Raw genomic sequence first — 55,672 nt, 5'->3', positions numbered from 1 at the left:
CTCGAAGGGCTCGCAGGCCTTGCGCATCTGCTCGGGCGTGATGAACAGGCCGTGGTTCTCGATCGCGGGCGGATCGAACGGCCAGATCTTCATCGCCGTGATGCCGCTTTCGAGCAGGCTCTCGGCGACGGCATCGGCTCGATTCATGAAGCCGTCGAGATCCTCGTAGGGCCCCTCGGCCTCGCCCATTTTCCAGTTGGACACCGGCTTGATGTTCTTGGAGCTGACATATTTGTAGCCGGCGCAGGTGTTGTAGATGCGCTGGCGATCGCGGCACAGGCCCCCGAGCATCTGGTGCACCGGCTGTTCGGAGACCTTGCCGAAAATGTCCCAGAGCGCGATGTCGACCGCCGAGGTGGCGCGCGACTCGACGCCGGTCGAGGCCTGCGCCATCGGCAGGTTGGTCATCTCGCGATGCAGCGCCTCGATATGCAGCGGGTTCTTGCCGAGCAGCCGCATGGCGAGCGTGTCGTGCAGATGCGCCTCGACGGCTCCCGCGCCATAGAAGGTCTCGCCCAGGCCGATGATGCCGGCATCCGTATGGACCCGCACCCACAGCACATTGCCGAACTCCTCCGTCCGCAGCGTTTCGATCGCGGTGATCTTCATGACATGTCCTTGCCGGCATTAGATGGGATGCGTTGCGCGGGCTGGCGCGCCGATGATTTCGTGATGATTGTCGGGGGGCTTCGCCCTAGACGTTTCTGGATCGAAGCGCCGGGTGTGGCGGGGCTTGCCCGGCGTGAAAGATCCTCTCCGCGTATCGGCGATAGGATTCGCTGATGTGCTTGCGCATCGCCTCCCCCGCCCCGTCCGGGTCTTTGGCGCGGATGCGGTCCAGCACCGCCGCATGGTCGGCGCGGCGGATGACGACGTTGGAATGGTCGCCGCGGTCCTTGTCGCGCATGCTCTTGATCGAGCCCAGCAGCGGACCCGAGACGAACTCCAGGACGGAGAGAAACATGCGATTTCGCGACGCGGTCGCGATGGCAATGTGAAAGGCGAGGTCGTGCGACGCACTGTCCCTGCCCTCGTCATCGGCCTGGTTCATCGCGATGGCCGCGGCCTCGATGCGCTCGAGATCTTCGGGGGTGTGGCGCAACGATGCCAGTTGCGCGGCTTCGACCTCTAGACCCAGCCGCAACTCCAGGAAGGTCAGGATCGATTCTTCGGAAGCCGCGATCTCGTCCCGGCGCAGACGAAGCGCATCCTGCTGATTGACGAAGAGACCCAGGCCCCGGCGGCTCTCGACGACGCCATCGGCCTTGAGATAGGCGATCGCCTCGCGGATGACAGGGCGGCTGATACCGAGCTGGCGGGCCAACTCCGTCTCCGACGGCAAGCGAGCGCCGGGCTGGAGATCGCCTTGCCGGATCGAGCGGACCAACGCAGTGGCGGCATCCGCCGCGAGATTTGGCCGGGAACCAATCGATGACAGCAGCATAGCGCCTCCACGGCGATCGACATTGTCATGCTGTCAGTTGTTTGACAAGCTGACAGCGGCCCGATTATCTGGGGTCAACGGCGCCGCCAGAAGAGCCGATGCGCCAACAGGGATTGGAGATCGCCATGACGCAGGCAACCCGCAGAACGGTACTGAACACGCTCGCCGCCGCGGTCGCGCTAGGCGTCCTGGCCGGAGCCCCGGCTCGCGCGCAGGACGTGAAGACTGCGAAGCTCGGCCATTCCTTCGCCGATTCCCATCCGCGCTCGGCGGCGATGAAGCGCTTTGCCGAGGAGGTCGCCAAGACGACCAATGGCAGCGTCAAGATCGACGTCTTCGGCAATGCCACGCTCGGCTCCGAGGAGAAGATGTTGATCGCCGCGCAGTCCGGCACGGTCGACTTCTACATGGGCGCGCTTTCTCCGATCGCGACCCGGAAGAAGGAACTGCAGATCTTCGACTTTCCGTTCCTCTTCGCCAGCGATGCGGAAGCCGCCGCGGTGCTCGACGGGCCTGCCGGCAAGCGCCTGCTCGACAATCTCGGCGACATGAATCTCCAGGGCCTCGCCTGGTCGGGCGGTGCATTCCGGAACTTCTCCAACAGCAAGCGCCCCGTTTCCAGCCTGGCCGACATGAAAGGCCTCAAGGTTCGCGTCATGCAGAGCCCGATGGCGCTTGCGAGTTTCAATGCCATGGGCATGAACGCGGTGCCGATGGCGTTCACCGAGGTCTATACGGCGTTGGAAACCAAGGCGCTCGACGGCTACGAGCATCCCTTCGTCGACATGTACGCCAACAAGATGTTCGAGGTGCAGAAGCACCTGACCGTGACCAACCACGTCTACACGCCTGTGGCGCTCGTCGCCTCCAAGCGCTTCTGGAATTCGCTCTCGCCGCAGCAGCAGGCGCAGGTTCAGGCGGCGGCCGAAACCACCCGCGTCTTCCAGCGCGAAATCGAGCTGCGCGAGGCGGCCGATGTGCTGAAGGAGCTGAAAGCCAAGGGCATGGTCGCGACCGAGATGCCGCCGGCCGAGCTCGACGCCATCCGCAAGGCGATCCAGCCCGTGATCGAGAAGAACACGGAGGTCATCGGCGCCGCCTTCGTCAACGACTTCTACGGTGAGATCAAGAAGTACCGGAACTGAAGCCAACGATGGACAGGTCGCACGAAAGCGAGCTAGAGCGCCGGCAAGCGACCTGACAATAGGGAGATAATCGCTATGAAAAACGTGATGACGCGCTCCGGCTTCATCGCCGCCCTCGCCGCTACCCTGCTCGGCTCGACCGCCGCGCTGGCCGAGGTCAAGGCCAAGATCGGGCATGCGATGCCCGACACCCACCCGCAGGCGACAGCCGTGACCAAGTTCGCGGAGCTGGCAAGCACCTACACGAACGGCAACGTCAAGATTCAGCCGTTCCACTCGGCGATGCTCGGCTCGGACGAGAAGCAGCTCCAGGCGGTCCAGGCCGGCACGCAAGAATTCTATATCGGCACGCTCGCCCCGCTTTCGACGCGGGTGAAGGAGGTCCAGGTCTGGGATCTGCCCTTCCTGTTCCAGAACCAGAAGGAGGTCTACGCCGTCCTCGATGGCCCCTCCTCCAAGGCGATCTTCGAGAAGATCGCTCCGAGCGGCCTCGTCGGTCTGACCTGGACCGGCATGGGCTTCCGCAACCTCTCCAACAGCCGCCGCGCCGTGAAGACGGCCGAGGATGTCGGTGGGCTGAAACTGCGCGTCATGGCCAATCCGGTGGCGCTCGACACCTGGAAGTCGATCGGCGCCAACGCGGTGCCGATGGCCTTCTCGGAGGTCTTCACCGCCCTCGAGGTCAAGGCGCTCGACGGCCAGGAGAACCCGCTCCAGCATATGTGGGCGAACAAGATGCAGGAGGTGCAGAAATTCATCTCCGTCACCAACCACGTCTACACCCCGGTGGCTCTGGTCGCCTCGAAGAAGTTCTGGGACGGCCTCTCGGCCAGCGATAAGGAAGGCATCCAGAAGGCGGCGGTCGAGGCCGGCTTGCTGCAGCGCAAGCTGCTCGACGAGGGTGACCGCGACGTGATCGCCAAGTTCAAGGAAGCCGGCGTCGCTGTGAACGAGGTGTCGCCCGACGATCTGAAGAAGGTGCAGGCCAAGGTCCAGCCGGTGGTCGAGAAGTTCAAGGCCCAGATCGGCGAGGACTTCGTCAACGGCTTCATCGCCGAGATCGCCAAGGTCCGCGCCTCGAACTGAGGTCGCGGCCCTGCTATCTGTCCGGGCCGGCATGTCGCCGGCCCGTTTTCATGAATGCCCCGCGAGGTGCGCCGCATGAGCAGTCTGCTCGACAAACTGGTGAGCGGTTTCTTCCGCCTGATCGAGGCCATCCTCGTGCTCTGCATGGCGGTGATGCTGGTGATGGTCTTCGGCAACGTGGTGCTGCGGCTGTTCTTCAACACCGGCATCGACCTTTCCGAGGAGATGCCCCGCTTCGCCTTTGTCTGGATGACCTTCCTCGGCGGCATCATCGGCCTGCATCGGCGCAGCCATCTCGGCGTCGACATGGTGGTCCAGGCGCTTCCCATATTCGGGCGCAAGGTCTGCTGGGCGATCAGCCAGGTGATCATGCTGATCTGCGCACTGTTCATCTTCTACGGCACCTGGCTGCAGCACGACATCATCGCAGGCAATGCCTCGCCCGTGGCCCAGATCAGCATGCTCTGGGTCTATGGCGTGAGCTATGTCACCGGCGCGGCCATCGCCATGATCTGCCTCGCCAATCTCGTCCGGCTGGCGCGCGGGCAGGTGCGTGACGACGAGCTCATCGACGTCAACGAGGAGGGGATGGCCGAAGGCCTCGAGGCTGAACGCGAATTGAAGGCTCAAGGGACCGGGGGAGCCAAACAATGATCGTTTTCGTCTTCATCTCCTCGCTGCTGGGCCTGATGGCGCTCGGCATGCCTGTCGCCTTCGCGCTGATCGGCTGTGGCCTCACGATGATGCTCTATATGGGCATCGACGACCCGCAGATCGTCATTCAGAACATGTGGGACGGCGCCAACAGCTTCCCGCTGCTCGCCGTACCCTTCTTCATGCTCGCCGGCGAATTGATGAATGCCGGCGGCATGACCCGGCGCATCATCACCATGGCGATGGCGTGGATCGGCCATATCCGCGGCGGCCTCGGCTATGTCGCGGTCATCGCTGCGGTGATCATGGCCTCGCTTTCCGGCTCGGCCGTGGCGGATACGGCGGCGCTCGCCTCGGTTCTAATCCCGCTGATGCGCAACGCCGGCTACAATATCAACCGCTCCTGCGGGCTCATTGCCTGCGGCGGCATCATCGCTCCGGTGATTCCGCCTTCGATCGGCATGATCATCTTCGGCGTCACAGGCGGGGTCTCGATCACCAAGCTCTTCATCGCCGGCATCGTGCCGGGCATCATGATGGGTGTCGCGATCATGCTGGCCTGGCGTTGGAGCATCAAGCGCGACAATCCGCGCGTCGAGCCCAAGCGCAGCATGGCCGAACGCATGACCGAGACCCGTAACGCGGCCTGGGCCCTGGTTCTGCCCGTTGTCGTCATCGGTGGCCTCAAGGTCGGCTGGTTCACCCCGACCGAGGCGGCGGTCATCGCGGCGGCCTACTCGCTCTTCGTCGGCCTCGTCATCTATCGCGAGATCAAGTTCTCGGACCTGTATCACCTGATGTACCGGGCCGCCGAGACGACCGCAGTGGTCATGTTCCTGGTCGCCGCTGCTGGCGTCTCGGCCTGGCTGATCACGACCGCCAACATTCCGCAGCAGGTCGCGGACATGGTCGCGCCGTTCATGGGCAACCAGATTCTGCTCATGGCGGTGCTGATGTTGCTGGTCTTCATCGTTGGCACGGCGCTCGACTTTACGCCGACGGTGCTGATCATGACGCCGGTGCTGATGCCGGTGGTGAAGCAGGCCGGCATCGACCCGGTTTATTTCGGGGTGCTGTTCATCATGAACAACGCGATCGGCCTGGTCACGCCGCCCGTCGGCACGGTGCTGAACGTCGTTTGCGGTGTCGCCAAGGCGCCGATGACTGGCGTCATCAAGGGCGTCCAGCCCTTCATGGTTGCTCAGCTCATTGTGCTGGCTTTGCTCGTGATCTTCCCGCAGATCGTGATGTGGCCGCTGGCATGGATGTCGCGGTGAAAACGGTTCGGCCAGTCCACAGGTGAACTACAACCGGCACCGACCGCACTCGGTTGTCGGCACCATGCCGGCTGCCGAGTTCGCCCTCGTGTCCGCGCCTGGAAAGACAGGCTGCCTGAGCCCAGCGATGAAGCCCAGGCCTCTCCCTCAGATCAGAGGAGAAAAAGGTCTCAGGTCCATGGCGACACATGAGGCTGCGCTGGCCGAGAAGATCGCTTCGCACATTCTGCTACTGCCGAGTTGATGGCTGCTTTGAGAACCTGACGATCTGACGATCTGACGTTCTGGTTTCGGGCGATCCATGAATGACCGGTACTGGCGCAAAGCTGCCGCCGGCGGCGGTTGGTCGGCAGTGCCCACTTAAACCGGCTGATGTCTGGAGATGGCCGTTCGCCGCCTTGCCCGGAGATCCGCATATTCAGGACCCGAGGATTCTGGAGCTTCCCTCCACGAATAGCCCATGCATGCAGGTCGCTCCCGTTTTTCGTCGGGCTCAGATGCGCATCTTGGCATGATGGGGGCGTGCAAGGCGGGCTCCGAATTGCCCCAGATTTCGTAGTGCGCCCGAGCGCAATCGGTCGCCTCGAGCAGGGCATCACCGATGACAGACATATCGCTCAAGAAGGCAGCGCGTTCTTGCAAGTTAAGATCGTTGAGGCTGGTGACCGCTCGATCAGCAAGAAGGAGACAAAAGCCAGATCTCCAACCGGCGACGAAACGTCGGACATTTCAGGTGAGAAGGCGCGGAGGAGGCCGCGACATGGCGCAACGTGTCATGGAGCAACTCGGATCAACGAAGCGCGCCATCGCAGTACAAAGAAACCTCACGGCTGAACCGGCCTCCCGCACCGAACGTATCTGCGTGAAATGCCCTCGGAGGTCACAATGCGCTTCATCGTTGGCTACGCAGCCTTTCTCATCGCCTTCGGGATCTGCGATGCGATCTGGCTCGGTACGATGACGACCAGGCTCTACCGCCCAGCGCTCGGCGACCTCATCGTCGAACAGGTCCGGTACTGGCCCGCTGCTCTGTTCTATTTCGGCTTTCCGCTGGGCGTGGTCCATTTCGCGCTGATGCCGGCCTTGCGGGATGGCAGCGCGAGCGCTGCGCTGCTCAACGGCGCTCTGCTCGGCCTGTTCGCCTATGCGACCTACGATTTGACGAACTACGCGACGCTGCGGCCCTGGACACTGACGATCACGCTGGCGGACATGGTCTACGGGACGGTCGTCGTCGGCTTCTGCAGCTGGGTCGCCTATGGCGCGCTGCGGCGCGCAATCGCCTGGGGCTGGGTTTGATTTCAGGCCCCTCCCCTGTCAGGCCGGTCGCAGCCGGTAATGCTTGACGCCCCAGGCGCTGCCGTCGGCATGGCCGAACAACCCGCTCGTGGCCAGGAAGAACAGGCGCCAGCGTCGCCGCCAGAGGACGGCGTCCGCTCCATAGGTCTGGCGCAGGATCGGGTCGATGGCCGGCAGGTTGCGATCGAAATTGGCCAGCCAGTCCCCGGCCGTCGTGCGATAATGCTCGCCGCCCCAGCGCCACTCGGCCTCGACGGTGAAGAGGTCGGGAAACTGATGCGCCAGCGCGGCGCTCGGCATCAGGCCGCCCGTGAAGAAATGCTGCGCGATCCAGTCCTCCGTATCGGCGACGTCGAAGCGGTAGCAGCCCTGTGCATGGGCGAAGACGTGGATGAAGAGCCGGCCATCGGGATTCAGCCAGCCCTTGATGCGGGCCAGCAACGCGCGCCAGTTCGCCATGTGCTCGAACATCTCGACCGAGACGACGCGGTCAAATCGCTCGGACGTGGCGAAATCATTCATGTCCGCGGTGATGACCCGAAGATTTCCGAGTCCCTCGCGGGCGGCCTGTGCTTCGATGAAGGCTCGCTGCGAGGCGGAGTTGGAGACCGAAACGATCCGGGAATTCGGATACTGCGCCGCCATCCACAGCGAGAGCGAGCCCCAGCCGCAGCCGAGCTCGAGGATGTCCTGGCCGTCGGTGAGTTCGGCATGTTCCGCGGAGAGCGCCAGCGCCACATTCTCGGCGGTGGCGAGACTGTCGCCGGGATTGGCGTAGTAGCAGCAGGAGTATTTGCGGCGCGGGCCCAGGACGAGATCGAAGAATGCGGCGGGCACCTCGTAATGCTGGGTGTTGGCGGCGTCGGTATGCGTCGCGATCGGAAATGCCGCCATCTCACGGGCAAAACGGGCCGTGTCGGCAGACTGCTCCGTGAGGGAGCGGTTCGTTCGCCCGACCAGCGAGGAGATCGCCATCCGGCTGACCATGTCGGGCAAGGGCAGCGCTTCCCCCCAGCTCGCGAGCTTCTGCATGATCGTCATGATGTCGCTCCTTTCGGCGGCAGCGGGAGCAGTGCCCTCGTTCTTTTCTGATAGGCGCGATAGGCCGCGCCGTGCTTGGAGAGCATGTGCGCTTCCAGCGGCGGGATCCCCGAGATGCGGGTGAGCAGCAGTGTGATGCAGGCCGGCGCCAGCACGGCCAGCCAACCCCAGGGATAGGCAGGTCCGGCGGCGATCACCGCATAGGAGCACCAAATGACGCATTCGAAGAAGTAGTTGGGATGGCGCGACCAGGCCCACAGGCCGCGCTCGCAGACGCCGCCGCTTCCCGACCGGATGAAGGCACGCAATTGCCCATCCGCAATGGCGCCGCCCGCAAGTCCGACGACGAAAATTGCAGCCCCGGCAAAGTCCTGCCAGCTCAGACCGACTTCGGGCCGATGCGCCGCCAGTATGATCCCGAGCGCCAGCGGCGTGCTGGCGAGGGCCTGCATCTGGAGCAGCCGCGCCATCTGCCGCGGCGCGCCGGCGCCCCAGTCGCGTTTGAGCTTGGCGTAGCGGGGATCCTCGCCGATCCCTTTGGTTCGCCTCGCGATATGGAGGCCGAGCCGCAAAGCCCAGGCAAGCGCGAGGCTCGCCACCAGCAGTCCCCGCGATATCGGCCCCGCCCCGAAGGGCAGCAGCGCTCCGAGGATTCCCGTGGTGCCGAGCCCGAAGGTCCAGACCACGTCGATCCAGCCGGAATTGCCGCTGTGGCGCTCGATCGCCGTCGCGAGCCACATGAAGAGCGACATCGCGACCAGCGCGAGCAGCACAGCGAGGCCGAAGGATGTGGAGGTCACAGCCGCACCAGAGGCTGCAGCAGCCGCCCGAGCCAGCCCTGGAACAGCACGTTGCCGGTCAGGGCAACGATGCAGGTGCAGCCCTCGATCGGGTCCACGCGCGGGCTATGCTCATGCTCGGCGTCGGCTTCGTCGAAATCGCCGGCCGCGTAACGCCCGTATTCGTGCTCGTAGGCCCCCGAGAGAATGGTGCTCCATTCGAAGCCGCTGTGCCTATGGTGCGGCAGCGCGATGCCTGGTCCCGCGCGCAACATGAATACCCGGGCAGCCGCACCGGGCACCGCGACGCGCCTCATCGCGACACGGATGCCGATCGGCCGCCAAGGCCCGAGGCCATAGGGGCGCAGCACACGCGGCATCGCAGTGTCCGGCGGCACGTCGATTCGAGCGGGCCGCGCGTCGGTGAGGTCGTGAGCTCCCGGATCTTGCAGTTCCGTGACCATCGCTACGGGTTCGACAGTGTCGAGCAGCGCGCCTTGCATGCTCTCGAACTCCCGCACCCGCTGCCGGCTCTCCGGGTCGGCTTCGATATGGCATGCGACGACGAGTGCGAGCCCCTCGTCGAGCTGCCCGGCGGCAAAGGCGGCAAGCGTTTCGTCGGACGGACGATGAACGGCGCTCATCGCAGATCCTCCAGCTTGCCGCGCAGATGGGACAGCGCCAGCCGCAGGCGCGACTTCACCGTGCCGAGCGGAATGGCGAGGCGCCGGGCGACGTCCTGGTGGCTGAAGCCTTCCAGAAAAGCGAGCTCGACGACGCGATACTGGTCGGCCGAGAGCTGCGTCATCGCAGCGCGCACGCGGGCTTCGCGCTCGGCTCCGGAGAGCGTCGCATCGGGTTGTTCGGGTGGTTCTTCATCGAGGATCTCGTAGACTTGGGACAGCCGCGAGCGGGTTTCACGGCGGGCTATGTCGATGCGCTTGTTGCGCGCGATCGTCGCGATCCAGGTCGCCGCGCTGGCTTTCGCGGGGTCGAACAGGGCTGCCTTCCGCCAGACGGTTAGCAGGGTGTCCTGCGCGACCTCCTCAGCCAGTTCGGCAGGGGTCCCGCAGCGCATGAGAAGGCCCTTCACGCGCGGCGCGAAGTGGTCGAACAGCGCCGCGAAGGCAGCCCGGTCGCCGGAGCGCGCTATCGCGGCAATCAATGCGTCAGGGTCGAACAATGCGGCGAACCGGCTTCCATGCGCTGTGGCTCGTGCCTCGCGCGTGCTTCCAACAGTCAAGGCGAGTGCCGCAACCATACCGCAGATACGCCTGTTCCGCCGCGCCGGATCACCGTTCGCGAGGGCAATCCGTGCAAATCGCCGTCACTTCGCGGCCGTCCAGTTCACGTCGCGGCAGAGCAGGCCCCCGACGATGCAGCCGCGCGTGACCAGGGCACCTTCCGAGACCTTGACCGTCATGGAGAAGTTCTTGTCGCGCTTGGGGTCGTAGGCATTTCCCGAATAACTGCCGTCGGCCCGGCGCGAGAGGGTCATGACGAGCTTGTCCCCTGCCTCCTCGCCACCACTGGTGTCACCGATCCAGAGGTTGGTCGCGCAGATCTTGTCGCCGCAGGGCGCGATCCGCACGCGCGCATTGCCGTCGTCGCGCAGCCAGACTCCGTCGATATCCGTGGCGGCCGCGCTGGCAAGGGAGGACAGGACGACGGCGGCGGCGAGCAGCGGAGCTTTCATCGCGAGGGTCCTTTCGGCGGCTTTCCGTGCTTACGCTCGACGCCTCCCTTCGGTTTCATCCGGGTCTGAAATCGTCGCCAGGCGCGAGACGAACAGCCAGCCGATCAGCACGGTCAATGAGGCGGCACTGAGAAAGTTCAGTCGCTGCAATGCGGCGTATTCGGCGGGCTCGTAGAGGTGCAGCGGGGCGCTGAGGCTCGCTGCCGGCAGCAGATAGGCAGTGAAGCTCAGGGCGACGAAGCCGAGTGTGAAAGCGCGCTCCGCGCGGCGAAACAGCAGGAGCGCGAGCACGAGACAGGGAAACAGAAAGACTTCGACACCCGAGCCCTGCCCGAAGGCGACCCGGCAGAGCGCCGTGTTGCCGATGCCGGCGACGAGCAGCAGCGACCGCCCGAGACGCGGGCTGTACCGCATCGCGGCCGGAACGGCGGCGAAGAAGGGCGTCGAAAGGAACGTCAGATAGGAGGGCGCGATCACCGGCGACACCGCCCAACAGAGATAGAGCGGATAGAAGGGTTGGTTCGAAACGATCACCAGCGCGACGGTGTTGGCGATGGCCGCTCGCGGATCGGGATGGGCGGCGTAGCTGCCAACTGCCGCGCCCGCCCGTCTCAGGCCTCCTGCCGCCATCGCCGTGTCCTCCCGGATATGCGCGCCTGCCTTCGCTTACGCAGGAGGGCCGGCTCCGGGTCAGCCAGGTCGCGGATTTTTCGCGCGGCGCCCGCAAATCCAGAACCACCGACGCGCCGTATACCGCTCACGACCAGCGGAGACGTGGACATGGAGCGGGAACGAGGGAAAGCGCGGCGGGTCGCTGTCGTCGGCGCCGGCATTTCCGGCCTTTCATCCGCTTGGCTCCTGGGAAAGGCCCATGAGGTCGTCCTGTTCGAGGCCGAGCCGCGGCTGGGCGGCCATGCGAACACGGTGCGCGTGGCAGCTCCCGGCGGCGGCGAGACGGCAGTCGATACCGGCTTCATCGTCTACAACGAAGCGACGTATCCGAACTTCATTGCGCTGATGAAGCACCTTGAGGTCGCGACTCAGCCGACCGAGATGTCTTTCGCGGTGTCGCTCGACGGCGGCAAACTCGAATACAGCGGCAGCAGCATCGCGGGCCTGTTCGCGCAGCGCCGCAACCTCGTCAATCCGCGCTTCTGGGCGATGCTGCAGGATATCGCGCGGTTCTACCGGGCCGGCGCGAGGGATGCTCTGGCGGCCGCCGGAGAGACCGTTTCGCTAGGCGAATATATCGCCGCGGCGGGCTATGGCGCGGCGTTTCGGGACGATCATCTCCTGCCGATGGCGGCGGCGATCTGGTCGGCGCCCTGCTCGGAGATCCTATCCTATCCCGCTGCCGCCTTCCTGCGCTTCCACCGCAATCACGGGCTGCTCCAGCTTACCGATCGCCCGGCTTGGCGCACGGTGACCGGTGGCAGCGCAGTCTATGTCGACAAGCTGCGGCGTGACTTTTCTGGCGCCGTCAGGGCCGGCGTGCCGGTCAGGCAGGTCATGCGCGGCGCCAACGAGGTCGTGCTCCAGGGTGATGGCTGGGGCGAGCGCTTCGACGAGGTCGTTTTCGCGACGCATGCCGACCGGACGCTTGGCATGCTGGCCGATGCCAGCCCGGCCGAGACCGAGGTGCTCAGCGCCTTCCGCTACAGCCGCAACCGCGCCGTGCTGCATGGCGACGCGGCCTTGATGCCCCGGCGCAGGCGGGCCTGGGCGTGCTGGAACCATATCGGCGAGCGCAGCCGGCCGGACGCCGCCTGCGCCGTCACCTATTGGATGAACCGCCTCCAGGGCCTGCCCGAGCAGCAGCCGCTCTTCGTGACGCTCAACCCGCCAGCCATGCTGCGGGAGGACACGATCCTGCACGAGGAAGTCTACGAACATCCCCTGTTCGACGCGGCGGCGCTGGCGGCGCAGGCGCGGCTCTGGTCGCTGCAGGGTACACGGCGCAGCTGGTTCTGCGGCGCCCATTTCGGCGCGGGCTTCCATGAGGACGGCTTGCAGGCGGGTCTCGCCGTGGCGGAGGAACTCGGCGGCGTGCGCCGGCCCTGGAGCGTCCGGGATGAATCGGGCCGCATTCCGTTGCCCGCGCGACCGAGGCTAGCGGCATGAGCCGGCACTCTGCCCTCTATGTCGGGCGCGTCCGGCACCACCGCTTCCGGCCGAAGCCACATGCATTGTCCTATCGCGTCTTCTGGATTCTGCTCGACCTCGACGAGATCGATCGACTGGCCGCGGACCTCAGGCTGTTCTCGCGAAACCGGTTCAATCTCTATGGATTTCGCGATGCCGACTACGGCGACCGCAGCGGCCGGCCCCTGCGCCCGCAGATCGCGGCGATCCTGGCGGAAGCGGGATTCGCTTATGACGACGGCCCAGTTCGGCTGCTGACCATGCCGCGGATCCTCGGCTATGCCTTCAATCCGCTCAGCACCTATTTCTGCTATCGCCGCGACGGCAGCCTGTGCGCCACGATCTACGAGGTGCACAACACCTTCGGCGAGGTCCACAGCTATGTCTCGCCCGCGGACGGAGCGAACGAGCCGCTGCGGCAGGAGGCCGGCAAGCTCTTCCATGTTTCGCCCTTCATGGGGCTGAAGATGCGCTACGGCTTTACGGTCGTGCCGCCGGCGGAGCGCGTCTCGATTGCGATCGACGGTCACGATCAGGACGGCCGCCTGATCGCGACGGCGCTCAGCGGCCGCCGCGCGGCGCTGAACGATGGCGCATTGCTGCGGCTGCTGGCGACCCACCCGCTGCTCACGCTGAAAGTCACCGCCGCCATTCACTGGCACGCGCTGCGGCTGCTGGCCAAGCGCATCCCCTGGTGGCCGCATCCGGCGCCTCCGCAACAGCCGTTCAGCCTGGGCAGCGCGACGACGCCCCATGCCAAAGGATCGACGCAGCCATGAGCCGCCCCGAGATCGAGCAACCTCTCCCGATCGCCGAACAAGCGCTCGCCTTGCCGCGCGGCATCAGCCTTTCGCGCCTGTTCGTCCGGCGCCTGCTGCTGCGCATCGTGATCGGCCGCCTCACCATCGTCACGCCCGAGGGCGAGCGCCTGTCCAGCCGCCCTGTCGCCTCCGGACCGCAGGCCACACTGGTGCTGAAGAACTGGCGCGCGATGCGTCGCCTGCTGCTCGACGGCGATATCGGGCTAGCGGAAGCCTATCGCAGCGGCGATTTCGAGACGCCGGATCTCACGGCACTGATCGAACTGGGCGCCCGAAACGACGCGACCTTGCGCGGGCTCGTCTCGGGCACTGTTTTGGCACGGCTGCTCAATCGCATCCGGCATCTCCTGAACGCCAACACCCGCAAAGGCAGCCGCCGCAACATCGCGGCGCATTACGATCTCGGCAACGACTTCTACAGCCAGTGGCTCGACGCCAGCATGATGTACTCGTCAGCCCTCTACGAGACGCCGACAGAGACGCTCGAAGCCGCGCAGCAACGCAGGCTGGACAAGATCGTCGCAATGCTCGACCTGTCGGGCGGTGAGCAGATCCTAGAGATCGGCTGCGGCTGGGGCGCGCTGGCCGAGCGGCTGGCCCGCGAAGGCTGTCATGTGACCGCGATCACGCTCTCGCCCGCACAACTCGAAGCGGCGCAGCAGCGGGTCGCCTCGGCCGGCCTTGCCGACCGCGTCTCCTTGCGCCTCCAGGACTACCGCGACATCTCCGGCCAGTTCGACCGCATCGTTTCGATCGAGATGATAGAGGCGGTCGGGCGCTCGTACTGGCCGGCCTATTTCGACACGCTGAGCCGCTCGCTCAAGCCCGAGGGACGCATCCTCCTGCAGGCGATCACGATCGCCGACGCGATGTTCGAGAGCTATGAGCACGGCAGCGACTTCATCCAGCGCTACATCTTTCCGGGAGGCTGCCTGCCGTCCCTCCCGATCCTCGAAAGCAACGCCGAAGGCGCAGGTCTAGCAGTCGGCGAGCGGCTCGATTTCGGCGGCAGCTATGCCCTGACCCTGCAGGAGTGGCGCAGGCGCTTCCTGGAACGCTGGCCCGCGATCGCGCCACTCGGCTTCGACGAGCCGTTTCGCCGGTTGTGGGAGTTCTATCTCTGCTACTGCGAAGCCGGCTTTCGCGCGAAGACGATCGACGTCACCCTGCTCACCCTGCGATGCCGCTGACGGGCGACAGCTCGGTACCAAAAGTCGAACCAGGTCATCCTCTGCCCGGTGCGTCTGCATCCGCGTAGCCTCGAGATGTCGGCGTCTGGCGCCCCGCAGCACTGGGGTTTCGAATTTGCAGCGTTGAACGACAACTTTGCACTCACCTAACATCCTTTGTGGTTATGTTCGGCCAGTTTGCGTTGGCGCGGGCGATGTAGGTCCGCGTTCGGTTGAGCCAGGTTCCCCGCACGCCGAGGTCGTAATTCAGATAGAGCCGGCCATCGACGATCGACCAGGCTTCCGGCTCGATCTTCACGAGATAGCCGCGCGAGGTGCCGTAGGCGCAGAAGCCGCCATAGGCCGGCAGGTAACGCTCGGGATCGGCCTCGAACGAGGCCTTGTTCTCGGCGCTGGCGAAGCGCCAGTTCGCGCTGCCATGCCGAACCGAGAAGTCCGGCTTCCCGAGACGTGGACCGCCGTCGCGGAAATAGGCGACGGGGTCGTAACCGCGAATTGCGAGCCCGTCGGGCGAGCCGATCGTGTTGACTGGCTGTTCGGCATCGGCCCGGGCCGTTACGCCGCCGAGCGTCGCGATGGTCGCGATCCCCGCCAGCCGGATGACATCTCGCCTGTCGAACATGGCGTTTCTCCCGTCGATCGATGGTTTCAGGATACGCGCGCTTCCAGCATCTCGAAGACGTAAGCTGCGACGTAGCCATAGATCGCATGGCCGACGAGGCTCATGAACGACAGGCGCGGCACGTCATTCAGGAGGAAATGCTGCCCGGCGAGCGGGGCGAAGAACGCCAGCGCGATGAAGTAGGTGATCACACCCCAGACCCAGCCATCCGCTGGCATGCCGAAGCTCCTCACCCAGCGTGTCAGCACCCAATAGCCCAACGGATAGAACAGGAATCCGGTGGCGAAGTGCAGCAGCTTTGCGGTCGGTGTCGAGATCGTCAGGCCGAGCTGATGCGCGAAGAGCGACTTCACCAGCTCCGGCGGCTCCAGCGGATACTCCGCCAGCCAGGCGGTGGGTACGGCTGAGAACAGCTCCCAGAAGCCCAGGCCGGCGAAGCCACCAAGCGCAAGGTTCGTCACGGTGCGGACGGAAGGCAGCGCGAAGCCTTGGGTGATGGCCGAGGTAGTCATGGTGGTTATCCTTTCTGCCTTCAATGGGCGATGGCGAGCGGTGTAGAGGCAACGGCGAGCGTGGCGAGGCGCCCGGCGCCGCAGCTGTGAAGCCGCGCCAGCCGGCGCGCGGCGAAGAGGTTCGCTCCGCCACGCCGCGTCAGGCGGTCCTCCAGGACATGCGCGGCACGGTCGTACTGGCCGGCTCGGATCAGGCTTTCGGCATAGGCCTGCTCGAACAGGTCGCGCTGGGCATGGCTGCCGCCGATGGCGACGAGCCCGTCGCGAGCGGCGCCGAGCAGGCGTGCGGCCTCACCGTAATCGCCCTCCTGAAAGGCGATCAGGCCAAAGGCTGCGAGGGCGCCGCTGCGAGCGGCGCTGCGCCGTTCGTCACTGGGATGAACCATCGCATCTGTCATCAGGCCGTGAGCGATGGCGTTCGCGGCATCGAAATGGCCCGCGCCGAGCAACGACACGGCATAGTGCAGATCGGCGAAGACGAGGCGACCGTCCTTGACGCGCCTCTCGGCTTTGGCGGCCAGCTCATCCCAACGATGGCCGACATCCACCCCGGCATATTCGAGCCGGGCTAGCAGCGAGGCGCCGTTGGCGATGTCGCGGTAATCGTCGGTCGGCTCGGCCCTGATCTCCTCGTCATAGAGCCGGAGCACATCGCCCACCTCGCCGCGCTCCAGCCGGAACAGGGCGAGGTGCCAGAAGATGTGGAAGCGCAGATTATTGGCATGGGCGAAAGTGCGGCCATCGCCGAGCCAGGCGATGCCCTCCCCGATGCGGCCAGTCATCTCCAGCACATGGGCGACGGCGTGGCGGCCCCAGGCGTCGCGCGGGCTCAAGGCAACGGCGTGGCGACCTGCGCGCTCAGCCTCGGCATAAAGGCCCCTCTCCTCGAGCGCGAAGGCATGGCAGCCATGGACGAAGCCGGCGAGCGGATGGCTTTCGCCGAAACCCGGTGCGACGCGGCGAAGCGTCGCGAGCATTTCGGACTGGTCCCCGAGCGTGAAGCGCAGGCCATGCGACAACTTGAGCGCCAGCACGTCGAGAGGGTGCGCGATCAGGATTGCTTCCAGCCGCTCCGCCGCCCGACGCGGCCTGTCGTCGAGCCAGAGCCCCAGAGCCTCGATAACCATCGTCTCGCGTCGTGTGATCGGCCGGAGCAGCGCTGCCGCACGGGCCTCGACAAGGCAATCGCGTGCCGCAGCGAGCAACTCGCTGCGCGCCAGCGAGAGCAGCATCAGCCCCTTGGCGGCGTGGGCCATGGCAAAGTTCGGATCGAGGGCGAGCGTGAGGGCAAGATGCTCGGGCGTGGTCGCGGCATGGGCCATGAGCGCTTCGAGGGTGTCGTTCCAGGCAAGGCGCGCCGCATCGTTGGCGACGCTGATGCTGTCGCCGGAGACATCATAGTGCCTATGGTGAGACATGGGGTTCTCCGTTGCCGCGCCGAAAACGGGCGCTCTTCAGGGAGTTCGCAGCGGGCTGATCAAACGGCATTCAACTCGCTTCACGGACCCGTGTTGTCGGCGCGATCACTGCCGTCGGCGGATTCTTCGCTTCGGGGATCGACGTCCGTGCAGGGCCAGCCCAGGGCGCACGCTTGAACCAACCGACCACAATCGCGGTTGCGAGGATGAGCGCGAAGCCGGCGAGGTTGAGCAGCGCGACGATGGGCTCATCGTGGCCGGCCGCGTCGGCGATGGCGCCCAGCAGCCGCGCCAGGACGACGCTTGCGAGGAAGCAGGCCAGCGACTGCCGGCCGATCAGGACGAGGAGATGGCCTGCGCCGCTGTCGAGCCGCGCCCGCCAGGGCTCGATCAGACTGAGCACCAGATAGGCCAGCGCCAGGAAATGCATGACGCGCAGGATGTGGAGATTGGTCTTCTCGCTGGCGGGGAGAAGAAGGTCGCGCGCAGCCTGCGCCCAAGGCCAATGCTCGAGCAGGCCCCAGAAGGTCAGCGGCACTGAAATCAGGAGGAATACTGCGGTCGCAATCATGAGTCGGCGGTCGCCGAGCGCCGGCACCGGCAGCCATTTCATGGCGATGAAGAAGCCGAGGAAGAAGATGAGCTGCCAGGCGAAGGGATTGAGGAACCAGCCGGCGCCGTTCCATGGATTGCCGGGCAGGTTGAGACCCGTCATCCAGCTCGCTGCATAGAGCGTTGCCGCGATCAGGAACGGCAGGATCGTATGGAGGCGCCGCGCCAGCATCATCACCGGCACAAGCGCCAGGATAACCAGATACATCGGCAGGATGTCGAGATAATCAGGCTGCCAGCTGAGGGTGGCGATGCCGAACAGAGCACCGGCCGGATCGGCGAGCAACGGCTGGAACTGCTGCGTGAGGATGGAGAAGCCGAAACTGCGGTCCAGCGCGGCGGCAAGCGCGATCAGCGCGAGGACGAGACCAATCTGCGCCCAATAGACCTGCCACATCCTGTAGCCGATGCGCGCCGCGCCCAGCCACCAGCCACGCCGGCTGATGACCCCGCCGAACGCCAACGCACTCGCGATACCGGAGCAGAAGACGAAGAGTTCCGCTCCCGACGAGAAGCCGAAGCGCGCCGGAATCCAGGCATTCCAGCTGTTCTCGGGCAGATGTGCGACGAAGATGATCAGCATCGTCAGGCCGCGGAAGAAATCGAGCCTTGCGTCGCGAGGCCGTTTCGCCGCAGCGGGAGGGAGCGCCGCCATCAGAAGGCTCCCTCGTAGCTTGCGGCATCGATCCGGCAGGCCAGCAGCGTGAAGCCCCCGCGCCGGAAGGCGGCCTCGGCTTCGCGTGCTAGGGTTTCGCGGTCCTCGATCGTCGCGCCATGGCCGCCCATCGCTTGCGCGACGGCAGCAAGATCGGTCGCGCCGATGTCGACGCCGGCGCGCTTCAGGCCCAGCTGGCGCTGCTTCAGCGCGATCAACCCGAGGGATTCGTCGACGAGCACCACGACGATCACCGGCAGACCGAGGTCGCGCAGTGTCGCCAGTTCGCCCAGCACCATCTCGAGGCCGGCATCGCCGACGAAGCAAAGGATCGGGCGGTCGGTGCCTAGCGCAGCCCCCATCGCCAGAGGCAGGGCGCAGCCCATCGTGCACAGCCCGCTCGATTGCAGCAGGCGGCGCGGCCCGTCGCAGCTCCACATCTGACTGAGCAAGATCCGATGGGCACCGGAATCGGCGGTCGCGATCGTTCGGGCCGGAGCGATACGACGCATCGCCTCGAACACCGCATGCGGCCCCCAGCCGGCCGCCGCGGCGAAGGCAGCCCGGAGATCCCGTCGGACGTCAGCCGGCTTGCCGTCCGGCCAGCTGGTCTTCGCCTCGGTCCCTTCGGCCAGGCGCGTCAGGATCGCGCCGACATCACCTTCGAGCTGCAGGCTGCAGCCATGCATGCCGTGCTGGACCGGCTCAGCCACGATATCGATGACCCGCTTGCTGCCGGGCCAGGGGTGGCGCCAGCCCTGCCGCATCTCGATCGGGTCGTAGCCGGCGAGAATGATGAGATCCGCAGCCTCGATGAGCGGGCGGACGATAGCATCGGCCCGCGGCGAGAGGCCGACGCCCCCGATGACACGCGGGTCGACCTCAGGAACAAGGCCCTTCGCCTTGTAGGTCGTCAGCAGTGGTGCGCCGGTGTGAGACAAGAAGTGGTCGAGCGCGGCGGCCCCGCCCTGAACGACGAGGTCGAGCCCGGCGATGACAAGCGGCCGTTGCGCCGCGGAGATCAGAGCTCGTGCGGACTGGAGGTCGACTGGTGCCGAGGGAGCGATATGCGGGATGACCGACGCCGCCCGCGGAGCCGTACGGGATTCCGCCACCGCGATCGGCAGGTCGATGTGCACCGGGCCGGGCCGGCCGCGCCGGGCAATGGCAATGGCCTTGGCAGCGACGAGATCCTCGGTGCCGGGCGCGGCCCGGAAGCTCGCCTTCACCAGCGGCCTCAGTAAGGCCTGATGGTCGAAGACTTGATGGGTGTAGCTCTCGGCCAGTGCGTGATCGACGCAGCCGGTGACGAAGATGAGCGGTACCCGGTCCTGCTGCGCGTTGGCGACGACATTCACCGCATTGGCGACACCGGGCCCGAGCGTTGCGACCAGTACGGGCAAGGCTCCGGTCGCATGCCAGAGTCCCTCGGCCATGAACCCGGCGGCGTTTTCATGCCGGGCGAGCTTGAAACGAATGCCGGCTTGTTCGAGCGCATCGACGAGAGCCAGCACCTCGCCGCCGGGAATGCCGAAGGCGTGGGTTGCGCCCGCCACCGCGAGCTGCCGGGCCAGAAGATCGGCACCTCTCGGCTGCGTCTCCGGATCAATCTCCGCCGCAGCGGCGGCCGATACCCGTTCATGGCGCATGGTCAATCTCCGGCAGGCCACCTCGGCGGCGTCGACGGAGAGATCGCGCGGAACCGCGGTTTGGTTACAGGATCACGGAGACGTGAGTTTGGTATCGGCGGCGCGGGGAACGGCCCTGTCCCGGACCATCAGGCGCCAGGCCCGCTCAATCCATGCTGCATCGGCGACATGTCCACCGCCATGCAGGCAGAGTTCGAGGCGCGCCGGGCCGCTGCAGCCGGACGCGACCTGGCAGGTCAGTTGTTCCAGCGCGGGATTGGCGCGAGCTGCATCCCCCAGCGCGGTGGCGCAGCCGCCCGGCGCGAGAATAGCGAGGCTCCTGAAGAGATCGCCTTGCCTGTAGCCCCGCCGCAGCGCCCGGCCGGCGAGAGGCACCGTAGCGTCGCTCGTGCCATGAACATGGATCAGTGGAGGGCGTTCGCCTTCGCAGCGCTCGGGCAAAGGCTCCCAGAAGGCGCCGGCGATCGGCGCGAAGGCTGCGAAACGCGACGGCATGCGGCAGGCCAGATACCAGACCATCGAGCCGCCTTGTGAAAAGCCGCTCGCCAGGATGCGGGCAGGATCGAGGCCGAAGCGCGTCACGGCATCATCGAACACCTGCCCGACGAAAGCGAACTCGTCGCGGTGACGGGCGGGAGAACCGGGAAAGGACCAGGAGCGGCCGGTGCCGTCAGGCGCGATCAGCGCAACTCCGAGCCGCCTGGCGACGCCGACCAGGCCTTCGTCAGCGATAGCCTCGGCTGCGGAGCCCTGATAGCCGTGGAAATACATGATCGCGCCGGGGCGCTCGGCCGTGGGGCGAGGTGGCAAGAGGATGCGGTAGTGGCCGCTCGCGACCTGGCAACCTTCCGCAATTGGGCACGCATCCGCAACAGGCTGGCCGCCGCCTTCCTGCGCCGACAGGTTCAAACCGGCGAGAAAGGTCACGAGAGCGAGGATCAGGCACAGACGAGGCGACAGCGCCATCTCGGATTCCCCATGCGCGCCGACTGGCGCCTTATGCGAAGGCGAGCCTATCGAGTCAGCAAAGCCGGTTCATCGTGCGGTCACCGCCTTGTGAGCCCGCCGATCGCATGCGACGGAATAGGCCGGCTCTACTTTCGGGGACCCGAGGGAAGACGTACCAGCCTTGTCGCTCGACGAACTCGAAACGCAGCTCAGGCCCGTTTTCCTCGCCGCACTCGCCGGCGATGCCGCCGCCTATCGCCTCTTCCTCGACACGATCAGCGTCAGGCTGCGCGGCTATCTGCGCCAGATGCTGGCCCGTACGGGACGCTCGGAAGCAAGCGAGGTCGAGGATGTGCTGCAGGAAACTCTGCTGGCGCTGCATCTCTCGCAGCACACCTACGACCCGGCGAGCCCGGTGACGGCCTGGGCCCATGCCATCGCGCGCTACAAACTGGTCGATCATCTGCGCCGGACCGGCCGGCATGCCGGCAACCTGCCACTCGACGACAAGACGCATCAGCTGGCCGGCCCGAACGACAGCGCCGCCTTGGAGGCAAGGCTCGATCTCGAGCGCGCCTTGGCCGCCCTGCCAGAGCGCACCCGTCTCCTGATTGACCGGGTCAAGCTCCAAGGCACGACGGTGGCCGAGGCGGCGCGTGCGACCGGGATGACCGAGACCGCCGCCAAGGTCGCGATTCACCGCGGCCTCCAGGCCATGGCGCGGTTTCTCTCACGGCGCGGCGAGAGACCCGGGTGATCGGCACGGAAAACAGACGGGGAGTAACCTTTCGCTCGCACGCCGCGAATTCGAGATTGAGCAGGACGCACCGAAACCGAACATGCAGACCGACGACCTCATTTCGCTAATGACCGCGAGCCACCGGCCGGTGGATACCCGCTGGCTGCGTCGTGTCACCTGGCTCGGCGCGGTGACCGCGTTGGTCGTCACCGCGCTGCTCGTCTTGCTGGTGCTGGGCGCGCGCGGAGATCTCGCCAGCGCCTGGCTCACGGCGCCGGTCATCGCCAAGGCACTGCTCGGCGCCAGCGTCGCCGGCATCGCGCTTGTGCTATTCCAGCGCAGCCTCCGCCCGGGTTTGAACCCTGGGCCACATCTGCCACTGGCCGCGTTGCCTGTCGCAATCGTTGCCATCTGGGCCGTATTGGCGCTATCGCGGGCTCCCGCGGATCAGTGGAGCGCGCTGATCTTCGGCAGCTATTGGCGCGCCTGCCTGATCGCGGTGCCCCTCTACGCTTTGGTTCCGCTCGCCATTCTGTTCGGGTTGGCGCGCCGCGGAGCGCCTGTCGACGGCACGCTGACCGGGGCCTGCGCGGGACTGGCTTCGGCCGGTCTCGCGACGATGGCCTACAGCCTGCACTGCCCAGACGACGCCGCACCCTTCCTCGCGGTCTGGTATACGCTCGCGATCGCAGCGGTGACTGCCTTTGGGGCGCTAGCGTTTCCGAGACTGCTGCGGTGGTAGCTGGCTGTCATCGTTCGAACGGGCGGTGGGTCCCAGCAACACTGATTTTGAAAGTCCGCTTTCCGTCCCCTCCCCCAGCTTCTGCTTCTGACGCTGGGCCGAAGTCAGTTCTTCGCGCTAGCGGCCAACCAGATAGTGTAGGCGCCACGAGCGAAGTTTGGTTGGAGGTCGATCGTGACGGCGGATCTCAACGAGCAGCTTTCACGATCCTTCGCCTTTGGGCCGTTTGTGCTGGTTCCCGAGCGTCAATTGCTCTTGCTTGGCGAGACACCTGTTCGCATAGGCGGGCGGGCGCTGGACATTCTGACGGCTCTGGTCGAGCGACCCGGCGAAGTCGTGAGCAAGCGCGAACTCATAGCCCGCGCCTGGCCAAGCACGATCGTCGATGAGGGTAATCTCAAGGTCAATATGGCTGCCTTGCGACGAGCTCTTGGCGACGGCGTCGGCGGGGCGCAATACATCGCGACCGTAACGGGGCGGGGATATCGGTTTGTGGGGCCAGTCCAGGCCAGCCGATTATCTGGACTACCGGCGCCTTTGTCTGCTCGCAGCAACAACTTGCCGATCGCCACAACGACGATCTTCGGCAGGCGGGAAGCGATTGACGCTATTCAGCGGGATTTGAGTGCTTCACGGCTGGTATCGATTGTCGGTGCGGGCGGCATAGGCAAGACGACGGTCGCGCTGGCCGTCGCCGAGCACGCGCTGGGCGTGTTCAGCGACGGGGTCTGGCTCGTCGACTTGGCCCCACTGAAGGATGCGGCGCTGGCGCCCAACGCCATAGCGGCGGCGATCGGATTGAATATGCCTTCCGCAGACGCTTTGACCGCCGTCTGCGAGCATCTGCGCGATCGCAAGGAACTGCTGGTGTTCGACAGTTGCGAACACATCATCGATGCTATCGCTACCTGCGCAGATCGGATCCTGACCGGAGCGCCGTCCGTCAAGATCCTCGCCACCAGCCGAGAGCCTCTTCGAATAAAAGGGGAGCGAATTCGCAGGCTACCAGGGCTTGGTGCGCCGCCCGCCCTGCCCCGCCTCACGGCCGAGGAAGCCCTGACATTTCCGGCCGTGCAACTCTTCGTCAACCGCGCATCGGACGGTTTCGAGTCGTTTGCTCTGAGCGATACAGAAGCGCCAGCAGCTGGCGAAATCTGCCGGAGACTCGACGGTCTTCCCCTAGCCATCGAACTCGCCGCCACGCGCGTTGATACCTTCAGCGTCAGTGGCCTGCTGAGCCAACTCGACGATCGCCTCCGAGTGCTTTCTGGGCGCCGGGCGGGGCCCGAGCGTCACCGCACGCTCGCCGCGACGCTCGACTGGAGCTACAATCTCCTTTCGCCGAACGAAGCTGTGCTGCTGCGATCTGTCGCGGTTTTTTCGGGGGTCTTTGACCTCGAAGCTGCCTCCGTGGTGTCCAATCTCTCTGCCGCTGACGTGCCTGATGCTTTGGCGCAACTCACTGCCAAATCCCTGATCGCTTTGGAACTGGAATCCAGGGCAAGCGCCTATCGATTGCTGGAGACCACGCGCGCCTATGGCTTGAACCAATTGCTGCTCAGCGGCGAAGATTCATTGGTTCGCCAGCGGCATGCCGAGCATGTCTGTAGGGTGCTTGAGCGAGCCACTGCCGAGTGGGCGCAGAGACCAGCCCATGAGTGGACGACCGAATATGGGCGTATGCTGGATGATCTGCGCGGCGCCCTTGCTTGGGCATCGCGAGATTCCGCCGACCGATCGCTCTGCATTCGGCTAACCGTGGCGGGTCTTCTTCTTTGGAACCGCTTCTCGCTTACAGAAGAGTGTCGCGTTCACGTCTCTCGCGCAATCGAAGCGCTCGACGCCGCAGATCTCTCGGGAACCACCTTCGAGATGCACCTCAAGGTCTGGCTTGGTGCCTCCATGATGTTCACGCATGGCCTCCAGACGATGGCGATGGACGCGATGCAGCGCGCACTCAAAATTGCAGAACGCGTCGGAGACAATGGCTGCCGCATACGCTGTCTCCGGACCATCGGACTGTACCAGCATCTCATCGGAGAACATCTGGCGGGACTGACCACGTTTGAGAATTTTGCCTCTCTGGTTTCAGAGGAAGATTCACCTACCGTGCCAGAAATTGGATTTCATCTGAGTATTTCTGAATACTTTCTTGGGCGCCTTCGAAATGCGTTAGGGCGCCTAATTCAACTTCGTGATCAGGCAAAAGATGCTCGGCGGCAGACCGTTCAATATCAATCTGACATCAATGTCGATATTGCATGCGCCCTTACTATTGTGCAGTGGCTCACTGGTTCTCCGGAGGCCGCAATAACGACCTCGAAGGAGAATATAGAATCTGCATTGAGGGCCAATCATCACATGTCATTGAGCAATGCACTCAATGCCGCCTGCCCGGTGTTTTATTGGAGCGGGTGTTTTGATGACTGCGACCGCGCCGTTGTGATGCTCGAGGCGGAGGGCAAGCGCCATAGCATCCTTACGCGACGGCCGGTCGCGATGTTCTATCGGGCTGCGCTGACATGTGTTCGAGAAGGCGTGCAGCAGGGTATTGAAAGTCTTGAACGCGCGGTCGCCGAGTTTCGGATGATCAATCACCTGGCACGAATGCCTTATTATCTAGGAGTTCTTGCAGATGCGCAGGCCAAATGCGGCCAGATGGCGACTGCGAGGACGACGATTCACAAAGCGTTCGATCTGGCACATGCAAATAGTGAGGGCTGGTGTCTGCCCGAGGTGCAGCGCGTCTACGCCTCCATTCTCATCGCGACTGGCGAAGAGAGCGAAGCGGAAGCGCGGCTTCTTGACGCGATGGCGCGAGCCCAGGAGACCGGTGCCTTATCGTGGCAATTGCGCGCTGCCACCGACCTCGCGAGATTGTGGTCCTCGACAGACCGATCGGAGCAAGCTTTCAGGTTACTGTCGCCGATCTATTCAGAATTCAGCGAAGGTCTCGACACGTTGGGCCCTTTGGCAGCTGGAGAGTTGCTGGCCACATTGGCCTCTTGCGCCGGAGAGACCGCGAAGCGTTCCTGATCGACCGGCCACGCTTGCATCGTCCTGCCGCTCCCAGATGAGTTGTCAATGCTTCTGATCGGGAGCCGCCGATGTTGCAGCGCGCGCCCCGAAGGACTTCCGGCGTTGCTTGCTGCCGAACCTCAGGCCCCCTTGCGATCCAAGAAATCCCTCGTCAACTCTGCGATCTCAGGTCCATCTGTCTCCAGGGCAAAATGCCCTGTATCGAAGAGATGGACTTCCGCTTCCGGAACGTCCCTCTGGAAGGCATAGGCGCCCGCTGGTCCAAAGAACGGATCGCCGTTGCCCCACACCGCCAGAACGGGCGGTCGTTCCACGCGCAGATATTCCTGCCAGCGCGAATACAGGGCAATGTTTGTTTTGTAGTCGGCAAATAGATCCAGCTGCAGTTCCGGGTCCCGATCGATAATGGATTGGTCATGCGCCATGGCATCGGGGCTCAGCAGCTCGAGCTTGCTGTCGGGAACGCCGTGCGTGTACTGGAACCGCGTCGCCGCGGCCGTCAGGAAGCCGCTGAGCCGGTCACGGTTCGCTTTGGTGGGATGATCCCAGTAGGCGCGCATCGGCCTCAATGTCTCCTCCACCAAGCCCTCCTCGTAGACGTTGCCGTTTTGGGAGATGATCGCGGAGATGCGCCTCGGATATGCGGCTGCCAATCGGAATCCGACAGGCGCCCCGTAGTCGAATACCATCATGGCGAAGCGGCGAAGATTGAGCCCATCGACGAACGACAGGACGGCTCTGTAGAGATTCCCGAACGTGTAGGCATAGGCGCCGCGTTGGAGCGCTGTTGTCGATCCGAAGCCGGGAAGATCCGGGGCTATGACTCTGTATCTGCTCGCAAGCAGCGGGATGAAGTTGCGGTACATGTGACTCGAGGTCGGGAAACCGTGAAGCAGAAGCAGGACTGGCGCAGCCATGCTCCCTGCCTCGCGATAGAACATCTTCACGTCCCCAAGATAGATGAACTTGTATCGCACTGCGCATGGGTTCATGGCGTCGCCCCTGAGACATGCACCCTCATCACATGAATCACGCACGCCGCCACAGCGTGACGTTCTATTCGGATGCCTTGATGATCATCTCGGCAACTTCTTTGGGATAGGCGAGCATTGCGACGTGGCTCGATGGCACCTCGATCGCCGTGGCCTTGGCCAGCCCGACCTGATGCTTCTGCAGCCGTGGCGAGATGATCGTATCCATGGTCGCTACGACCATGAATGTGGGCTTCTCTCGCCAGGCGGCACGGCTGACAGGTGTCGTCGTGGTCCGGACATGAAACGGCCCCTGGGTCGCCGCCACAATCGCCTGCTCCTCCGGCGGAAGGTCGGCGGCGAAGTACTTTCTGATGCCTTCGTCGTTGATCGTGAGAAATCCGTCTGGATCCTTCACGAAGTTGTTCCGACCCTCCGGAGCCGGAAATTTTGAGGCTGTGCTCTGCAAGGACTCAGATTTGTCCGGCGCGTAGGCCGCGACATAGACGAGCGACTTGACCTTGTCGTCGATGCCGGCCTCGGTGATCACGACGCCGGCCCAGGAATGACCGACCAGGACCACTGGGCCTTCCGCGTTTCGGATCGCCCGACGTGTGGCGGCGACATCGTTCTCGAGCGAATCGAGGGGGTTCTGGACCGCGACGACCTTGAGACCTGCCTTCTTGAGATGAGGGATGACCTTATGCCAGGAGGACCCGTCGGCGAACGCACCATGCACGAGAACAGCGGTCTTGGCCTTAGGCTCGGCTGCCGCCGCAAACGAGACGAGTGCCACCGTCGCGCTCAGGAACGTCAGGGCGATCAAGGCTCGGCGAGGGGTCATCGCTGGATCCTCCAGGTTGAAATACTTTCTCGATAGGCTGGGGACGGCGCTTGCCGCCGGGAGCGGAACCGCGGCGCGCTCGGGGCCGGCTATGCGACGTCCACCGCCTCCAATACGAATGCCGTACGGTCGGCGAGTTCCGGAACTTTCGCCAGGTAGGCACGGTAATGGGGCGAGGCCCGATGCGCCTCGACGGCCGCCGCTCCTCGATAGAGTTCGTCGAGCACATATCGACCCTCATGCGTCGGGTCGCGCCAGATGTCCCAGCGCAGATTGCCGGGCTCGGCCCTGCAATGCGGTGCCATCTCGACAAGGAGCCCGTTCAAATCGGCGTCTTTGCCTGGGTGAGCGGTCAGGATGGCGGTTATTTTCGACGTTGAGTGCGTCATGCGGAGGGCTCCAGTCCAATCCTGAGGCAGGCGTTCGGTGACCGGGTTTCGCACCTGCGAGCTAGAGCGCAGTCTCGAGTCTCTTCGTTCGAGCCTCGCTGCCCTGCGCCGGCGCCGCGGCCTGTTTGAGCGCAGCGAGCAATTCCTCCGCCAGCGGCCCGGCTGAGGCGGGATTCTGACCAGTGATGAGGCGGCCATCGACGACGACTTTCGGTTGCCAATTCGATGTCGACGAGTAATCGGCGCCTTCGGCAGTCAAGGCGTCCTCGAGCTCGTATGGCACGTCGTCTCGAGCGTAGTCGTACTCTTCCTTCTTCGAGAACGACGTGAGTTTCTTGCCGCGCACGAACGGGGTGCCGTCGCCAAGATCCACGCCGAGCAATGCGCACGGACCGTGGCAGACGGCGGCCACCAGCTTGCCCGTGCTCCAGGCACGCACGACGGCCCTCTGGACATCCGTGTTGCGCTGGATATCGACCATGGGCCCAAGCCCGCCGGGCACCAGAATGGCGTCGTAGTCCGCGGCGTCCACTTCGGACAGCTTGCGACTGTGATTCAGCCGCCGGAAGGCCTTGCTCTCGAAGAAGTCTTTCTGGGCCGGGTCCTTCTCGTCGTAGGCGTCGTGGGGCGTCCATCCGCCGGCGGGCGACGCGAACTCGATCGCAATGCCCGCCCTGTCGAGCACATCGAAAGGATGCGCGATCTCGGCGAAAAAGAAGCCTGTCTTGCGGTTGTGAGGGCCGATCACGGCTGCGTTGGTGACGATGAACAGCACATGTTGGGTCACGACAGTCTCCTCGATTGTTGGTGCATTCGGCAATTCAGCTAGGTCTGGATCGTGTCCCGGCTTGGCGCCGGCCTTTCGATCGCCCTATGCGGCAAGCTCCATCGATCCTGGCGCCCCGTGAAGCGCTGCTCGTGCATTGCGTCCAGGCGGCCTCCGAGACATCGCCCCCTTACGAGTCCTCGGCGCTTGAACGCGGGCACCCGAGAGCCATCGCGGGTCTTCGCTCCACAGCAGTGGCAGTCCTTGCCAGCGCGTCCCCCCGATCATCGCCCCGCTGGCGGAGTGAACTTGCACTCAGACGCCGCGTCATGCCCGTTAATCGCTGTAAAAAGCCGTTAAGGTTCCATTGGGCCCTCGCCAGGACGTAGGACCATCCTCGACATCGCCCTGTTGACGCTCCCTCTTCTTTTGGCGGCTGGCCGCGTGATCAGGAGGAAGGGCCAGGCAGTTCGCGGGGCCCGGAAGAGAGCACTTGCAACCTGCATGGATGGTGAAGAGGTCGAACGCAGCGCTCATGCCGAGCTTCGCGCGACCGCCCCGAGTTCGAGCCAGTCGAGCTCCTCTTCCAGCTTATGGAAGGCGTTGTCACCGATCTCCCCGGCGCGTCGCATCTCGAGGGCCTTGTCGCGTGCGACCGCCAGCGCCTTCCGTCTCAGCCTGTTCTGCTCGGTGTCGGCAGTCTCCTCCTCGAGCGACTGCTGCAGCATCTCAGCATACTCGGCCTGGACCATGCCTGCCGCACCCGTTCTGTGCTCAGCTATCGCGCCCATTGCCGCCTCCAAGGCTTGCCTTCGAGCGGTTCGAAATTCGCGTTCGATGGGATGATGATCCTCAATGGGAAGGTGGTGAAGCAGCAGTGGGAGCGTAAGGCCCTGAACGACGAGGGTTCCGACCACCACGCCGAAGGCACAGATCAAGATCAAATCGCGGTATGGGAAATGAACTGGCAGCGCGTAAGCGGCAGCCAAGGTGACGATGCCTCGCATGCCGCACCACGCAATGATGATGCCATCACTGCGGGAAGTGACGTCTGGCTGGAGGTCATCGCGCGGAGCATCGTGCGGCAGCGAAAAACTTGCCACGCGGTGATCGAAAAACACCCACACAAGCCGCACGACGATGGTCGTGACCAGCACCGCTACGGCCACGACCCCATATTTTGCGATCGTTGCGGCGTCGAGATTACCAAAAATTGGCCGAAGCTGTAGCCCAACCAATATGAAGGCGAATATTTGAAGCACAAAGATTGCCGTCTCCCAAACGGCATACATCGGGATCCTCAATCTCGCACTGGTCATAGCTGGAACTGACCAAGCAAGCACCATGGCGTATACGACGATCGTGATGATGCCCGAGAGATGCAGCCGCTCCGAGAGGATCCACACGCCAAACGTGGTGATGAACTGCAGGATGATCAGACTTGGCGCGTCTTCGAAGCGAGCCAGCAATCGCACGACGAGCCACCCCAGGCATCCGCCGAGAGCGACACTGCCGAATACGACGAGCCCGAATGTCGGGAGCGCATCGACCGGAGAGAAGCTGCCAGCGGCCACTGCCGCGACGGCAAGCCGATAGATCAGCAGGGCGGTCGCATCATTGAGCAGGCTCTCGCCCTCAAGAATGACGATCAGCCTATGCGGCGGCCGCACCCGACGCAGGATCGCCGTGGCCGCGACGGCATCGGGGGGCGCCACGATCGCGCCCAGGGCGATTGCGGCTGCCCAGGGAATTTCCGGGACCAACCAGCGCGTTACACACGCGACAGCGACCGTCGTCAGGCCCACGGCGACCACAACCAGACCACCGATGCAGCGCCAGTTTCTCCTGAGATCGCGGACCGATGTGTCGAAACCGGCATCCAGGAGAATTGGCGCTACGAAGAGGACGAGCACGAGATCGGGGTCGAGCGGGATTTGCGGAACATTCGGGACGAACGCCAGGGCGGCTCCGGCGACGGCCAGCATAACGGGATAGGCGACGCCCATCCTGCGCGCCAACGCTGCAAGCAGGACCGCACCGAGCAAGTACGCCAGGATCGACTCGAAAAGGACCATCGGAGACCTCCCGCGGCCAACGCATGGACTTCCATCGGCCGGCGTCTGACATCCCAAGACAACGGCGACGCGCCCCACCCCATAAGCATCAACTTTCCGTCATCGGCCAGTGCGAGTGATCGAAATTTGCCAATTTTTACCGCGTTTTACCGGAGGCGGAGGCCCGCCATGATCGTGCTTTGATCGGAAGCATCGATCTCGCGATCGACAAGACGGTTACCGCAAGGGATCGTCTACAAGACGACAGGCCAAGGCGTTATGCCGCGCACCGGTCGGGTGCGCGAATGACGACGCCACAGGGGTCGACCAGGCCACACACGCTGTCCCCTTGGCGGTCGCGATAGCCAAGAGCCGGGCTGGCTTTCTTGCCAGCATGACGACGGTCCGCGGGGCGACAGAGTCAGGTTGGGGGGCCACAACGGCGCAGCGAGATCATGCCGCCGACGATCCGTCGTCGACTATGTCCCCATGCGCGAGATGTGCCCCATTCGTTCCTTGCCGCCGCTAGAGTTCTGAGCCGGTTGTCAGACCAAACGAGGTGGCAATCTGCTGTCCAACCACTCCGGGGATTCCAAGGTTCCGCCTGGCCGAGAATGGACCTCCCTATGGCTGGCCATGAGCCCTTGCAGAGGCCATTCTCCGTCAGGCCTGCCGCGCCGCATTCACTTCTCGTCCGGCATGCCGTTTCAGGACAGAGTGAATCTGTGCGATGACTGCCGCACCTTCGCCGACGGCGGCGGCGACCCTCTTGGTCGAGCCGGCACGTGCGTCTCCGACGGCAAAGACACCCGGGCAGCTGGTTTCGAGCGGCAGCCGCTCGTCGGCACCGGCGCGGTCCCCCGTGAGGACGAAGCCCGTTCCGTCGAGCGCCACACAGTCGTCGAGCCAGCGCGTATTCGGATCGGCACCGATGAACAGAAAAAGGTGGCGCACGGTGCACTCCCGGATCGCGCCGGTCCGTCTGTCCCGAAACGTCGCGCCTGTCAGCCCTGTCGCCCGGTCTCCGTGCAAATCGGCAATCTCGCTGTCCGTGTGCAGTTCGACATTAGGCAATGCCGCGATGCGATCGATCAGATATCGGGACATCGTCTGCTCAAGGGGGCGGCGCACCACCAGGTGCAAACGCCGGACCTGCGGCGCGAGATAGGCAACCGCCTGGCCCGCCGAGTTCCCTCCGCCGACCAGGACGACGTCCTGCCCGGAGCAAAGCCGCGCCTCGACGGGCGATGCCCAGTAGGAAACGCCGGCCCCCTCCAGTTCAGCGATGTTGGGAATGTCGGGCTGCCGATAGCGCGCGCCCGAAGCGATCACGATGGTGCGAGAGCGCGCAGTGTTACCGTTGCTGAGCTCGAGGGTGAACGGGGCGTCCGCATCCGCGCCGTGACAGCGGAGCAGCTCGACGGTCAATGGGATGGCGAGTTCGGCGCCGAACTTCGCCGCCTGACTAAAGGCGCGCCCTGCTAGCGCCTGTCCGGATATGCCGGTCGGAAAGCCAAGATAGTTTTCGATCCGGGCGGATGCGCCAGCCTGACCGCCGAAGGCGCGGCTGTCCAAGACCAGGACAGAAAGTCCTTCGGATGCGCCATATACCGCAGCTGCGAGCCCAGCCGGCCCAGCCCCAATGACCGCCACATCATAGACCGTCTTCGAGTCGAGATCCGGAATGATGCCGAGACAGGACGCGGCATCCGCAATGCTCGGTTTTCTGAGCACGGTGCCGTTCGGACAGATCATCAGGGGCAGATCATCGGGGGCGACGCCGAGCCGATCGACCAGCTCACGTCCCTCTTCCTCGCATGCGGCGATAACGGTGTGGGGGTAACTGTTGCGGGTCAGGAAGCCCGATAAAGCGACGATGTCCGGATCATCCCGGCGTCCGACCAGAATCGACCCTGCGCCGCCGGTCTGCCCCGCCTCGATCAACATGACGCGCCGGAGGATGAAGGCGCGCATGATCGTTTCCCCGACATCCGCCGATCCAATGATGAGCGCGCGGAGATGCGGTGCATCGAAGGGTATCGCGGTCGCGCCAGCGTCACCTGCCACGACCGACATGAGGGATGGACGCCCCGAAAGCTGATTGGTCTCGCCAGTGAATTGGCCCGGACCGTAGGTGGTGACGACCGAGGACTGACCTGCGGCGCCGCGCCTGATCGCGTCAGCCGAACCATCGAGGATCAACCAGGAGGGAGCGTTTCGGGCACCGATCTCATAGATGATGTCGCGGGGGCCGAAGCATTGTGGCGCAGCGCTCGCGAAGCGACGCGCCGTCGCGATCTGAAGTGCGGACAGTGTCGGAAAAACCTGCTCCCGCCGGGCGTCGCCGATTGCCATATGGTGACCTCCGCGTTGGATTATGCCACGTCTCGTGCACGACACCATCCGACCGGGTGAAGAGCTTGATCGCAGTCACGCGGGCGCGAGCTGAGGCGCCCTCCGCAGGGTGAGCGCGAATACGACAAGGCCCATCAACGTCAGCCCGAACCCTGCCCATACGGTGGATAGCACGTCAAAGCCGGCCGCAATCGTTGCGCTGCCCGCCCAGGCGCCAATGGCGTTGGCGACGTTGAGCGCTGCAAGGTTCATCGCGCCCATCAGCGTCGGCGCCTCTGGCGCGAGGCCCGTCAGACGAACCTGAATTGTGGGAATGGCAACCATCATCGTCATGCCGACGCCGAACAGCGCCGGCAACAGAATCCACACATGGCCGCCTCCGATGGCCAGAACCGCAAGCACGACCAAGGCGCTGCCGAAGCCTATGCCCAATCCTCGCGCGGGATAGGTGTCCGCCAGCCTTCCGCCGATGAGGTTGCCAGCGGTCATGCCGACCCCGAACAGCGCGAGGGCTATGGGAATCCAAACTTGATCGAGCGCCGCCGTGTCGGTGACGAAGGGGCCGATGAAGGTGTACACCGCGAAGATGCTGGCAACGCCGAGCGCTGCGACGAGCATCATTGCCCAGACAGCCGGCTTGCGCAGCGAGGCGAGCTCCTGCACCACGGGCCCGCCACGAAGTGCTTCGGTTCGAGGGACCCAGGCAAGCAAGGCAATGAACGCCAGAACGGCAACCCCGGCGACGCTGAGATAGGTGTTTCGCCACCCCACGATCTGGCCAAGAAATGTCGCCAGTGGTGAGCCGATGATCGTTGCGACCGTTAGGCCGGTCATGACCAACGCGAACGCTTTTCCCCCATGGCCGGGGCCGACGATGTAGGACGCGACCACGGCGCCGGCGCCGAAATAGGCCCCTTGGGGCATCCCGCTGACGAAGCGCGCCAGGGCGAACATGCCGAGATCCGTGGCGACCGCCGACAGGACATTGCCAATGATGAACAGGCCCATCAGGCCCAGCAGAAGGGTTCGCCGATTCAGCCGTGCCGCCACCAGCGTTACCAGAGGAGCGCCGATCACTACGCCAAGGGCATAGGCCGCGATCGCGTTCGTCGCCGTTGGGATATCGATGCCGAGGCTGGCCGAGAACAGCTGAAGGATCCCCATGCTCGCAAATTCGGACGTCCCAATACAGAAACTGCCGAGTGCGAGGGCGAACAGCGTGAGGCCGCGGTTACGCCGCTCCGCTTCGTCCGTGCAATGCACCTGCACAGCAGCACATTGCCCTCGATAGGCTTTGTCCAGCATCGGTACCTCCATTCGCGATGGCGGTGGGCGATCCGCGGAATCGCCCTGTCGGTGCCTGCTGCCAATGGCGAGGCTCCGCTTGTCGCTTCGGGAGCGCGAAGCAGCGACCAAGGATTGGTCTCAACCTTCTCGCCAATGTTTGCGTTATCAGCCTGGACAGGGCTGTCCGGCAGCTCCCCACAGCGCCATATCCTTGACATGGTCCTCGAATGTTCCCGGCGGGGTCGAGCGGCCCGCACCTGGCTCCCATGCCCGGGGGATAAATCCGTGCAGAGAGGCATCGTGCCGCAGATGCTCAAGCAGTCCGGCCGCGTCGCGACCACCATTGCGCTTGGGATCCTTGAGCTGGGCACAGATTTCGGCGCCGCTCTTGCCGAACCAGATGAACTCGACCGGAGCGAGCTGCCAGTCGATGCCTGCCGTCAAGGGCGCTGGTGCAGGCGGGTTCGGCAATGTCGACGTGACATGGCAGCTCGAGCAGGGAACAGTCTCGGCTCCGATGCGGCTCTCGCCGCCCCGAATGTTCATGCCGTGTACGCGTGACTTGCCTTCGCCGGCCGGCGTCCAGATCGGAATGGCCTTCGCGTCGACATGGCAATTTGCGCAGCGCGGATGCGTCACCACGGCTTCGACTCTCTTCCAGGCCAGCAGCCCCTCGGCTTGGCTGACGCTGCCCAACGGCAACGCATCCTTCGACGGTTCCTTGGCCAGGACAATTCCCACCAGGGCCACGATCGACGAGCTAGCGAGCGTGAGCGCGATCAGGGTTGTGCTTCTCATGTCCCGCCCTCACACGAAATCGATGAACTTGTTGAAGGGCATTTCCCGGATGCGCTTGCCGGTCGCGGCGAAGATCGCATTGGCCAGCGCCGGCGCCGCCGGTGGTACGGGCGGCTCGCCGATGCCCCTGACCGTGTAGTCATTTTCGAGGCCGCGCACCTCGATCGCCGGGCACTGATACATGCGCATGGCTTCGTGATGGTGGTAGTTGGTCTGCTGCACGGCCCCCTTCGAATAGGTGAGTTCGCAGTTCATGGCATGGCCGAGGCCCCAGACGACGCCGCCCTGGACGAGGTTCTCGAAATTGACGGGATCGACGACCTTGCCGACATCGGCCGCCACCCAGACCTTGTCGACCTTGATGCCCGCATCGGTCATCGTCACTTCGACGATCTCGGCGACAGCCGTTCCGAAGGACTCGACGAACGCGACCCCCCGGCCCTTCCCGCCTCCCAGGGGTCCCTTCCAGTCCGCCATCTCGCCAACGGTTTCCAGGAGCTTCCGGTAGATCGGAATCCTGCACATCTCGATGCGCGCCTTCAGCGGGTCGAGCCCCGCGGCGTGGATCAATTCGTCGATGAAACTCTCGGTGAAGAACCCATTGGCCGAGGCCCCGACGGAGCGCCATGTCGTGGATGGCGACAACCCCTGTATCTCGAAGCTCCGCGCGCGATAGTTGGGAATGTCGTAGTAGACGTTCCAGATGCCGACCGCGAGTTGGCCATCGGGATCCTTGGTGGGCGCGCCCATTCTCGCCTGAAGTTCCTTGAACGGCGCCGTTGCGGCCACCTGCAGATCGGCCGCGACGATCTTTCCGTTCTTGACGCTGCCCCGATACTTCCCCATCGCGATCTGGCGGGGAATGTCCTGAAGGAAATCCTCCTCCCGCGAGAAGATGAGCTTCACCGGTGTTCCGCGCAGCTGGTTCGCGATCTCGGCGAGCACGCGGATGTTCTCGAACTCGAGGCGATGCCCGAAGCTCCCGCCCATCCACTCGTTATGGAACGTCACCTGTTCGGGCTTCATGCCGATCGCCGTTGCGGCGATGTACTGCACGGACTGCGGCGTTTGATGGCCGACCCAGATTTCCATGTCCTTGTCGGTCACGATGCCGATGCCGTTGAGCGGCTCCAGCGGCTGATGCCCGACATAGGGCGCGCGATATTCCGCCTTGACCAGCGTTCCGTCCTTCAATCCGGCGTCGATATTGCCGTCGTTGCGCCATTCCTTGGCGAGGAATTGCGGCGAGAAGGACGAGGCCGCGATTTTCCAGTGCTCAGCCTGCTCGGCAGGATATGTGCTCGGCTCCCAGACGCAATCGACAGCTGCGGCCGCCTGCATCGCGTACCAGCTGTTGGTCGCGATCACCGCGATGCCATTCGATATCTTGAGGACCTTCTGGACCCCCGGCATCGCCTGGGCCTTGCTCGCATCGTAGGATTTGATCGGCTGGCCCTTGTTGGGGTTCAGCTTGACCGCCGCGTAGACCATGCCGTCCATCGCCCGGTCGATGCCGAATTTCATCTCGCCGGTGACTTTCGAGCGGATGTCGAGGCGCTCCATCGGCTTGCCGAGAATTCGCCATTGCGACGGGTCGCGGAGCTTGGTGACCGCAACCGGCGTGATCTTCGCCGCATCCGCTGCGAGAGCGACATACGAAATTTTTGTTCCGTTCGGCAGGATCACGTTTCCCGCCTCTGTGCGCAGCTCGGCCGCCCGGATGCCGCTGCGCCTGGCCGCAGCCGCCTTCAGCGTCTCACGTGCGACCGCGCCGGCCATTCGCAGCTTGTCGTAGGTGTCCGGAATCGTGCTGGAGCCGCCGGTCATCTGGAGACCGGCCTTCCTGAGCCACTCCAGAGCGGCCGCGCGCGCCTTCTCGGCCTCGGGGCTCTGGTCCGGCGCCATGAAGGGCGCGAGTTCATGGGCAAAACCGGTGTTGAAATAGGCGGGGCTGGGTCCGGCGAAGCGGATCTCGAATTGGCCCGGCTCGAGGTCCAGCTCCTCGGCGATCATGAGCGGCTGGATCGAGCCGACACCCTGGCCCTTGTCGGCATGCTGGGCGATCAGCGTGATCTTTTCCGGACTGATCTCGACCCACGGATTGAATGTGACCGAATGCGGACCGAGGCCCGCCGTCAGCGGGTTCGCCGCGGCTGGGGACGAAGGTGCCTGCGCCTGGGCATACTGCCCGAAAGCGACACCTCCGGCCGCCGCGGCGGAGCCGAAAACGAAGCTGCGGCGGGAAAGATCGGACATTTCACCCATGTCATTTCCCTCCCATCTTCGCGGCGGCCGCATGGATCGCGATGCGAATGCGCTCATAGGTGCCACACCTGCAGAGGTTGCCTGACATCACGTCGTCGATGTCCCTGTCGGTCGGCCTCGGAATGGCTTTGAGGAGCGAAATCGCCTGGATGATCTGGCCGGTCTGGCAGTAGCCACATTGCGGGACCTGATGCTCGATCCAGGCTTCCTGAACCGGGTGCAGCTTTCCGCTGCCGACCGCTTCGATGGTGGTTATCGCCTTGCCTGCGACATCGGCGGCCCGCGCCTGGCACGAGCGGACGGCGGCTCCATCGATCTGCACCGTACAGGCGCCGCACTGAGCTATTCCGCAGCCATATTTGGGGCTCGTAATGCCGAGCTCATCGCGCAGGACCCAGAGCAGAGGCATCTCTGGGACGACGTCGACTTGATGCTTCACTCCGTTGACCGTGAGTTCGAACATGACAGCGCTTTCCCTCGGCAGACGTTACTGTTCGTTGCCGCGAATGCGGCGTTCTACGATTTCGGGCTCTGGCTGATGGCGGCCGCGGCTGCTGCGGCGACCGCAATGTCCTGATCGACCGAACCGGCACTGGTGCCGACCGCGCCGACGATCTGGTCGTCTACCTTCACTGGCAGGCCGCCACCAAAGATCACGACGTTGCCGCCATTGCTCTGCTCGATCCCGAACAGGGGCGCACCGGGCTGGGCCAACTCGGCAAGATAATCCGTCGCCTTGTCGAACATGCGCGCCGTCTTGGCCTTGCCGATCGCGAGATCGATACTTCCCGCGAGAGCACCGTCCTGGCGGGTGAAGGCGATGAGAGCGCCTCCGGCGTCGACCACCGCAATGTTGTAGGGAATTCCAAGGCTCGCCGCCTTGGCCTCGCCGGCCTCAAGCATCTGCTTCGCATCGGCAAGCGTGAGTGTATCGAGCGTGCGAGGCATGGTCCCCTATCTCTCGATTGATTGACACCACAGCTAGCATCGACGGGCCGGCGGCACTGGTTAAAAGATGTAAAATTCAAAACTGCGGGAGCGGTTGCCTCGCCCGGGTGACGGTCATCAAGAAGGTCGTTGGCGATGTTGGAGGTGCAATGGCCTCGCTTACCAGCGACCGGCGCGTTTGGGTCCGGGGCGGCGTGGACGGCGGCGGCGCCTGAGAGCTAGGATTGTCGGGCAGCCAGGCGCTGGTCAGAGGCGGTGCGGAACGTGACGAGGTCAAGCGACGATCAGACGGCCAGATCTCCTGCCACAGCCTGGCGGGCCGTCATTCCTCGCGGCATGCGGCAATCCCGGGACAGGCGCTAGACGACGTGACAGTGATCGACAGTTCAGAACAGGTTCTGTCGTTCGGCTCGTTCGAGCTCGTGCCCTCGCGGCGGATCCTGCTTGAGAACAACAAGCCGGTCGGCATTCGCAGCCGCGCCTTGGATCTCCTATGTCTGCTCGTCGAAGCCTCCGAGCAGATCCTCAGCAAGGATGACCTTCTCGCGCGTGCCTGGCCGGGCACTTTCGTCGCCGAGGCAAATGTTCGTGTCCAGATCAACGAACTGCGTCGCGTCCTCGGCGATGGACGCCATGGCCGGCGCTTCATCGTTACGGTGCCCAACCGTGGATACAGCTTCGTCGAGAAGGTGCACCGCAGGCAGTCTCGTCTGCCCGGCGACCCGGCTAGTGTTCCGGATCGGCAAGGTGACGACATGCCCCCCATACGGTCGGGCAGAATCATCGGGCGGGATCGAGCGATCCAGAGGCTGGCGAAGCAAATCCAGCAGCGCCGAGTGGTCACCGTCGTCGGGACGGGGGGAGTTGGCAAGACCACCCTGGTTCTCTCGGTGATCGCTCAGATGCGCGAATTTGGAGATAGGCCTCCTTGGCAGAAGGTCGTCTTCGTCGATCTCGCTTCTCTTTCCGATGGGCACGCCGTTCCGATCGCTTTTGCGTCGGCGCTCGGTGCGGTCCTGGCCGGCGATGATGCGCTATCGAGCATCGTGCATTATCTGCGAGAGGCGGCTTGCCTCCTCGTCATCGACAATTGCGAGCACGTGATCGACCCGGTGGTCGAAATCGTCGAGGCGATTCTGCGTCACGCACCAGGTGTTGTGATCCTGGCCACGAGCCGAGAGCCGCTGCGGGTCGCCGAGGAGTGGGTCTATCGACTGGAGCCGCTTGCCGCGCCGCCCGTCTCGGAAGCACTCAGCCTGGATGAGGCACTGGCCTATCCTGCTGCTGCTCTGTTCGTCGAGCGCGTGTCCGCCCGCTGCGGCAGCATTGCGCTTGGTGATGAGGATGGCCGCTTCGTAGCCGATATCTGCCGACGCTTGGATGGAATACCTCTGGCGCTGGAACTCGCCGCCGGACGATTTGAAGCTTTCGGGGTGCGCGGGCTTGCCGCCGTGCTGGACAATCTCTTCGCGGTGCTGACCCGCGGCGAGCGCCGTGCCTTGCCGCGGCAACAGGCGCTCCACGCTACATTGGACTGGAGCTTCAACCTGCTGACGGAGCGTGATCGGACGCTGTTGCGGCGGCTGGCCGTATTTCCAAACCGGTTTACACTGCACTCAGCCTCGGTGGTCGCAGCTTGGGGTGAGCTGAGTTCCGCGGATGTGACCGAGGGCATCGCCGATCTCATCTCGCAGTCACTGCTCAGCACGGCTACCAGCGAAGATGGACTCAGCTTCGTTCTGCTGGAGACCACTCGCGCCTATGCCAGGGAAAAGCTCGCAGCCGCGCCCTGCGCAGTCGAAGTCGCCAGGCGGCATGTAAATCTATGCCTTGATCTGTTGGCTGAGATCGATCGAAAGGACCCGGAGCGGGCCCCGGATGAGCAAGCCCTTCTGGCTGATCTGCGGGCGGCCCTTAACTGGGCCTTCTCGCCGGATGGTGACCTCCCATCCGGTGTCTCGCTAACCGTCGCGGCGATTCCGCTCTGGCTGCGTCTTTCGCTGGTCAGCGAATGTCGCGAGCGTGTCGAGAAGGCGCTCGCGCAATATGGGCAGGAACCCGATTCCAGCGATGGCATCGTGCTGAAGCTGCAGACCGCGCGGGGCTGGTCGCTGATGTACAACGCCGGCACGGCGCGAGAGACGAGCGACGTGTGGAAGGCCGCGCATGGCCTCGCGGAGCGGCTGGACGACAACGATTATCGATTGCGGTCGCTATGGGGGCTCTGGGCAGGCCACATGAAGTGCGCCGGATTCGAGGCGGCACTCGACAGTGCATTCCAGTTCAGGAGCGCGGCGGAACAATCCCCCGATCGCGACGATCTGGCGATTGGGGACAGGTTGATCGGAACTTCGTTGCATTTCCTCGGCGACCAGCCGGCGGCGCGCCATCACATCGAGCAGATGCTCGACCGGTACCCACCGTCAGGCCATTTCACACATATTGCCCGTTATCAGGTCTCCCCACGCATCGCCGCCCTGATGACGTTGTCCCGTATCCTGTGGCTGCAGGGCTATACGGGCGCGGCTGCGGACACGGCAGATGCCAGTATCGCGGAGGCCCGCGCCCTCGATCATCATCTGTCGCTCTGCTACACGCTCGCCCAGTCCGCCTGCCCAGTAGCCTTGCTGAACGGCGACCTCGAGCGGGCGGAACGCCTTATCGATGACCTGCTCGACGAGACGGCGCGTCACCGGCTCGAGGTCTGGCATATCTATGCGCAGGGCTATCGGGGTCACTTGCGGTTCTTGCAGGGTGAGCCCGAGCGTGGCCTGCCTCTCATGCGACGGGCAGTCGACGAACTCCGCAGCGCGCGCTTCATGCAGCACCATTCGGCGTTCGTTCTCGCGCTCGTCGAGGCGCTCATGTCGTCCGGCCAGTCGGATGCTGCCAATGCGTTGCTCGACGAGCAGTTGGCTCATCTCGCGCGCGGCCATCGCCTATGGGTCGCGCCCGAGATCCTGCGCCTCAAGGGCGAGCTGACAATGCGCCTAGGCGATCAGATCGCAGGCGAAGCGCTTCTGGATGAGTCGCTATCATTGGCCAAAAAAAGTGGCGCGCTCGGGTGGCACATTCGCTCTTATTCGAGGTCGTCTAAGAAAAATGACGATAGAATGCGAGAAATCGAGAATCTTATTCCGAGAGTTCTGATTGAATACTCCAGTGTCTAATTATTCGACGCGCAAACGCGCTAGTTTCATGATGATTTTGTTCTAAGAAATAGTGCTCCTTTCGCGGGGCGCTCGCGGCAGAGGCTGGACCCGACGACGACGTGGTTTCCTTTGCCCTTCACTATCCCCTTATTGCATCCCGCCAAGGCGAACTTGGCGCGCTGCAGAACAAGTGACGCCGAAATCCCTGTCCGACCCGATAGCCCAGCGTCTGCTGGTGGCGGGTATGACACTCTGGAACGTCGAGGTTACTTGCCTGATGGAGGAAAGGGCTGCCAGCGTCGCGCAGCCGATGATGCCACGGCGCATTCGATGAAGCGCACGCCGCGCGCGCCGTCCTCGACGCGAGGATAATCGGCGTCGATCGGGTCGGCGACCTTGCCAGCGCCCCGGGCGCGGATATCGGCGAAGATGCCGCGATAGACATTCGCAAACGCCTCGATGAAGCCTTCCGGATGGCCGGAAGGCAGGCGCACCGCTCGCCGTGCCGCCTCGCCGAGCCAGGGCGAGCCGCGCGTCAGGATCTCGGCGGCGCCGTCGCGTCGATGATGGACGAGCCGGTTGGGATCCTCCTGCCGCCACTCCAGCGTCCCGAGTTCACCAGCGACCCTCAGACGCAGATCGTTCTCCATGCCGGCATTGATCTGCGAGGCGACGAGCACGCCGCGTGCCCCGCCCTTGAAGCGCAGCAGCATGCTGGCATCGTCGTCGAGGGCTCGGCCGGTCACGAGCGCGCCGAGATCTGCGATCAGTTCCTCGATCTCGAGCCCCGTCACCGTCGAGACCAGATTCTCGGCATGGGAGCCGATGTCTCCGAGGGCGCCGGCGATGCCGCTGCGGGCGGGGTCGGTGCGCCAGCCGGCCTGCTTGTTGCCGGTCGCCTCCAGCGCGGTGGCGAGCCAGCCCTGATTGTATTCGACCACGACCTTGCGGACGGCGCCGAGTGCGCCGCTGCGCACCATCTCGCGGGCCTGCCGCACCATCGGATAGCCGGTGTAGTTGTAGGTGACGCCGAAGACCGTGCCCGCCCTGGCCACCGCAGCGACAAGCGTGTCGGCCTGCTCGCGCGTATGGACGAGTGGCTTGTCGCAGACGACGTTGAAGCCGGCTCCGGCGAAAGCCTGCGCGATCGGGAAATGGCTGTCGGTCGGCGTCACGATGACGACGGCATCGATGCGCTCCTCGGGAGCGCGCTTCAACTCCGTCTCGAGCAGCCTCTGCCAGCTTCCGTGATTGTGCTCGTCGGCGAGGCCGAGCGCCCGCCCCGACGCGATCGCCTTTTCCGCCGTCGAGGAGAGCGCGCCGGCGGCAAGCTCCGCCAGTCCATCGAGCGCGATGGCGTGGCGGTGCACCGCGCCGATGAAGGCGCCATGGCCACCACCGACCATGGCATAGCGCAGGCGGCATGGTGTCGTTTCAGTCATCGGCCTGTCCGTGGTGATGAGGCCGGCTGCTCCGCGAAGGGAGCAGCCGGTATGGGACGCGTCGCGCGTCAGAACGGCGAGTCGGGAAAGTAGAAGTCCTTGGCGTTGCCCTTGTCGATCAGCACCGAGGGGATGATCGTCGTCGCCGGCAGCTTCTCGCCCTTCAGCCGCGCCTCGGCGGTCAGCTTGACCGCGTCGTAGATGAATTTCGGCGAGTAGCTGACATTGGCCTGGATGCGCGGATCCTTGGCGTCGATGATCGTCTTGACCATGTCCTTGGCTCCGGCGCCGCCGAAGATGACCTTGATGTCCTTGCGGTTGGCCTGGTCGATCGCACGAATGGCGCCGAAGGCCATGTCGTCGTCGGCCGCCCAGATGGCGTCGATGTCCTTGAAGCGGGTCAGGAAGTCCTGCGTGACCTTGTAGGCGTCGTCGCGGTTCCAGTTGGCGAACTTGGCGTCGAGCAGCTTAATATCGGGATGGCCCTTCAGCACGCTGTTGAAGGCGTCCATACGCTCGGTATCGAGCGTGGTCGGGATGCCGCGCAGGGCCACGACATTGCCCTTCCCGCCCAGCGCCTTGACGATGTACTCGGCCGGGATCTTGCCGAAGGCCGTGTTGTCGCCGGCGACATAGGCATCCTGCGCCGAGGTGTCGGTCAGGCCGCGGTCGACGACGGTCACATAGGCGCCCTTGGCCTTGACGTTGGCAACGGGGCGGGTGAGCGCGGCGGATTCGAAGGGGAAGACGACCAGCGCGTTGATCTTGTTGACGGTGCTCAGGTCCTGGAGCTGGTTCGCCTGCTCGGTGGCGTTGGCGGCGGTGCGGATCGTGATCTTCAGGTCCTTGTGCTTGGCCTCAAGATCCTTCTTCGCCTGGTTGGCCCAGTAGTTGATGCCGCCCATGAAGCTGTGCGTCGCGGCCGGGATCGAGACCCCGAGATTGACCGGTTCGGCGGCTACGCCGCTGGCCGCGAAGGCGAGGCCCGCTGCGGTGGCGAGCATGAGGCTGCGTCTGGTCTGCTTGAGCATCGCTTCTCTCCCTATGTGAACTCGCCTTCAGCGGCGGCCCTTCTGCAAAAACGCGACGGTGATGATGACGAAGCCCTGCACGGCGGCGTTGAGATAGACGCTGATGAGGCTCGTCAGATTGAGGATATTGCTGATCACCGAGAGCAGGATCGCGCCGACGACTGTGCCGGTGATGCTGCCCTGTCCGCCCTTGAGCGCGGCGCCGCCGACGATGACGGCGGCGATGGCTTCGAGCTCCCAGAGCAGGCCGGTGGTCGGCGAGGCCGAGCCCAGACGCGGCACGTAGAACAGCGTGGCGATGCCGACGCAGATGCCGAGCAGCATGTAGGTCAGGATCTTGACCCGCTCGACATCGACCGCCGCATAGCGCGCCACGGTCTCGTTGGAGCCGATTGCCTGGACATGCCGGCCGAAGGCGGTCTTGTTCAGGATCGCCGCACCGATCACGGCCACGACGAGGAAGGCGATCACCGGCACGGGCACGCCCAGCAGGCTGCCGTAATAGGCCGGGGCGTAGAGATCGGCGAGGCTGTTCTCCAGCGTCAGCGCGCCGCCATCGGCGAAGTAGGTGAGATAGGCCCGGTAGATGCCGAGCGTGCCAAGCGTGACGATGAAGGGCTCGATCCGCCCCTTGGCGATCAGGACACCGTGGATCAGGCCGAAGACGGCTCCGAGCAGCACGGCTAACCCGGCCCCGCAGATCACGGCCAGGAGCGGCGAACCCAGCGCGCCGGCCGCCCAGTTGATGAACATGATGACGCAGCCGGCGATCAGAGCCGCCATCGAGCCGACTGAGAGGTCGATGCCGCCGAGGATGATGACGAAGCACATCCCCACGGCGATGATGCCGATGAAGGCCGTGCGGGTCAGCACGTTCAACGCGTTGTCGAGCGTCGCGAAATCGCTGTTCAGCCCGGCGCCGGCGGCGCAGAGCAGCACGAGGCCGATGATCGGCCCGAGGCTGGCGATCCGGTCGCCGATGGAGCGGCCCGTCTCGGCGCGACGCGCCTCGCCGGCCGGCGCCGCTGCGATCTCAGGCTGCGACATGGCGGGTTCCCGTGGCGTGAGCGATCATGGTCTCCTCCGTCATCTCCGCTCCCTCGACTGTCGCGACAAGCCGGCCGCCACGCATCACCGCGACGCGATGCGCGAGCCCGATCAGCTCAATCAGCTCCGAGGAGATCACGACGACGGCAAGCCCCTGGCGAGCGAGCGCATGGATCAGGAAGTAGATCTCGCGTTTGGCGCCGACATCGACGCCGCGTGTCGGCTCGTCGAGCACCAGAACCCGCGGCTTCGGATGAAGCACCTTGGCGAGCGCGAGCTTCTGCTGGTTGCCGCCGGACAAGGCGGATGCCTTGACCGAGAGCGAACCGGTGCGAATGCCGAACTCGTCGACCGCACGCGCCAGTGCCTTGCGCTCGGCGCCATGGTCGAGCCAGGGCCTCGCATACTGCTCCAGTGCCATCAGGGTGAGGTTGGGCGCGAGCGGGAAGTCAACATGGAGCCCCTTGCCCTTGCGGTCCTCGCTGAGATAGCTCAGCCCGTGACGTGTCGCCTCGCCGAGCGAACGCAGCGTGACCGCCCTCCCCGCCAACGCGACCTGCCCGGTGCCGGGACGCAGGCCGAGAATGCCCTCGAAAAGCTCGGTGCGGCCGGCCCCGACCAGCCCGGCAAAGCCGAGGATCTCGCCCGGCCGCACGGCGAAGGAGATGTCCTGCGCCCAGCCGGGCACGGTGAAATGCTCGACCGCCAAGGCCGGCACGGCAGCCGCGTCGAAGGGCTCCCTGGCGGGGAAGAGATCCTCGATCTCACGGCCGACCATCATCGTCGCCATGTCGTGGCGGCTCAGCGAGGCCGTCGGCGCACGCCCGACCAGCTTGCCGTCGCGCATCACGATCACCTCGTCGGTGATGCGCTCCACCTCGTCGAGCTTGTGCGAGATGTAGACGACGGTGACGCCGTCGGCGCGCATGCGCTCGATCAGCGAGAACAACCGCGCGACCTCCGACGGCGTCAGCGTCGCGGTCGGCTCGTCCATGATGAGCAACCGCGCCTTGCGCGAGAGCGCCTTGGCGATCTCTACAAGCTGTTTCTCCGCGACGATGAGACGGCGCACCGGCGTATCCGGTGCACGGTCGAGCCCGACCTGCCGCAGCGCGGCACCGGCCTCGCGGCGCATCGCCCCCTCGTCGAGGAACCAGCCCTTGCGGCGCTCATGGCCGAGGAAGACGTTGCCGGCGATCGTGAGATCCTCGGCAAGGTTGAACTCCTGGTGGATCAGCACGATACCGCGCTGCTCGGCATCCCGCGAGCCCGAGAAGGCGACGGGCTCGCCGCCGACCAGAACGCGGCCCTCGCTGGGCTTCTCATAGCCGGCCAGGATCTTCATCAGCGTCGACTTGCCGGCGCCGTTCTCGCCGAGGAGCCCGTAGACGCGGCCGGGCTCGAGCGCGAAGGAGACGCCGTGCAGGACCTCGACGGGGCCGAAACGCTTGATGACGCCGTCGAAGGCGACAGAGAGGCCAATGCCTTGCTCACCGGTTTCACGGGCGCTCATGCCGGGCTCCCGCTGCGCAGTGCCTCGCGCATCGCGAGGACACCCGCACCGATCAGACCCGTCTCCGGCCCGAGTGGCGCCGAGGTGATCTCAAGATGGCGCGTCGAGAGTGCGAGCGAACGCTGATTCACGCTCTGGCGGATGGCAGCGAGGAACATCGGGCCGATCGCCGCGACGCCGCCCCCGATGAAGATGTGCGAGGGATTGTAGAAGTTCACCAGCGCCGCCAGAACCTGACCGATCAGCCGGCCCGAGCGGCGAACGATGGCGTCCGCTTCGGCATCGCCGTCACGGCAGGCGGCGCCGATATCGCTCGCCGTGAGCCGGCCCTGCGCCGCGAGTCTGCGCGCCAACGCTTCGCTGCGCCTCTCCCGCGCAGCCTCAAGCCCCATCTCGACAATGGCGGGCGCGGCAGCCATCGCTTCGACGCAGCCGCGATTGCCGCAGCGGCAGAGCGTGCCTTCGGGATCGACGCAGATATGGCCGATGTCACCGGCGGAGCCGGTGGCGCCGCGATAGAGTTCGCCATGGCAGACGATGCCGCAACCGATGCCGGTGCCGACCTTGATGACCAGGAAATTCTCGATCTGCTTGCGCTGACGCCAGAGCACGCCGAGCGCCATCAGGTTGACGTCGTTATCGACGAAGACGGGCGCATCGAGAATTTCGCGCAGATCCTCGCGGATGGCGTAGCTGTCCCAGCCTGGCATCAGCGGCGGGTTGACGAGTTGGCCGATGGCGAAGTTCACCGGCCCCGGCACGCCGATGCCGACCGAGAGCACGTTCTCGCGCGCGATTCCGTGCTGCGCCAGCATCGCCGGCAGCAGCGCGCGCAGCCGCGCCATGATCGGGCCCGGGCCGGCCTGCACGTCGACCTCCTGCGAGTGGCGCGCGATCGGCGTGAGGTCCGGGCGCAGCAATGCGACGTCGAGGCTCGTCGCGCCGATGTCGACGCCGATCAGCACGCCGATGCGGCCATGGACGCGCAGCGTCTCGGGCCTCCGACCGCCGGTGGAATGTTGCACGCCCGCCTCGTCAAGCAGTCCCTGGTCGAGCAGCCCGGCCGCGAGCGCGTTGGTCTTGCTGCGCGAGAATTGAAGCGTGTCGGCCAACCCGTGGCGCGCCACGCCGCCGGCCCAGAACGCCGCCTCCAGCAGCGCCAGCTCGTCCGGACTCAGGGCATGCCATGGCAGTGCCATCGGACCTCCTGCGCTTCCTCATCGACCTTGTTGCGGTCGTTGGCTGAAGGCTATGCCCGGAGTATCGGGCGTCTCAAGACCGAACTTAAGCCAAATTCAGGCAAAAGATAACGCGAAGCCCTTGGCAGGAATGGTGCTGGCTGGGTCTGGACCAGAGGTCGTCACTCGCGGCATCGTCCCGCCAAACGGGAGGATGAAATGCCGAAGACGATGCAGGGGCCAGCAATCTTTCTCGCGCAGTTCGCGGGCGACAAGGCACCTTTCGACAGCTGGCCCGCCATCACCCGATGGGCGGCAGGGCTGGGCTATCGCGGCGTGCAGCTGCCCTCCAATGATGCGCGCCTGTTCGATCTGGCGAAAGCGGCGCAGTCGCAGGATTATTGCGACGAGATCGCCGGCATCGCGCGCGAAAGCGGCATCGTCATCACCGAGCTCTCGACCCATATCCAGGGCCAGCTCGTCGCCGTGCATCCGGCCTATGACGCGGCCTTCGACGTCTTCGCGCCGGCACAACTGCGCGGCAAACCGGCCGAGCGGCAGGCCTGGGCGGTGGAGCAGATGAAGCTCGCCGCCAAGGCCTCGCGCCGGCTCGGGCTCGACGGCTCGGTCAGCTTCACCGGAGCGCTGGCCTGGCCATATCTCTACCCCTGGCCGCAGCGCCCGGCCGGGCTGGTGGACGAGGCCTTCGGCGAACTGGCGAAGCGCTGGCGGCCGATCCTCGACGTCTATGAGGAGCACGGTGTCGATGTCGGCTTCGAGATCCATCCCGGCGAGGACGTCTTCGACGGGGCGACCTTCGAGCTCTTCCTCGACAGGCTCGGCGGCCATAAGCGCTGCCGGATCAATTACGATCCCTCGCATTTCCTGCTGCAGCAGCTCGACTACCTCGCCTTCATCGACATCTATCACGAGCGCATCAGCGCCTTCCACGTGAAGGACGCGGAGTTTCGGCCGAACGGCCGGCAGGGCGTCTATTCCGGCTTCGCGTCCTGGATCGAGCGGGCCGGTCGCTTCCGCTCGCTCGGCGATGGACAGGTCGATTTCAAGGCGATCTTCTCGAAGCTCGCTCAATACGGCTACGAAGGCTGGGCCGTGCTGGAATGGGAATGTGCCCTGAAGCATCCCGAGGACGGCGCCATCGAGGGCGCGCGCTTCATCAAACACCACATCATCCGCGTGACCGAGACCGCCTTCGACGATTTCGCGGGCGGTGGCGATGTGGGACTGGCGCGGCGGATGCTGGGGCTCGACCAGTCTGCTTCGTGAGCCACCTCGGTCAGATGCAGAAGGTGGACCGCCGGGTCGCAGGTTGAACCTGCGAACAGGTCCTTTGCCTGCACGTTGCTGAATTACTCACATGCTCGAGCGCAGATAGGGGGTCATCCGCAGATCGAAGATCTCCATCAGCGCCTTTTCCGCGCCGCTCTGTGGCGCATCGCGCCGGCGCACGACGGCCAATTCGAGCTCGACCGACGGCTCGAAGTTTGCCGCGACTCCGCCAAGCCGCTCATGATGCGCGGCCGTGATGGCATCGACGATGGCGAGGCCGGCCCCTTCGAGCACGAGCAACGACGCCAGCGGCAGTAGCGGCGTCTCGATCGTCATGGAGACCTCGATTCCGTTGCGGTTCAGCATGGCCTGGACCTGCGTGTCCATCAGCGTTCGCCGCGACGCGCTGACCAGCGTCTCCCCTTGCAGATCCTGCGGCGTGATCACGGCTTTCCCGTGCAGTCGATGCCCTGCCGGCAGGATGCATCGGCAGGCGAGGCGGTACCGCCGCGTGATCTCGAGATCGGCCAAGGGCACGGAGAGGCTGACGAAGCCAATGTCATACTGGCCGGTCATGATCTGCTGCGTCACCGTCTGGGATCCGGCCGAGTCGAAACGGACGGAGATGCCGGGCATCTGTCGGGCGAAATCGACCAGCACCCGGGGAAACAGCGAGTGCGCGAGGATCGGCAGCACGGAAACCGACAGCGTTCCGCGCCGCCCGCGGGCGATGTCCCGCGTCGCGGCCGCGATCCGGTCTAGGCCGACGAAGGAGCGCTCGACCTCCTCCAGGAGCTGGCCGGCCTGCAGTGTCGGCACGAGCCGGCCACTCGTACGGTCGAAAAGGCTCAGGCCGGTGTCGAGCTCGAGTTCCTTGAGCAGACGACTGACGGCCGGCTGGGACAGGTTCAGCGTCGCGGCTGCGGCTGAGACGCTGCCGGTCAACATCGTCAGGCGAAAGGCCTGCAGGCCGCGATAGCTCAGTTGGCGAGACATCCAGTGCCTATAAGGTTTTTGCATACGTCGCGATGGAGATTGTATTTGAGCGCCTGTCTCTCGCGATGCAACATCCGATAACGGCCTGTGGTCAAGCGACCATTCGCAGATATCAGGCGAAGGCCGGTCATAACAGGCAGACATGCCGGGACGCGCAGTCGAGGTCAACGCACGTATGTACAGGGTCAGCTTCGATGTCGGCGGAACGTTCACGGATTTCACCATCCATGACGGGCACAGCGACAGCGTCCGCCATTTCAAGGTCCCCTCCACGCCCGCCGACCCCTCCGAGGCGATCGAGACCGGGCTGGCGGCGCTGATCGCCGATCTCGGCATCCAAGCCGAGGAGATCGGCTTCGTCGGGCACGGCACCACGGTCGCGACCAATATGGTGATCGAGCGCCGTGGCGTCCGCACGGGGCTCATAACGACGAAGGGCTTCCGCGACGTGCTCGAGATCGGCCGGCAGACGCGGCCGCATCTGTTCGACTACGCGGTCGGCAAGCCTCCCCCCCTCGTGCCGCGCGAGCATCGCATCGAAGTCGCCGGGCGCATCGATGTGACGGGAAGAGTGCTGGCGCCTCTCGATGAGGCGGCGGTGCGCGAGGCGGCGCAGCGGCTCATCGCGGAGGGCGTCCAGGCGATCGCCATCTGCTTTCTGCACAGCTATCTCGACGACGCGCAGGAACGCCGCGCCGCCGAGATCGTCCGCGAAGTCGCGCCCGATCTCTACGTTTCGACTTCCGCCGGTGTCCTGCCGGAATTTCGCGAGTATGAGCGGTTTTCGACCACGGTCATCAACGGCTATGTCGGACCGCGCATGGACCGCTATCTCGACCGCTTCCTGCGGCGGATCGGCACCCTCGGCATCGCGACACAGCCCTACACCATCCATTCCAATGGCGGCCTGATGTCGGTCGCGACCGTGCGCTCCCATCCGGTCCGCACCTGCCTGTCCGGTCCGGCAGCCGGCGTCGTCGGTGCGGCGGAGGTGGGCAGATCGGTTGGCCACCCCAATCTCATCACCTTCGATGTCGGCGGCACGTCCACCGACGTCTCGCTGATCGAAGCCGGCGCGCCCTCCTTCGCGTCGAGCCGCCTGGTCGCGGACCATCCCGTGCGGACGCCGATGGTCGACGTCCACGTCATCGGAGCGGGCGGCGGTTCGATCGCCTGGATCGACGATGCAGGCGCGCTCAAGGTCGGGCCGCACAGCGCCGGTGCCGATCCCGGCCCGGTCGCCTATGGGCGTGGCGGTCTGGAACCGACCCTGACCGATGCCAACATCGTCCTGCACCGGCTCAACCCGACAACACTGCTCGGCGGCCGCATGCCGGTCGACGAGGCGGCTGCGCGGCGCGTTATCACCGAGCGGATCGCCGGGCCGCTCGGTATCGGCGTCGAGGAGGCGGCCCTCGGGATCATCCGCATCGCCGTCGCCAATATGAGCCGGGCGATCCGGGCGGTCTCGACCGAGAAGGGCCATGACCTCGCCGATTTCGCGCTTTTCCCCTATGGCGGCGCCGGACCGCTGCACGCGATCGCCGTTGCCGAGGAATGCGATATCCGGCGGGTTCTGGTGCCGCAGGAGCCGGGGACCATGTGCGCCCGCGGCATCCTGATGTCCGACCTCAGCATGGATTTCGTTAAGAGCGAGATCTCGGTCGTGGATCCCGGCAGCTGGCCCGAGATCGCCTCCCGCTTCGCCGCCATGGAGGAAAGCGGATTCGCCTGGCTCGAAGCCGAGCGCGTCGAGACCGGACGTCGCCGGTTCCTGCGGGTGGTCGAAGCCCGCTACAAGGGCCAGAACCACGAGGTCCAGGTCAGGCTCGACGACGAGGCGTCGCGCGTGTCGTTCGAGAGCTTCGTCGCCGGCTTCCGCGCCGCTCATCGCCGGGAGTATGGCTACGACGTCGAGGACCTCGCCATCGAGGTGGTGAATTGCCGCCTCAAGGTGATTGGGGTGATCGAGCGGCCTCAGACCCGCGTGGCGGAGCCCGGCAATGTCGCCCCCTCCCCCACCGAGCGCCGCGAGGTGCGTTTCGCCGAAGGCTGGGTCGACACGCCCGTCTACGTGCGAGCTTCGCTGGGATGCGGCGCGCGGCTCGAAGGCCCCGCGGTGATCGAGGAAATGAGCTCGACCACCGTCGTCGGGCCGGGCCAACGCGTCAGCGTGGATGCCCTTGGCAACCTGGTCGTGGAACTGTGACGATGAACGCAACGCTTCAGGCGAGCCTCGCCGCCCTGCGCAGCACCGGCGAGGCGCATCTCGCCGATCCGATCGCCATGGAGGTCTTCTCCAACCGCCTGCTCTCGATCACCGAGGATATGGGCAACACGCTGGTGCGGTCCTCGTTCTCCACCAATATCAAGGAGCGCAAGGACTGTTCCGTCGCGTTGTTCGACGGGCGGGGCCGGCTCGTCTGCCAGGCCTCGCATGTGCCGCTGCATCTGGGCTCGCTGATGGGCAGCGTCACGGCGGTGCTCAAGGCCTGTCCCGTTGAGCGCATGCGCGACGGGGACGCCTTCATCTGCAACGATCCCTATCTCGCCGGCGGAACACATATGCCGGACATCTCGATCGTCACCCCGGTCTTCATCGACGGCAGCGTTCGCTTCTTTGCGGCGAATATCGGCCATCATTCCGATGTCGGCGGCTCGGTGCCGGGCTCGATTTCCGGCACGGCCCGCTCGATCTTCGAAGAGGGAATCCGGATTCCCGTGATCCGCATCGTGCGGGCGGGAGAACTCGACGAGGATCTGCTCAACCTCGTCTCGCAGAATTCCCGCGAGGCCGAGGAGCGCTCGCTCGATCTGAAGGTGCAGATCGCCACGAATGAGCGCGGCAAGCGTCTGCTGTCGAATCTGGCAGCCCAGATGGGGCTCGATGCGGCGACCGCAGCCGTCGACGATCTGCTCGCCTATACGGCCCGGCGTTTGCGGAACCGCATCCGCGACATCGCGGACGGCAAGGCGAGCTTCACGGCCTGGCTCGACGACGACGGCATAGGCGGCGAACCCGTCCCGCTGCAGGCCAACATCGTCGTCGAGGACGAGCGGCTCCTGCTCGATTTCACGGGCAGTGGTCCGCAGGCGCGCGGAGCGATGAACGTCGCCGAAAGCGCCTTGCTCGCGACCTGCTATTACGTCGTGAAGACGTTGCTCGACCCCGAATTGCTGCCCAACAGCGGCATGTTCGCCTGCATCGAGGTGTCCGCTCCGGCCGGGTCAATCCTCAATCCGAGCTATCCGGCACCGGTCGGCGCGCGGTCGATCACCTGCAACAAGGTCGCGCGGGCCCTGTTCGGCGCCTTCGCGCAGTTGCTGCCGCCGGAGCGGGCGATGGCATCCTCGCAGGACGTCGTTCCGGTGATCATCTTCTCGGGCCAGAGACGGCGCAACGACGGGACGTTCGTCTATCTGGAATCGATGGGCGGCGGCGCCGGCGCGCGACATGATGGCGACGGCATGGACGGCATCCATGTCCACATCACCAATACCTCGAACCTGCCGGCCGAGGCGCTTGAGAACGAATACGCCCTGCTCGTCGACGAATATGCGCTGGTCGAGGACTCGGGCGGCGCGGGCCGTCATCGCGGAGGCCTGGGCATCGCGCGCCAGATTTCGGCGACGCGCGAGGGCATCGTGTTCTCTGCACGCTCCGATGGGCACCGGGCCGGTGCTCCCGGCCTCTTCGGCGGACTGGCCGGAAGGACCGCACGCCTGCTGCGGGACCCGGGCACAGCGGACGAGGCGGAGCTTTCGTCCAAGATATCCAATCTCGTCCTGAAAGCCGGGCAGTCGGTCAGGCTCGAAACGCCGGGAGGCGGAGGCTTCGGCCTGCCTTCCGAGCGCGACCTGCCATCCCTCGCGGAAGACATTCGCTCCGGCAAATGCAGCCGCAGTCAGGCCGAGCGCGACTACGGGGCCGAGAAGGTGGCGCAGGCGCTGGCGCAGGTGGACTGAGATTTCAAAGGCGGGAGCGCACGGGCGTTCGCGCCCGGGACTGCTCCGGCCATAACAAGGAGCGGGACGATGACCGACAGGAACTTCAACCCCAGCCGCCGCGCCGTCATGGCGGGGGGCGTCGCCTTCGCCGGCGCTCTGCTGGCGCCGCATGGTGCGCGCGCTCAGAGCAAGGACACGTTGCGCTTCGCCCTGTCGAGCTTCCCGGCCAATCTGCGGCCGTTCCAGCATGTCGGAACGAGCGCCGGCGCCGTCAAGCTGATGATCCATCGCGGCCTGATCGGATACGATGCCGCCGGCAAGCTGCGCGGCGAGCTCGCCGAGAGCTATCGCGCGGATGGCGAGCGCGCCTATGTCTTCGAGCTTCGCGAGAACGCCCGGTTCCACAACGGCGATCCCGTGACCGGCGAGGACGTGAAGTTCTCGATCGAGCAGATCGCGGGAGCGAAATCGACCGCCTATCTCAAAGCCGCCTACGAGATCGTCGAGAGTGTCGAGGTCAAGGGGCGCAGCGTGCGCATCGTCCTGAAGGCGCCGTCGGCCACCTTCCCGTTCCATCTCGCCAGCTTCAATGCGCCGATCATCTCGGCGAAATCGACGGATAGCGAGCCGATCGGTTGCGGCCCGTACCGTATCGCCGGGATCGAACGTGGCACGCGCATCGACCTGGCCGCCTTCGACGGCTTCTTTAGACCCGGCTTTCCCAAGACCCCCAAACTCGCCTGCATCGCCTATGCCGACGAGAACCTGCGGGTCGCCGCCCTGCAGGCGGGCGATGTCGATCTCATCGAATACGTGCCGTGGCAGAGCATGGAGTCGATCGCGAACAATTCGACGCTGAAACTCGATGCCACCGACGGTCCGTTCATGGGGCTGGTCTTCAACGTCAAGCAGGGGCCATTCACGAACGCCAAGGTGCGCCAGGCCGTGGCCTATGCGGTCAATCGCGCCGACATCGTGAAGGCCGCCTTCTTCGGTCGCGGAACGCCGATGGAAGGGCTTCCGGTCGTGCCGAATTCACCCTTCTACGACGCTGCGCGCGAGGCTCACTGGAAGCAGGACATCGCGAAGGCCATGCAGCTGCTGGCGGAGGCCGGCCTGCCCAACGGCTTTCAGGCAACGCTGTTGTCCTCGGCGCAGTACGGCATGCACAAGGACACGGCCGAAATCGTGCAGCAGAGCCTCGCCGCCGTTGGCATCCAGGTGACGCTGCAACTTCCTGACTACGCGACGCGGCTCCAGATGGGCAATCGCGGCCAATACGAGTTCGCCGTGGTCGGATATGCGCTCGACTATGAGGATCCGGATGCCATGTCGAGTTTCCTCGCGGGGTCCACGGCTTCCTATCAACGCTCGTTTGGCTTCGAGAACAAGGCGATCGCCGAACTGCTCGCGAAGGGCCGCGGCGAGCTCGATCCGTCGGCGCGCAAGCGGATCTACGATCATCTGATGCGCCTGGCGCTGGAGGAAGCGCCCATGGTCGGTCTCGCCTGGCGCTCGCAGGGCTATGCTTTCCGGCGCGAGGTCGAAGGCTTCCGCAGCCTGCCCGGCTCGCTGTCCTTCTACTCGCCGGTCACATTGGCCGAGACGGGCATCCGTTGATGCATCGCAAGGACACCCTCCGCTCCATGCCCCTCAGGCCTTCTCGCCTCTCCTCCGGCAACATGCTCGAAGAGACCTATTTCGGATGAGCGCGGCCTGGCTTGCGCGCAAGCTGGCGACGGTGATTGGCCTCGCCTGGCTCGTCGCGACGATCGTCTTCCTGGCGCTGCACATGGTGCCGGGCGACCCGGCGGAGCTTCTGCTCTCGACCGGCGGCGTCTCGCCCGATCCGGCCTCCGTGGCCGAGCTGCGCGAGAAGCTCGGCCTC

47 protein-coding genes and 2 pseudogenes are annotated in these 55,672 nt (G+C 65.0%); 17 read left to right on the top strand and 32 right to left on the bottom strand.

Going from position 1 to position 55,672, the window contains the following annotated elements; all coding sequences use genetic code 11:
- Positions 1 to 609 (bottom strand): enolase-like domain-containing protein (locus tag VGN82_RS05735; protein WP_465247920.1); only part of this gene is annotated, 609 nt, incomplete at its 3' end.
- Between the two features lie 85 nt (positions 610 to 694).
- A complete protein-coding gene (locus tag VGN82_RS05730) occupies positions 695 to 1,444 on the bottom strand; it encodes a FadR/GntR family transcriptional regulator (protein WP_327526038.1) in 750 nt (249 codons plus the stop codon).
- Between the two features lie 125 nt (positions 1,445 to 1,569).
- Between VGN82_RS05730 and VGN82_RS05725 the strand changes: the two genes are divergently transcribed.
- The 5 genes from VGN82_RS05725 (at position 1,570) to VGN82_RS05705 (ending at position 6,905) form a co-directional block, all read left to right on the top strand.
- Positions 1,570 to 2,589, top strand: coding sequence for a DctP family TRAP transporter solute-binding subunit (locus tag VGN82_RS05725; RefSeq protein ID WP_327526037.1), 1,020 nt, complete (start codon positions 1,570 to 1,572; stop codon positions 2,587 to 2,589).
- A 75-nt stretch (positions 2,590 to 2,664) separates the two neighbouring features.
- Positions 2,665 to 3,675 carry a TRAP transporter substrate-binding protein gene (locus VGN82_RS05720; protein ID WP_327526036.1) on the top strand — a complete coding sequence of 337 codons (1,011 nt, stop codon included), beginning with the start codon at positions 2,665 to 2,667 and terminating at the stop codon, positions 3,673 to 3,675.
- Between the two features lie 75 nt (positions 3,676 to 3,750).
- Positions 3,751 to 4,329, top strand: coding sequence for a TRAP transporter small permease (locus tag VGN82_RS05715; protein ID WP_327526035.1), 579 nt, complete (start codon positions 3,751 to 3,753; stop codon positions 4,327 to 4,329).
- On the top strand, positions 4,326 to 5,606 hold the full coding sequence (locus VGN82_RS05710) for a TRAP transporter large permease (protein WP_327526034.1): 1,281 nt from the start codon (positions 4,326 to 4,328) through the stop codon (positions 5,604 to 5,606). The genes VGN82_RS05715 and VGN82_RS05710 overlap by 4 nt, the downstream gene beginning before the upstream one ends.
- Positions 5,607 to 6,491: 885 nt before the next feature.
- On the top strand, positions 6,492 to 6,905 hold the full coding sequence (locus VGN82_RS05705; protein WP_327526033.1) for a DUF2177 family protein: 414 nt from the start codon (positions 6,492 to 6,494) through the stop codon (positions 6,903 to 6,905).
- A gap of 18 nt (positions 6,906 to 6,923) precedes the next feature.
- Here VGN82_RS05705 and VGN82_RS05700 read toward each other — a convergent pair whose 3' ends face one another.
- From VGN82_RS05700 to VGN82_RS05675, 6 genes are all read right to left on the bottom strand, one after another.
- Positions 6,924 to 7,946, bottom strand: a complete 1,023-nt coding sequence (locus VGN82_RS05700) for an SAM-dependent methyltransferase (RefSeq protein ID WP_327526032.1) — start codon at positions 7,944 to 7,946, stop codon at positions 6,924 to 6,926.
- Positions 7,943 to 8,746, bottom strand: coding sequence for a DUF1295 domain-containing protein (locus tag VGN82_RS05695; protein ID WP_327526031.1), 804 nt, complete (start codon positions 8,744 to 8,746; stop codon positions 7,943 to 7,945). The genes VGN82_RS05700 and VGN82_RS05695 overlap by 4 nt, the downstream gene beginning before the upstream one ends.
- Positions 8,743 to 9,369, bottom strand: a complete 627-nt coding sequence (locus VGN82_RS05690) for a ChrR family anti-sigma-E factor (protein WP_327526030.1) — start codon at positions 9,367 to 9,369, stop codon at positions 8,743 to 8,745. Before VGN82_RS05690 ends, VGN82_RS05695 begins: the two co-directional genes overlap by 4 nt.
- Entirely contained in the window at positions 9,366 to 9,908 is a 543-nt protein-coding gene (locus tag VGN82_RS05685; protein WP_327526029.1) for a sigma-70 family RNA polymerase sigma factor, read from the bottom strand. Before VGN82_RS05685 ends, VGN82_RS05690 begins: the two co-directional genes overlap by 4 nt.
- Positions 9,909 to 10,052: 144 nt before the next feature.
- A complete protein-coding gene (locus tag VGN82_RS05680) occupies positions 10,053 to 10,421 on the bottom strand; it encodes a DUF2147 domain-containing protein (RefSeq protein ID WP_327526028.1) in 369 nt (122 codons plus the stop codon).
- 30 nt (positions 10,422 to 10,451) lie between these two features.
- Complete coding sequence (locus VGN82_RS05675; RefSeq protein WP_327526027.1) at positions 10,452 to 11,051, bottom strand: hypothetical protein; 600 nt, start codon at positions 11,049 to 11,051, stop codon at positions 10,452 to 10,454.
- Positions 11,052 to 11,201: 150 nt separating this feature from the next.
- Between VGN82_RS05675 and VGN82_RS05670 the strand changes: the two genes are divergently transcribed.
- From VGN82_RS05670 to VGN82_RS05660, 3 genes are read left to right on the top strand one after another with little or no spacing between them, the layout of a single operon-like run.
- Positions 11,202 to 12,542: an NAD(P)/FAD-dependent oxidoreductase gene (locus VGN82_RS05670; protein WP_327526026.1), complete on the top strand. Its 1,341-nt coding sequence runs from the start codon at positions 11,202 to 11,204 to the stop codon at positions 12,540 to 12,542.
- Positions 12,539 to 13,342 (top strand): DUF1365 domain-containing protein, encoded by an 804-nt coding sequence (locus VGN82_RS05665; protein ID WP_327526025.1) that lies wholly within the window; start codon positions 12,539 to 12,541, stop codon positions 13,340 to 13,342. Before VGN82_RS05670 ends, VGN82_RS05665 begins: the two co-directional genes overlap by 4 nt.
- Complete coding sequence (locus tag VGN82_RS05660) at positions 13,339 to 14,574, top strand: cyclopropane-fatty-acyl-phospholipid synthase family protein (protein ID WP_327526024.1); 1,236 nt, start codon at positions 13,339 to 13,341, stop codon at positions 14,572 to 14,574. Before VGN82_RS05665 ends, VGN82_RS05660 begins: the two co-directional genes overlap by 4 nt.
- 142 nt (positions 14,575 to 14,716) lie before the next feature.
- Here the strand turns inward: VGN82_RS05660 and VGN82_RS05655 are convergent, their stop codons facing one another.
- The 6 genes from VGN82_RS05655 to VGN82_RS05630 form a co-directional block, all read right to left on the bottom strand.
- Positions 14,717 to 15,196: a YHS domain-containing (seleno)protein gene (locus VGN82_RS05655; RefSeq protein ID WP_327526023.1), complete on the bottom strand. Its 480-nt coding sequence runs from the start codon at positions 15,194 to 15,196 to the stop codon at positions 14,717 to 14,719.
- A 26-nt stretch (positions 15,197 to 15,222) separates the two neighbouring features.
- A complete protein-coding gene (locus tag VGN82_RS05650; RefSeq protein WP_327526022.1) occupies positions 15,223 to 15,708 on the bottom strand; it encodes a hypothetical protein in 486 nt (161 codons plus the stop codon).
- Between the two features lie 20 nt (positions 15,709 to 15,728).
- The gene (locus VGN82_RS05645) at positions 15,729 to 17,126 is read right to left on the bottom strand and encodes a tetratricopeptide repeat protein (protein ID WP_327526021.1); all 1,398 of its coding nucleotides are present in this window, start codon (positions 17,124 to 17,126) and stop codon (positions 15,729 to 15,731) included.
- Positions 17,127 to 17,196: 70 nt separating this feature from the next.
- Positions 17,197 to 18,393, bottom strand: coding sequence for an OpgC family protein (locus VGN82_RS05640; RefSeq protein ID WP_327526020.1), 1,197 nt, complete (start codon positions 18,391 to 18,393; stop codon positions 17,197 to 17,199).
- Positions 18,393 to 20,042 (bottom strand): thiamine pyrophosphate-binding protein, encoded by a 1,650-nt coding sequence (locus VGN82_RS05635; protein WP_327526019.1) that lies wholly within the window; start codon positions 20,040 to 20,042, stop codon positions 18,393 to 18,395. Before VGN82_RS05635 ends, VGN82_RS05640 begins: the two co-directional genes overlap by 1 nt.
- A 72-nt stretch (positions 20,043 to 20,114) precedes the next feature.
- Positions 20,115 to 21,008 carry a CE1 family esterase gene (locus tag VGN82_RS05630; protein ID WP_327526018.1) on the bottom strand — a complete coding sequence of 298 codons (894 nt, stop codon included), beginning with the start codon at positions 21,006 to 21,008 and terminating at the stop codon, positions 20,115 to 20,117.
- A 163-nt stretch (positions 21,009 to 21,171) separates the two neighbouring features.
- Between VGN82_RS05630 and VGN82_RS05625 the strand changes: the two genes are divergently transcribed.
- The 3 genes from VGN82_RS05625 (at position 21,172) to VGN82_RS05615 (ending at position 25,507) form a co-directional block, all read left to right on the top strand.
- On the top strand, positions 21,172 to 21,747 hold the full coding sequence (locus tag VGN82_RS05625; RefSeq protein ID WP_327526017.1) for a sigma-70 family RNA polymerase sigma factor: 576 nt from the start codon (positions 21,172 to 21,174) through the stop codon (positions 21,745 to 21,747).
- An 82-nt stretch (positions 21,748 to 21,829) separates the two neighbouring features.
- Positions 21,830 to 22,471, top strand: a complete 642-nt coding sequence (locus VGN82_RS05620) for a DUF1109 domain-containing protein (RefSeq protein ID WP_327526016.1) — start codon at positions 21,830 to 21,832, stop codon at positions 22,469 to 22,471.
- Between the two features lie 174 nt (positions 22,472 to 22,645).
- The gene (locus VGN82_RS05615; protein ID WP_327526015.1) at positions 22,646 to 25,507 is read left to right on the top strand and encodes an ATP-binding protein; all 2,862 of its coding nucleotides are present in this window, start codon (positions 22,646 to 22,648) and stop codon (positions 25,505 to 25,507) included.
- Between the two features lie 122 nt (positions 25,508 to 25,629).
- On the opposite strand, the gene VGN82_RS05610 is transcribed toward VGN82_RS05615, so the two are convergent.
- The 12 genes and pseudogenes from VGN82_RS05610 to VGN82_RS05555 all read right to left on the bottom strand — a co-directional run bounded on the left by VGN82_RS05610 (position 25,630) and on the right by VGN82_RS05555 (position 38,187).
- Positions 25,630 to 26,451 (bottom strand): alpha/beta fold hydrolase, encoded by an 822-nt coding sequence (locus tag VGN82_RS05610; RefSeq protein WP_327526014.1) that lies wholly within the window; start codon positions 26,449 to 26,451, stop codon positions 25,630 to 25,632.
- A 115-nt stretch (positions 26,452 to 26,566) separates the two neighbouring features.
- On the bottom strand, positions 26,567 to 27,325 hold the full coding sequence (locus VGN82_RS05605; RefSeq protein ID WP_327526013.1) for an alpha/beta fold hydrolase: 759 nt from the start codon (positions 27,323 to 27,325) through the stop codon (positions 26,567 to 26,569).
- A gap of 89 nt (positions 27,326 to 27,414) precedes the next feature.
- Positions 27,415 to 27,714, bottom strand: a complete 300-nt coding sequence (locus VGN82_RS05600; RefSeq protein WP_327526012.1) for a putative quinol monooxygenase — start codon at positions 27,712 to 27,714, stop codon at positions 27,415 to 27,417.
- A gap of 61 nt (positions 27,715 to 27,775) precedes the next feature.
- The gene (locus tag VGN82_RS05595; RefSeq protein ID WP_327526011.1) at positions 27,776 to 28,501 is read right to left on the bottom strand and encodes a type 1 glutamine amidotransferase domain-containing protein; all 726 of its coding nucleotides are present in this window, start codon (positions 28,499 to 28,501) and stop codon (positions 27,776 to 27,778) included.
- Between the two features lie 512 nt (positions 28,502 to 29,013).
- The gene (locus tag VGN82_RS05590) at positions 29,014 to 30,555 is read right to left on the bottom strand and encodes a cation:proton antiporter (protein ID WP_327526010.1); all 1,542 of its coding nucleotides are present in this window, start codon (positions 30,553 to 30,555) and stop codon (positions 29,014 to 29,016) included.
- Between the two features lie 216 nt (positions 30,556 to 30,771).
- Positions 30,772 to 31,110 (bottom strand): annotated as a pseudogene (locus tag VGN82_RS05585) (transposase); the annotation flags it as partial.
- An 87-nt stretch (positions 31,111 to 31,197) separates the two neighbouring features.
- A complete protein-coding gene (locus VGN82_RS05580; RefSeq protein ID WP_327526009.1) occupies positions 31,198 to 32,889 on the bottom strand; it encodes an FAD-dependent oxidoreductase in 1,692 nt (563 codons plus the stop codon).
- 75 nt (positions 32,890 to 32,964) lie between these two features.
- Positions 32,965 to 34,194: an MFS transporter gene (locus VGN82_RS05575; RefSeq protein ID WP_327526008.1), complete on the bottom strand. Its 1,230-nt coding sequence runs from the start codon at positions 34,192 to 34,194 to the stop codon at positions 32,965 to 32,967.
- 147 nt (positions 34,195 to 34,341) lie between these two features.
- Positions 34,342 to 34,926 carry a hypothetical protein gene (locus VGN82_RS05570; RefSeq protein WP_414644207.1) on the bottom strand — a complete coding sequence of 195 codons (585 nt, stop codon included), beginning with the start codon at positions 34,924 to 34,926 and terminating at the stop codon, positions 34,342 to 34,344.
- A 57-nt stretch (positions 34,927 to 34,983) separates the two neighbouring features.
- Positions 34,984 to 37,230 (bottom strand): xanthine dehydrogenase family protein molybdopterin-binding subunit, encoded by a 2,247-nt coding sequence (locus VGN82_RS05565; RefSeq protein ID WP_327526006.1) that lies wholly within the window; start codon positions 37,228 to 37,230, stop codon positions 34,984 to 34,986.
- 10 nt (positions 37,231 to 37,240) lie between these two features.
- Positions 37,241 to 37,702, bottom strand: coding sequence for a (2Fe-2S)-binding protein (locus tag VGN82_RS05560; protein WP_327526005.1), 462 nt, complete (start codon positions 37,700 to 37,702; stop codon positions 37,241 to 37,243).
- 53 nt (positions 37,703 to 37,755) lie between these two features.
- The gene (locus tag VGN82_RS05555; RefSeq protein WP_327526004.1) at positions 37,756 to 38,187 is read right to left on the bottom strand and encodes a GlcG/HbpS family heme-binding protein; all 432 of its coding nucleotides are present in this window, start codon (positions 38,185 to 38,187) and stop codon (positions 37,756 to 37,758) included.
- 224 nt (positions 38,188 to 38,411) lie between these two features.
- Between VGN82_RS05555 and VGN82_RS05550 the strand changes: the two genes are divergently transcribed.
- Positions 38,412 to 41,357, top strand: coding sequence for a winged helix-turn-helix domain-containing protein (locus VGN82_RS05550; RefSeq protein ID WP_327526003.1), 2,946 nt, complete (start codon positions 38,412 to 38,414; stop codon positions 41,355 to 41,357).
- 248 nt (positions 41,358 to 41,605) lie between these two features.
- Here the strand turns inward: VGN82_RS05550 and VGN82_RS05545 are convergent, their stop codons facing one another.
- The 5 genes from VGN82_RS05545 to VGN82_RS05525 all read right to left on the bottom strand — a co-directional run bounded on the left by VGN82_RS05545 (position 41,606) and on the right by VGN82_RS05525 (position 47,571).
- Positions 41,606 to 42,781 (bottom strand): Gfo/Idh/MocA family protein, encoded by a 1,176-nt coding sequence (locus tag VGN82_RS05545; RefSeq protein WP_327526002.1) that lies wholly within the window; start codon positions 42,779 to 42,781, stop codon positions 41,606 to 41,608.
- A 68-nt stretch (positions 42,782 to 42,849) separates the two neighbouring features.
- Entirely contained in the window at positions 42,850 to 43,812 is a 963-nt protein-coding gene (locus VGN82_RS05540; protein WP_327526001.1) for a substrate-binding domain-containing protein, read from the bottom strand.
- Positions 43,813 to 43,839: 27 nt separating this feature from the next.
- Positions 43,840 to 44,859, bottom strand: a complete 1,020-nt coding sequence (locus VGN82_RS05535) for an ABC transporter permease (protein ID WP_327526000.1) — start codon at positions 44,857 to 44,859, stop codon at positions 43,840 to 43,842.
- Positions 44,846 to 46,372: a sugar ABC transporter ATP-binding protein gene (locus VGN82_RS05530; RefSeq protein WP_327525999.1), complete on the bottom strand. Its 1,527-nt coding sequence runs from the start codon at positions 46,370 to 46,372 to the stop codon at positions 44,846 to 44,848. The genes VGN82_RS05535 and VGN82_RS05530 overlap by 14 nt, the downstream gene beginning before the upstream one ends.
- The gene (locus VGN82_RS05525; protein WP_327525998.1) at positions 46,369 to 47,571 is read right to left on the bottom strand and encodes an ROK family protein; all 1,203 of its coding nucleotides are present in this window, start codon (positions 47,569 to 47,571) and stop codon (positions 46,369 to 46,371) included. The genes VGN82_RS05530 and VGN82_RS05525 overlap by 4 nt, the downstream gene beginning before the upstream one ends.
- A 198-nt stretch (positions 47,572 to 47,769) precedes the next feature.
- Here VGN82_RS05525 and VGN82_RS05520 point away from each other — a divergent pair, with 198 nt between their 5' ends.
- Positions 47,770 to 48,837, top strand: a complete 1,068-nt coding sequence (locus VGN82_RS05520; protein WP_327525997.1) for a sugar phosphate isomerase/epimerase family protein — start codon at positions 47,770 to 47,772, stop codon at positions 48,835 to 48,837.
- A gap of 87 nt (positions 48,838 to 48,924) precedes the next feature.
- On the opposite strand, the gene VGN82_RS05515 is transcribed toward VGN82_RS05520, so the two are convergent.
- A complete protein-coding gene (locus VGN82_RS05515) occupies positions 48,925 to 49,836 on the bottom strand; it encodes a LysR substrate-binding domain-containing protein (RefSeq protein WP_327525996.1) in 912 nt (303 codons plus the stop codon).
- Between the two features lie 142 nt (positions 49,837 to 49,978).
- On the opposite strand from VGN82_RS05515, the gene VGN82_RS05510 reads away from it, so the two are divergent.
- From VGN82_RS05510 to VGN82_RS05495, 4 genes and pseudogenes are all read left to right on the top strand, one after another.
- Positions 49,979 to 52,045 (top strand): hydantoinase/oxoprolinase family protein, encoded by a 2,067-nt coding sequence (locus VGN82_RS05510; RefSeq protein WP_327525995.1) that lies wholly within the window; start codon positions 49,979 to 49,981, stop codon positions 52,043 to 52,045.
- A gap of 2 nt (positions 52,046 to 52,047) precedes the next feature.
- Positions 52,048 to 53,802, top strand: a complete 1,755-nt coding sequence (locus VGN82_RS05505) for a hydantoinase B/oxoprolinase family protein (RefSeq protein ID WP_327525994.1) — start codon at positions 52,048 to 52,050, stop codon at positions 53,800 to 53,802.
- Between the two features lie 69 nt (positions 53,803 to 53,871).
- Entirely contained in the window at positions 53,872 to 55,404 is a 1,533-nt protein-coding gene (locus VGN82_RS05500; RefSeq protein ID WP_327525993.1) for an ABC transporter substrate-binding protein, read from the top strand.
- 85 nt (positions 55,405 to 55,489) lie between these two features.
- Positions 55,490 to 55,672 (top strand): annotated as a pseudogene (locus tag VGN82_RS05495) (glutathione ABC transporter permease GsiC); the annotation flags it as partial.

This window comes from Allobosea sp. (assembly GCF_035999205.1).
Classification (GTDB): Bacteria; Pseudomonadota; Alphaproteobacteria; order Rhizobiales; family Beijerinckiaceae; genus Allobosea.
Note: the sequence above shows the minus strand (reverse complement) of the source record. Positions and strands in the feature narration are given on the sequence as shown.

Bases quoted from the DNA above. Each gene is read 5' to 3' on its own strand.
- VGN82_RS05730 (WP_327526038.1), bottom strand. From the start codon at position 1,444: ATGCTGCTGTCATCGATTGGTTCCCGGCCAAATCTCGCGGCGGATGCC.
- VGN82_RS05725 (WP_327526037.1), top strand. From the start codon at position 1,570: ATGACGCAGGCAACCCGCAGAACGGTACTGAACACGCTCGCCGCCGCG.
- VGN82_RS05720 (WP_327526036.1), top strand. From the start codon at position 2,665: ATGAAAAACGTGATGACGCGCTCCGGCTTCATCGCCGCCCTCGCCGCT.
- VGN82_RS05715 (WP_327526035.1), top strand. From the start codon at position 3,751: ATGAGCAGTCTGCTCGACAAACTGGTGAGCGGTTTCTTCCGCCTGATC.
- VGN82_RS05710 (WP_327526034.1), top strand. From the start codon at position 4,326: ATGATCGTTTTCGTCTTCATCTCCTCGCTGCTGGGCCTGATGGCGCTC.
- VGN82_RS05705 (WP_327526033.1), top strand. From the start codon at position 6,492: ATGCGCTTCATCGTTGGCTACGCAGCCTTTCTCATCGCCTTCGGGATC.
- VGN82_RS05700 (WP_327526032.1), bottom strand. From the start codon at position 7,946: ATGACGATCATGCAGAAGCTCGCGAGCTGGGGGGAAGCGCTGCCCTTG.
- VGN82_RS05690 (WP_327526030.1), bottom strand. From the start codon at position 9,369: ATGAGCGCCGTTCATCGTCCGTCCGACGAAACGCTTGCCGCCTTTGCC.
- VGN82_RS05680 (WP_327526028.1), bottom strand. From the start codon at position 10,421: ATGAAAGCTCCGCTGCTCGCCGCCGCCGTCGTCCTGTCCTCCCTTGCC.
- VGN82_RS05675 (WP_327526027.1), bottom strand. From the start codon at position 11,051: ATGGCGGCAGGAGGCCTGAGACGGGCGGGCGCGGCAGTTGGCAGCTAC.
- VGN82_RS05670 (WP_327526026.1), top strand. From the start codon at position 11,202: ATGGAGCGGGAACGAGGGAAAGCGCGGCGGGTCGCTGTCGTCGGCGCC.
- VGN82_RS05665 (WP_327526025.1), top strand. From the start codon at position 12,539: ATGAGCCGGCACTCTGCCCTCTATGTCGGGCGCGTCCGGCACCACCGC.
- VGN82_RS05660 (WP_327526024.1), top strand. From the start codon at position 13,339: ATGAGCCGCCCCGAGATCGAGCAACCTCTCCCGATCGCCGAACAAGCG.
- VGN82_RS05655 (WP_327526023.1), bottom strand. From the start codon at position 15,196: ATGTTCGACAGGCGAGATGTCATCCGGCTGGCGGGGATCGCGACCATC.
- VGN82_RS05650 (WP_327526022.1), bottom strand. From the start codon at position 15,708: ATGACTACCTCGGCCATCACCCAAGGCTTCGCGCTGCCTTCCGTCCGC.
- VGN82_RS05645 (WP_327526021.1), bottom strand. From the start codon at position 17,126: ATGTCTCACCATAGGCACTATGATGTCTCCGGCGACAGCATCAGCGTC.
- VGN82_RS05640 (WP_327526020.1), bottom strand. From the start codon at position 18,393: ATGGCGGCGCTCCCTCCCGCTGCGGCGAAACGGCCTCGCGACGCAAGG.
- VGN82_RS05635 (WP_327526019.1), bottom strand. From the start codon at position 20,042: ATGCGCCATGAACGGGTATCGGCCGCCGCTGCGGCGGAGATTGATCCG.
- VGN82_RS05630 (WP_327526018.1), bottom strand. From the start codon at position 21,008: ATGGCGCTGTCGCCTCGTCTGTGCCTGATCCTCGCTCTCGTGACCTTT.
- VGN82_RS05620 (WP_327526016.1), top strand. From the start codon at position 21,830: ATGCAGACCGACGACCTCATTTCGCTAATGACCGCGAGCCACCGGCCG.
- VGN82_RS05610 (WP_327526014.1), bottom strand. From the start codon at position 26,451: ATGTTCTATCGCGAGGCAGGGAGCATGGCTGCGCCAGTCCTGCTTCTG.
- VGN82_RS05605 (WP_327526013.1), bottom strand. From the start codon at position 27,325: ATGACCCCTCGCCGAGCCTTGATCGCCCTGACGTTCCTGAGCGCGACG.
- VGN82_RS05600 (WP_327526012.1), bottom strand. From the start codon at position 27,714: ATGACGCACTCAACGTCGAAAATAACCGCCATCCTGACCGCTCACCCA.
- VGN82_RS05590 (WP_327526010.1), bottom strand. From the start codon at position 30,555: ATGGTCCTTTTCGAGTCGATCCTGGCGTACTTGCTCGGTGCGGTCCTG.
- VGN82_RS05580 (WP_327526009.1), bottom strand. From the start codon at position 32,889: ATGGCAATCGGCGACGCCCGGCGGGAGCAGGTTTTTCCGACACTGTCC.
- VGN82_RS05575 (WP_327526008.1), bottom strand. From the start codon at position 34,194: ATGCTGGACAAAGCCTATCGAGGGCAATGTGCTGCTGTGCAGGTGCAT.
- VGN82_RS05565 (WP_327526006.1), bottom strand. From the start codon at position 37,230: ATGTCCGATCTTTCCCGCCGCAGCTTCGTTTTCGGCTCCGCCGCGGCG.
- VGN82_RS05560 (WP_327526005.1), bottom strand. From the start codon at position 37,702: ATGTTCGAACTCACGGTCAACGGAGTGAAGCATCAAGTCGACGTCGTC.
- VGN82_RS05555 (WP_327526004.1), bottom strand. From the start codon at position 38,187: ATGCCTCGCACGCTCGATACACTCACGCTTGCCGATGCGAAGCAGATG.
- VGN82_RS05545 (WP_327526002.1), bottom strand. From the start codon at position 42,781: ATGACTGAAACGACACCATGCCGCCTGCGCTATGCCATGGTCGGTGGT.
- VGN82_RS05540 (WP_327526001.1), bottom strand. From the start codon at position 43,812: ATGCTCAAGCAGACCAGACGCAGCCTCATGCTCGCCACCGCAGCGGGC.
- VGN82_RS05535 (WP_327526000.1), bottom strand. From the start codon at position 44,859: ATGTCGCAGCCTGAGATCGCAGCGGCGCCGGCCGGCGAGGCGCGTCGC.
- VGN82_RS05530 (WP_327525999.1), bottom strand. From the start codon at position 46,372: ATGAGCGCCCGTGAAACCGGTGAGCAAGGCATTGGCCTCTCTGTCGCC.
- VGN82_RS05525 (WP_327525998.1), bottom strand. From the start codon at position 47,571: ATGGCACTGCCATGGCATGCCCTGAGTCCGGACGAGCTGGCGCTGCTG.
- VGN82_RS05520 (WP_327525997.1), top strand. From the start codon at position 47,770: ATGCCGAAGACGATGCAGGGGCCAGCAATCTTTCTCGCGCAGTTCGCG.
- VGN82_RS05515 (WP_327525996.1), bottom strand. From the start codon at position 49,836: ATGTCTCGCCAACTGAGCTATCGCGGCCTGCAGGCCTTTCGCCTGACG.
- VGN82_RS05510 (WP_327525995.1), top strand. From the start codon at position 49,979: ATGCCGGGACGCGCAGTCGAGGTCAACGCACGTATGTACAGGGTCAGC.
- VGN82_RS05505 (WP_327525994.1), top strand. From the start codon at position 52,048: ATGAACGCAACGCTTCAGGCGAGCCTCGCCGCCCTGCGCAGCACCGGC.
- VGN82_RS05500 (WP_327525993.1), top strand. From the start codon at position 53,872: ATGACCGACAGGAACTTCAACCCCAGCCGCCGCGCCGTCATGGCGGGG.